Genomic DNA, 57,671 nt, shown 5'->3' with positions numbered 1-57,671 from the left:
CAGCATCGACCAGTCCCCCGAGGACTATCTGCCGGTGATCTTCGAGACCGGCCACTCCCGCTATCCGGTGGTCGGCGAGAATCTCGACGAAGTGCTCGGCATCCTGCTGGTCAAGGACCTGCTGCCGCTGCTGCAGGTCAACGACGGCGAACGCCGCCAGGTGGCACTGCGCGACGTCATCCGTCCGGCGATGTTCATTCCCGAATCCAAGCGGCTCAACAGCCTGCTCAAGGAATTCCGCGACACCCACAACCACATGGCGGTGGTGGTCGACGAATACGGCGGCACGGCGGGCATCGTCACCATCGAGGACATCCTCGAGCAGATCGTCGGCGACATCGAGGACGAGCACGACACCGACGAGGAAGACGACATCCGCGACATGGGCGACGGCACCTTCGCGATCCGTGCCCTGACGCCCATCGACGACTTCAACGAGCGCTTCGATACCGCCTTCTCCGACGAGGAGTTCGACACCGTCGGCGGGCTGGTCATGCAGCGCTTCGGCTATCTGCCGCGTCGCGGCGAGCAGGCCGACCTGGGGGGCTGGCGCTTCACCGTGCTGGGCGCCGACAACCGCCGCATCCGCCTGCTCCAGGCCGAGGAACTCGCCGAGGTGTCCGCCGACGAAACCGACGACTGACCCCCGCGTCGAGTTTGTCGCCACGCTCTGGTATAAGGGGCACGTCCCGACAAGGAGTGCCCCATGCCGACCGTCTACCGCCCGTGGATGGGCTATATCGCCGCGTTGATCGCCGGCTGCCTGACCACGCTCACCTTCGCCCCCTTTCATCTGTGGTGGCTCGGCCCCGTCGCCGTGGCCCTGGTCTACGTGGGCATCCACGACCTGACCCCGGGGCAGGCCGCACTGCGCGGCTGGTGCTACGGTTTCGCGCTGTTCGCCTCGGGGACCTCGTGGATCTATGTCTCGATCCACGACTACGGCTACACGGGCGTGCCGCTGGCGGTCTTTCTGACCGCGCTGTTCGCCGTCACCCTGGCGCTATTCTACGCCGCGCCGTTCTGGCTCTACCGCCGTTTCACCGGGCCGCGCCTGGCCTGCCTCAGCTTCGCCGGCCTGTGGATCGCCAGCGAAGTCGCCCGCACCTATCTGTTCACCGGCTTCCCCTGGCTGCTGCTGGGCAGCGCCCACGTCGACTCGCCGCTCGCCCCGCTGGCACCGCTCGGCGGGGTCTTCCTGCTGTCGCTGGTCACCGTGCTGACCGGCACCCTGGGCGCCGACCTGCTGCTGCGCCGGCGCTGGTGGGCGCTGGCCCCGCTCGTCGTCCTGTGGGGCCTGCCGCTGCTGCTGCCCGCCCAGTGGACCCAGCCCCGGGGCGAACCGCGGCAGGTGGCACTTCTGCAGGGCAACCTGCCGCAGTTGATGAAGTGGAGCGCCGAGGGCCAGCGCAATGCGGTCAACACCTATGCGCGGCTGACCCGCGAGGTGCCCGACGGCACCGACCTGATCGTCTGGCCGGAGACCGCGCTGCCGATGTTCGAGTCCCAGGCCCGGCCCTATCTGGAGCGCGTGCAAACGACGCTGCCACCGGACGCCGCCCTGCTGACCGGAATCGTCGAGCGCGATGCCGGCGGCTACTACAACGCGGTGATCGGCCTCGGCAACACCCGGGGCAGCTATCGCAAGGAGCACCTGGTGCCGTTCGGCGAGTACATGCCGCTGGAGAGCCTGCTGCGCGGCATCATCGCCTTCTTCGACCTGCCCATGTCGAGCTTCTCGGCGGGAGAGCGCGACCAGGCACCGATCCACGCCGCCGGGCTGACCATCGGCACGGCGATCTGCTACGAGATCATCTATCCCGACCTGGTGGCGAGCCGCGCGCGCCGCGCCGACGTCCTGCTGACGGTGTCCAACGACACCTGGTTCGGCCGTTCGATCGGCCCGCTGCAGCACATCCAGATGGCCCGCCTGCGCGCGCTGGAAAACGGTCGCTACGTGCTGCGCGGCACCAGCAACGGCGTCACCGCGATCATCGACCCGCAGGGCCGGGTGACCACCCGCGCCCCGCAGTTCGAGACCACCCTGGTCAGCGGCGACGTGAGCGCCATGCAGGGCGAGACGCCCTTCACCCGCACCGGCAGCTGGCCCGCCTGGCTACTCGCCGGGCTGATGCTGCTGCCCGGCCTGCGTCGGCCGGGCCCGAGGCGCGACACGGCCCGGTGATCGCGTTCGCGCCGGTAATGGACGCGCATGACCCAGGGTTCTCGCTTCGCCCGGCCACCATCATCAACGGGGTTTGGAAATGCGTTCTCAGCCGTTCGACCGGTCGGTCGCCGAGCCGTCGGTCGGCGCGGCGTCGCTGGGGGCCCGCATGAAGTAACGATGCCCGCAGGCGTGGCAGGGCTCGAGGCGAGTGACCGCGTCGAGCACCACCGTCTCGCCGCAGTGCACGCAGGCCATGCGCCCGGGAACGGCCAGCTCGCCCTCGACATAGTCGGCGCGTGCCGCCTCGAGATCGTCCTCCAAGCGCTCGCGCTCGACCACGCTGCGATCGGCGATCGAGAACAGCGCGTCGGTCACCTTGCGCGACAGCACGTCGAGATCGATCCCCAGCCAGCTGGCGACCCCGGCGCCGCCCGCGGCCAGGTAGTGGCGCAGATCCTTGAGGTCGCGCTCCACCCAGGCGCGCAGCAGCGCCATCTCGTCCTTGGTGAACTCCTCGACGTCCGCCTCGAAGGCCACCGCCTCGTCGAGCTCGTGCTGCAGCCGGTCCCAGGACAGCTCGTCGGCGCCGTCGCGCATGCGGTCGAGCACGCGCTCGTAGGCATCGTGCAAACGCCGGTCCTGTTGCTGGTCGTCACTCATCGCGCCTCTCCTCAAATGGCTGTATCGGGTCGCCGTAGCATCATCCGGACGCCACGGCGTTGCGGCAAGCGGCGCGGGGGCGGGGCGGCCCCTACCTGCCGATGCACGTCTAGGGTATCCTTGGGCGAACACGAACGGTATCCGTGACCGCCTTGACCGATTTCTAACATATTGTACGGCAGGGTGTTATCTCCCGGGGCCGGACCGCGCTCCCCGATCGCGGGTCGAGCCGTCAGCCCGGGTCACGCCGGCATCGAGGCGTTCGGTGCCATCAGTCACAAGCCCACATGCAAGGTGCACCACGCAAACGATGGACACTCAGTACCAGCCCCACGTCACCGAGTCAGCCGCCCAGGACTACTGGGAAAAGAACGCCTGCTTCAAGGCCATAGAGGACGCCGCTCGCGAGAAGTTCTACTGCCTGTCGATGTTCCCCTACCCCAGCGGCAAGCTGCACATGGGTCACGTGCGCAACTACACCATCGGTGACGTGGTCTCGCGCTTTCAGCGCATGCAGGGCAGGAACGTGCTCCAGCCGATGGGCTGGGACGCCTTCGGCATGCCCGCCGAGAACGCGGCGATCAAGAATCGCGTGCCGCCCGGCGACTGGACCTACCAGAACATCGACTACATGCGCAGCCAGCTCAAGGCGCTGGGCTTCGCCTATGACTGGGACCGCGAGTTCGCCACCTGCGACGTCGACTACTACCGCTGGGAACAGTGGTTCTTCACCAAGCTGGTCGAGAAGGGCCTGGTCTACAAGAAGATGTCCACGGTCAACTGGGACCCGGTCGACAACACCGTGCTCGCCAACGAGCAGGTGATCGACGGCCGCGGCTGGCGCAGCGGCGCCCTGGTAGAGCGCAAGGAAATCCCGCTGTGGTTCCTCAAGATCACCGATTACGCCGAGGAACTGCTGGCCGATCTCGAGCATGTCGACTGGCCCGAGCAGGTCAAGACCATGCAGCGCAACTGGATCGGCAAGTCGCGCGGCGTCGAGCTCACCTTCGACGTCGCCGGCCACGACGATGCCCTGCACGTCTACACGACCCGCCCCGACACCCTGATGGGCGTGACCTATGTCGCCGTCGCCGCCGGACATCCGCTGGCCCGTGCCGCCGCAGACGGCGATGCCGAGATGGCGGCCTTCCTCGAGGAATGCGCCCGTGGCGGCACCTCCGAAGCCGACCTGGCGACCATGGAAAAACGCGGCCGCGACACCGGCTTCAAGGCGATCCATCCGCTGTCCGGCCGCGAGGTGCCCATCTTCGTGGCCAACTTCGTGCTCATGGAGTACGGCACCGGCGCGGTGATGGCGGTGCCCGGCCACGACCAGCGCGACTGGGAGTTCGCCACCAGGTACGGCCTGCCCATCGAGGCGGTGATCGCCGATGCCGACGGTAACGCGCCGGACCTGTCCGAGGGCGCCTACGCCGAGCACGGCAAGCTGATCAACTCCGGCGAATTCGACGGGCTGGACTTCGACGGCGCCTTCCGGGCGATCGCCCTGCGCCTCGAGGCCGACGGCCGGGGCGAGGTCAAGACCAACTTCCGCCTGCGCGACTGGGGCGTGGCCCGCCAGCGTTACTGGGGCGCGCCGATCCCCATCAAGTACGGCCCCGAGGGCCAGACCGTGCCGCTCACCGACGACGAGCTGCCGGTCGCCCTGCCCATGGAGGTCGAGGTCGACGCCAGCGGCTCGCCGCTCAAGAAGATGCCCGCCTTCTTCGACCTGGGCGACGGCTGGACCCGCGAGACCGACACCTTCGATACCTTCATGGAATCGAGCTGGTACTACGCCCGCTTCGCCTGCGCCGACAACCCCGAAGCCATGCTCGACGAGCGCGCCGACTACTGGCTGCCGGTGGATCTCTACATCGGCGGCATCGAGCACGCCATCCTGCACCTGCTCTACGCGCGCTTCTTCCACAAGCTGATGCGCGACTTCGGCCTGGTCGCGAGCGACGAGCCCTTCCAGCGCCTGCTCACCCAGGGGATGGTGATCGCCGAGACCTTCTACCGGGAATCCCCCGACGGCGGCAAGGACTGGTTCAACCCCGCCGACGTCGACGTGCGTCGCGACGACAAGGGCCGGCCGCTCAGCGCCGTCTACCGCGGCGACGGCCAGCCGGTCGAGATGGGCGGCATCGAGAAGATGTCCAAGTCGAAGAACAACGGCGTCGACCCGCAGGCGATGATCGATCGCTTCGGCGCCGACACCGTGCGGCTGTTCATGATGTTCGCCGCGCCGCCGGAACAGTCGCTGGAGTGGTCCGATGCCGGCGTCGAGGGCGCCCACCGCTTCCTCAAGCGCCTCTGGAAGCTGGTCGCCGACCACGTCAACGCCGGCACCCCGGCCGCGCTCGACGTCGACGCGCTCGACGACGACCAGAAGGCCCTGCGCCGCAAGACCCACGAGACCATCGCCAAGGCCAGCGACGACATCGGCCGGCGCACCACCTTCAACACCGCCATCGCCGCGGTGATGGAGCTGACCAACGCGCTGGGCCGCTTCACGGATACCCGCCCGCAGGGGCTGGCGGTGGCCCGCGAGGCGGTCGAGGCCTGCGTGCTGCTGCTCGCCCCCATCACCCCGCACGCCTGCCATGTCCTGTGGCAGCAGCTCGGCCATGACGAACCGGCGATCGACGCTCGCTGGCCCCGGCTCGACGAGAGCGCCCTGGTCAAGGACAGCGTCGAACTCGCCGTGCAGGTCAACGGCAAGCTGCGCGCGCGCATCGAGGTCGCCCCCGACGCCGCCAAGGATGCCGTCGAGGCCGAAGCCATGGCCGCCGAGAACGTGCAGCGTCATGTCGAGGGCAAGACGGTACGCAAGGTGATCGTGGTCCCCGGCAAGCTGGTCAACATCGTCGCCAACTGAGATCGACGTGAGTCGAGGCAAGGAGACCGCCATGAACCGTCGTACCTTCCTGACCCGCTCGCTGGGCGGGTCGCTCGCCCTGCTCGCCGCCGGTTCTCTGGCGGGCTGCGGCTTTCACCTGCGCGGCCGCGACCAAGTGGCGATGCGCCTCGACCGCCTGACGCTCGCCGGGCCGGCCGCACCGCTCACCGACGCGGTCCGCCAGACCCTGCGGCGTAGCGGCGTCGACACGGTCGATGACGCGCCCTGGCGGCTCAACCTGGGTACCGAGCGACTCGTGGAGACGCCGCTGACCACCAACGATGCCGGCAGCCGCGACATCGAGCTGCGCCTGTCCGTGCCCTTCTCGGTCCAGCGCGTGCAAGACGACGCCTACCTGCTCGAACGCCAGGACCTCGAGGTGTCGTCGATCTACCAGACCAACGCCAGCGACCTGCTGGTTCGCGGCGACCGCCGCGAGGCGGCCATCAAGGACCTGCGCCGCGAGGCCGCGTCGCGTCTGCTCGATCGCCTGCAGAGTCTCGACCCGAGCTCATGAAGGTCTTTCCCGACAAGCTCCCGGAGGCGCTCGGCAAGTCCCTGCCGCCGGTGGTGATCGTCGCCGGCGACGAGCCGCTGCTGCATCGCGATGCCTGCGACGAGGTGCGCCGGGTCGCTCGCGAGCGCGGCGTCGAGGAGCGCGAGGTGCTCCACGTCGAGAACGGCTTCCAGTGGGGGCGGCTCACCGAGTCCGCCGCCAGCCTGTCGCTGTTCGCCACCAGCAAGCTGATCGAGTTGCGCCTGGGCGATCAGGCCCCCGGCCAGGAAGGCGGCAAGGCCCTGGAAGCCTACGCCGCCCAGGCCGGGGGCAGCGACGACGTGCTGCTGATCACCGCCGGCCGGCTCGACCGCCGCCAGCAGCAGAGCAAGTGGTTCAAGGCCCTCGACAAGCTCGGCCTGTTCGTGCCGGTGTGGCCGGTGGATCACGCGCGGCTGGGCTTCTGGATGCGTGACCGGGCCGGCCGCCACGGCCTGCAGCTCGACATGGACGCCGCGCGCCTGCTCGGCGAACGTACCGAAGGCAACCTGCTGGCCGCCGACCAGGAGCTGCAGAAGCTCGCCCTGCTGCATCCGCCCGGCGCGCGTCTCGGGGTCGAGGCGATCGCCGGCGGCGTCGAGGACAACGCCCGCTTCGACGTCTTCACCCTCACCGACGCCTGTCTGCGCGGCGAACGCGAGCGCGCGGTACGCATCGTCCGCGGCCTGCGCGGCGAGGGTATCGAGGCACCGGTGGTGCTGTGGGCACTGACCCGCGAGATGCGCACCCTGCTCTCGCTGCGCCAGCATCTCGATCAGGGCCAGAGCCTCGAACACGCCTGCAAGGCCCAGCGCCCGATGATCCCCGAGAAGCGGCGCCCCAACTACCAGCAGGCCCTGCAGCGGCTGCCCCACCGTCGCCTGCACAAGCTGCTGCTGTTCGCCCAGCGCATCGACCAGGCGATCAAGGGCGGCCTGCCCTTGCCCGTCTGGGACGGCCTCAACGATCTCGCCCTGACCCTCGCCGGCGGCCGCGGTCTGCTCGCCGAGATGCCCCAGGCCTATCGCAGCGCCTGATGGAGACACCCTCATGACCCGGGCGCCCCGCTATCAGCAGATCAAGCAGTACCTGCTCGAGCGCATCCGCACGGGCGAGTATCCCGTCCACCACCAGATCCCCCCGGAGGAGCAGCTGGCCACGCAGTTCGAGGTCAGCCGCATGACCGCCAACAAGGCGATCCGCGACCTGGTCCACGAAGGCTATCTGGTGCGTCAGGCGGGGCTGGGCACCTTCGTCACCGACCTCAAGGCGGAATCCTCGCTGCTCGAGATCCACAACATCGCCGAGGAAGTGCAGGGCCGCGGCCATGTCTACAGCAACGACGTGCTGCGCCGCGAGGCGATCGAGGCCGACGACGAGGTCGCCCTGCGCCTCGGCGTGCGCCTCGGCACCCGGGTCTTCCACAGCATCCTGATCCATCGCGAGAACGGCGTGCCGATCCAGCTCGAGGATCGCTACGTCAATCCCCGCTGGGTGCCCGACTACCTGGACACCGACTTCGCCCGGCACACGCCCAACGAAGTCCTGGTCGCCGCCTGCCCGATCTCCGACATGGAGCACGTGGTCGAGGCGGTGCTGGTCGACGCCCACACCGCCGAATGGCTGGAGATCCCCGCCAGCGCCCCCTGCCTGAGCATGGTGCGCCGGACGTGGTCGGACGACCACCTGATCAGCTACGCGCGGCTGCTTCATCCCGGCGACCGCTACAAGTTGCGTTCCTCCATGCAGCGGCGCCGCGCCTGATCGCTGGGCCCGGCGCGACTCAGCCGCCGGCCAGCGCCTGCACCATGTACCCGGCCGGAATCGCCAGCAGCAGGCTGAGCAGCGTGCGCAGGAACCACACCACGACGATGCGCCCCACGGACAGCGGGATGCTGGTCGACAGGATGCAGGGGATCGAAGCCGAGAAGAACAGCACCGAGGCGACCGAGACCACCCCGGTGGCGAAGCGCGCCGCGAAGCCGGCATCGCCCATCAGCAGGGCCGGCAGGAACATCTCGGCAAGCCCGGCTGACGCCGCCTGGGCCAGCGCCCGGGCCTCGTCGAGCCCCCACAGCGCGGTGACCGGGTAGAACACCAGGCCCAGCCAGTCGAACAGCGGCGTGTACTTGGCCAGCAGCAGCCCGATCAGCCCCACCGACATGATCGACGGCAGGATGCCGATCGCCATCAGCAGCCCCTCCTTGACGTTCAAGGCCACGTTGCGCCGCAACCCCGGCGCCCGGGCGGCCACCGCCAGCCCGGTCCGCCAGGCGGTGCTCAGGCGCTGCCCGGCGGGGACCGCGTCCTCCGTGACCGACTTGGTATCGTCGAGGCGCGACAGCGGCGGCAGGCGCACGGTGACCGCCGTGACCAAGAAGGTGATCAGCAGCGTCAGCCAGAAATACAGGTTCCAAACCGCCATCAGGTCCAGGGTCTTGGCGACGATGATCATGAAGGTCGCCGAGACCGTCGAAAAGCCGGTGGCGATGATCGCCGCCTCGCGCGCCGAATATTGGCCCGCCTGGTAGACGCGGTTGGTGATCAGCAAGCCGATCGAATAACTGCCGACGAACGAGGCCACCGCATCGATCGCCGACTTGCCGGGGGTGCGCCACACCGGCCGCATCACCGGCTCCATCAGCACGCCGATCAGCTCGAGCAGCCCGTAACTGATCAAAAGCGCCAGAAACACCGCGCCGATGGGCACGATCAGCCCCACCGAGATCACCAGCTTGTCGAACAGAAACGGTAGCATGTCGGGTTCGAACAGTGCCGCCGGCCCCCAGCCGGACAGTGCCATGACCGCCGCGACGACCCCCAGCCACTTGAGCACGGTGAACACCCGGTCGGTGAGACTGCGCCGCCATTGCCCGCTGATCACCGGATACAGCGCCCCGGCAACGATCAGCGCCAGCGCGTACCAGCCATCCAGCGCCCCCAGCAGATGACGCGCCCCGGTCACCATGTGATCGAGCGGAATGGTGGTCTTGCCGTCGATGGTCAACGGCACGAAGAAGATCAGGATACCCAGCAGGCTGGGCACGAACAGACGCAGGACGTTGCTCGGCGAACCGTCGGCTCGCGTCTCATCGGCCCCCTCGAAGGCTTCGTCGGAATGGGACATGGGAATCGCCTCTCGTTGTGATTTTTTAATGTATATACATTAAGACGCCCCCATCGTCACGCCCTTTTCCCGCCAGCGTCAGTTGGACCAAGGTCTAATAACGCCTCGCCGTCGTCGTGAAATCTCAAGAAATCCATTTAAAACCATGGGTTTGTGGAAGAGTCGATGCACGCCGCAGCGGTGGCCTGCGAGTCGCCGACCTTGACGCGTATCGGGCGACCGCTTAAATGTATATACATTACGGATAACGGAGACTTTCATGACCCGGTCGACACGCATGGCATGGCGAGACATGACCCTCTTCGACGGCCTCGCCACCCTGCCCGAGCCGATGGCGGTGATCGTCGAGGACGGGCGCATCGCCGAACGCCTCCCGATGTCACGCTTCGATCCGGCGGCGTTCGCCGACTGCCGCGAGATGGGCCGCGGCGGCGTGATGACCCCGGGCCTGGTGGACTGCCACACCCACCTGGTGTTCGGCGGCAATCGCGCCGACGAGTTCGAGCAGCGCCTCGAGGGCGTCGACTACGCCGAGATCGCGCGCCGCGGCGGCGGCATTATCAGCACCGTGCGCGCCACCCGCGAGGCCAGCGAGGAGACCCTGTTCGCACGCGCTCTGCCGCGCCTGCAGGCTCTGATCGACGACGGCGTGACCTGTGTCGAGATCAAGTCCGGCTACGGCCTGGACCTGGCGAACGAGTTGAAGATGCTGCGCGTGGCGCGCCGCCTCGGCGAGGCGCTGCCGATTCGCGTCGTCACCACCCTGCTGGCCGCCCACGCACTGCCGCCGGAGTTCGCCGACGACGCCGACGGCTACATCGATCACGTCTGCGAGGCGATCCTCCCCGCGGCGGCACGCGAGGGCCTGGCCGACGCCGTCGACGTGTTCTGCGAGACCATCGCCTTCTCCCCCGCCCAGTGCGAGCGGGTCTTCCGGGCCGCCAGGGCGCACGCGCTGCCGATCAAGGCTCACGCCGAGCAGCTCTCCAATCTCGGTGGCAGCGCCCTGGCGGCGCGTCATGGAGCGCTGTCCGCCGACCACATCGAATACCTCGACACGGCCGGCGTCGAGGCGTTGCGCGCGGCCGGCAGCGTGGCGGTACTGCTGCCCGGCGCCTTTCACACCCTGCGCGAGACGCAAGCGCCGCCGATCGACGCCCTGCGGCGTACCGGCGTGCCGATGGCGGTGGCCACGGACGCCAACCCGGGTAGCTCGCCGCTGTTCATGCCCACCCTGATGCTCAACCTGGCCTGCACGCTGTTCCGGCTGACGCCCCGCGAGGCGCTGGCCGGGATGACCGCCCACGGCGCCCGCGCCCTGGGCCGGACCGAGCTCGGCCGCCTGGAAGTCGGCGCGCCCGCCGATCTGTGCGTGTGGGACGTCGAAACCCCGGCCGAACTCGCCTATGCCGTGCAGCCCGGTCGCCTGCGCCAGCGCCTCTTCAAAGGGGAACTCACCCATGGCTGAGACCCTCGACCGCAGCCTCTGGCAGGGACGCACCGACCCCGAGCCCGACAGCGAACGCTGGCACCAGCGGATCCGACCGCTCGCCGAGGGCGACGCACCGGGCTGCGCCCTGCTGGGCTTCGCCTCGGATGCCGGCGTGGCACGCAATCACGGCCGGACGGGCGCCGTCGACGGGCCATCGGCGATCCGCCGGGCCCTGGCGCCACTGGCCTGGCACCGCCGAGGCCCGGCCTACGATGCCGGCGACGTGCGCTGCGACGGCGATGCCCTCGAAGACGCCCAGCGACGCCTCGGCGAGCGCGTGGCGACGTTGCTCGACGCCGGTCACTCGCCGCTGGTGCTGGGCGGCGGTCACGAGATCGCCTTCGGCAGCTGGCAGGGCCTGGCCCGGCATCTGCAAGCCCGCCGGCGAACCGCCGACGAACGAACGCCGAGGGTCGGCATCGTCAATCTCGACGCCCACTTCGACCTGCGCGACCCGCAGCACGGCCCTTCATCGGGCACCCCCTTCGCCCAGATCGCCGCCGACTGCCGGCAGCGTGGCTGGCCGTTCCACTACGCCTGTCTGGGGGTCAGTCGCGCCAGCAACACCCGGGCGCTGTTCGCGCGGGCCGCATCGCTCGGCGTGCTGAGCCGCGAGGATCGCGCCATCACTCACGCCACGCTGCCGGCGATCCGGCGCGACCTGCAACGCTTCATGGTGCGCTGCGACCGGCTCTATCTGACCGTCGACCTCGACGTGCTGCCCGCCGCCGAGGCGCCGGGCGTCAGCGCGCCGGCCGCCCGCGGCGTGCCACTGGCGCTGCTCGAGTCGCTGGTCGAGGCGGTCCGCGACAGCGGCAAGCTGGCCCTGGCCGATATCGCCGAACTCAACCCGACACACGACATCGACGGTCGGACCGCCAAGGTCGCCGCCCGGATCGTCCACACTCTGACCCTGACTGGCTGAGTGGGTGCATGGCACGCACCGGCAGAGTGCCCCGGGGGCAGGCCGCAGCGAAGGTCCGATGCCAGGGATGGCATCGGTAGCGCCCAAGGAAGGGTTCACAGCGCCTTCGCGAAGTGCCTGCCCACCGGAGGGTCTGCCCTCGGGGACAACACCGTTTCACGCCCGACATCGCTAACGAGGACATCACCATGAACCAGCATCACACCCTGCCCGACGGCCAGCGCCCGATCACCCGGCGCCACGATCCCAGCCGCCGCATCGCCGCGCCCACCGGACCCGAACGCTCCTGCAAGAGCTGGCTCATCGAGGCGCCGCTGCGCATGCTGATGAACAACCTGCACCCCGACGTCGCCGAACGCCCCGAGGACCTGGTGGTCTACGGCGGGATCGGTCGCGCCGCCCGCGACTGGGAATGCTTCGACAGGATCGTCGAGACCCTGCGGCGTCTGGAGGACGATCAATCGCTGCTGATCCAGTCCGGCAAGCCGGTGGGCGTGTTCCAGACCCACAAGGACGCGCCGCGGGTGCTGATCGCCAACTCCAACCTGGTGCCCGCCTGGGCCAACTGGGAGCACTTCAACGAGCTGGATAAAAAAGGCCTGATGATGTACGGCCAGATGACCGCCGGCTCGTGGATCTACATCGGCTCCCAGGGGATCGTCCAGGGCACCTACGAGACCTTCGTGGAGGCCGGCCGCCAGCACTACGACGGCAAGCTCACCGGCCGCTGGATCCTCACCGCCGGGCTGGGCGGCATGGGCGGCGCCCAGCCGCTGGCGGCGACGCTCGCCGGCGCCTGCTCGCTGACCATCGAGTGCCAGCAGTCGCGTCTGGACTTCCGCCTGCGCACCCGCTATCTGGACGAGCAGGCCAGCGATCTCGACGACGCCCTGGCGCGCATCGAGCGCTACACCGCCGAGGGCAAGGCGATCTCCATCGGCCTGTGCGCCAACGCCGCCGACGTGCTGCCCGAGCTGGTCGAGCGCGGGGTCAAGCCGGACATGGTCACCGACCAGACCAGCGCCCACGACCCGCTGCACGGCTACCTGCCCGCCGGCTGGACCTGGGACGACTACGTGGCCCGCGGCGAGACCGAACCCGGGATGGTGACCCAGGCCGCCAAGCAGTCGATGGCGGTGCACGTGCGCGCCATGCTGGCCTTTCAGAAGCAGGGCATCCCGACCTTCGATTACGGCAACAACATCCGCCAGATGGCCCTCGAGGAGGGCGTCGACGACGCCTTCGACTTCCCCGGCTTCGTGCCGGCCTACATCCGCCCGCTGTTCTGCCAGGGCATCGGCCCCTTCCGCTGGGTGGCACTGTCCGGCGACCCGGAGGACATCTACAAGACCGACGCCAAGGTCAAGGAACTGATCCCCGACGACCCGCACCTGCACAACTGGCTGGACATGGCCCGCGAACGGATCAGCTTCCAGGGTCTGCCGGCACGCATCTGCTGGGTCGGCCTCAAGGATCGTGCGCGCCTCGGCCAGGCGTTCAACGAGATGGTCAGAAACGGCGAACTCAAGGCGCCCGTGGTGATCGGCCGCGACCATCTGGACTCCGGCTCGGTGGCCAGCCCCAACCGCGAGACCGAAGGCATGCAGGATGGCTCCGACGCGGTCTCCGACTGGCCGCTGCTCAACGCACTGCTCAACACCGCCGGCGGCGCCACCTGGGTCTCGCTGCACCACGGCGGCGGCGTGGGCATGGGCTACTCGCAGCACGCCGGGGTGGTCATCGTCGCCGACGGCAGCGACGATGCGCATGCCCGCCTGGGCCGGGTACTGCGCAACGACCCGGCCAGCGGGGTGATGCGCCATGCCGACGCCGGCTACGCTATCGCCCGGCGCTGCGCGGCGGAGAACACTCTCGACCTACCGATGCTCGACCAGTCATGACGCGACCCCATACATTCGCGCGATGAGCGCCGGGGACGAGTCGAAGCGAGGGTTCGATGCCAGGGAAGGCATCGGCAACGCCCAGGGACGGGTTTACAGCGCCCTCGCTCGGGCTTGTCGCCGGTATAGCGCATCGCGCCATGACCAACATACCTTGCTCAGGCCTGCTCAGGAGAGCCACTGCATGTCCCTTGAAATCCAACCCGGCGAGATGACCCTGGCGCAGGCACGCCAGGTGTTCGCGGCGCCGGTGTCCCTCGCCCTGCCACCGCCGGCCGATGCCGCGATCGCCGCCGGCGTTGCCTGCGTCGACCGCGTGGTCGCCGAGGACCGTACCGTCTACGGCATCAACACCGGCTTCGGCCTGCTCGCCCAGACGCGCATCCCCCAGCACCGGCTCGAGGATCTGCAGCGCTCGCTGGTGCTCTCGCACGCCACGGGCACCGGCGAGGCGCTGGACGACGCCCTGGTGCGACTGATCATGGCGCTCAAGGTCAACAGCCTGGCGCGCGGCTTCTCCGGCATCCGCCGCGTGGTGCTCGATGCACTGATCGCGCTGCTCGATGCCGAGGTCTACCCGCGGATCCCGGCCAAGGGCTCGGTGGGCGCCTCCGGCGACCTGGCCCCGCTGGCGCACATGAGCGCGGTGCTGCTCGGCGAGGGTCAGGCACGCCATCGCGGCGAGTGGCTGCCGGCCCGCGAGGCGCTGGCTGTCGCCGGCCTCGAGCCGCTCACGCTGGCCCCCAAGGAGGGCCTGGCGCTGCTCAACGGCACCCAGGTGTCCACCGCCTACGCCCTCAAGGGGCTATTCGAGGCCGAGGACCTGTACGCCGCCGCCACGGTGTGCGGCGCGCTGACCGTCGAGGCCACGCTCAGCTCGCGTTCGCCGTTCGATGCGCGCATCCACGAGGTACGCGGCCAGCGCGGCCAGATCGACGCCGCCACGGCCTACCGCCGGCTGCTCGGCGAGCGCAGCGAGATCAGTGACCTGCACGCCGACTGCGGCAAGGTCCAGGACCCCTACTCGCTACGCTGCCAGCCCCAGGTGATGGGGGCGGTACTCACCCAGTTGCGTCAGGCCGCCGAGGTACTGGCCGTCGAGATCAACGCCGTTTCCGACAACCCGCTGGTATTCGCCAGCGAAGGCGATATCATTTCGGGCGGCAACTTCCACGCCGAGCCGGTGGCCATGGCCGCCGACAACCTGGCACTGGCGATCGCCGAGATCGGCTCGCTCACCGAGCGGCGCATCTCGCTGATGATGGATCAGCACATGTCGCAGCTGCCGCCCTTTCTGGTCGAGAACGGCGGGGTCAATTCCGGCTTCATGATCGCCCAGGTGACGGCCGCGGCCCTGGCCAGCGAGAACAAGGCGCTGGCGCACCCGCACAGCGTCGACAGCCTGCCGACCTCCGCCAACCAGGAGGATCACGTGTCGATGGCCCCCGCCGCCGGTCGGCGGCTGTGGGAAATGGCCGCCAACGTGCGCAGCATCGTCGCCATCGAATGGCTGGCCGCCTGCCAGGGCCTCGACTTCCGCGAGGGCCGGCACAGCACCGAGGCGCTGGAACGGGCTCGCACGTGGCTGCGCGAGCGGGTCCCCTACTACGCCGAGGACCGTTTCTTCGCCCCCGACATCGAGCAGGCCGAAACGCTGCTCGCCGCGGGCGTGCTGAACGCGCTGCTCGATCCCGGCCTGTTGCCCAGTCACTGACCCCACGCCCGCGTCGCGGGCGATGGCGTCTACAGTCACAGGAAGCGCTGTAGCAATTGCCGAGCGTGATGCAGAGCAAGGCGCACGGAACACAGAATGCGAGACATAACAGGTAGTTAGGCGAGCATTCGAGTACCGCGCAACGCAGCGATGCGCTCGCGCAGGCAGTGATTCAGTGTTTCCTCATTTCAAGGTCGTTTTAATGTCCGAACAACGACGTCCCATCCCCTTTCTCGTCGCCCTGCTGCCCTTCGCCGTGATGATCATTACCATGATGACGACGATCATGATGTTCGACGGCAGCCCTCACGTTCCCCTGCTGATCGGCGCCGTGGCCGCGGGTCTGGTGGCCTGGCGCTACGGCTATGCCTGGGCGGACATCGAACAGTTCGTCTACGACGGCATCAAGAAGGTGCTGCCGGCGGTGATCATTCTGATGCTGGTCGGCCTGCTGATCAGTTCCTGGGTCGCCGGCGGGGTGGTCGGCACGATGATCTACTACGGGCTCGAGTTCCTGTCGCCGGAGTATTTCCTGCCCACCCTGATGCTGATCTGCGCGGTCAGCACGCTGATGATGGGCAGTTCCTGGTCGACCATCGGCACCCTGGGCGTGGCGGGCATGGCCGCGGGCACCAGCATGGGCCTGTCACCGGCGGCCCTGGCCGGGGCGATCGTCTCCGGGGCCTTCTTCGGCGACAAGATGTCGCCGCTGTCCGATACCACCATCCTCGCCTCGGGCATCGCCGGCGCCAACATCTTCGCCCACATCCGGCACATGCTCTACACCACGGTGCCGGGGCTGGTGATCGCGCTGATCGTGTTCTGGATCATGGCCGGCGGGCATGGCGGCGCCGACATCGACCGGGCCATCACCACCGTGATCACCAATCTGGAGGCCAACAGCGTGATCACGCCCTGGCTGTTCGTCATCCCGCTGGCGATCCCGCTGCTGGCGATCAGCAAGGTGCCGGCCGTGCCGACGCTGATCCTGGGCATCGTGATGGGCAGCCTCGCCTACCTGTGGGTGCAGGGCGGCGACGTCGAATCGCTGTTCACGATCCTCCAGGGCGGCTATGTCGCCGATACCGGCAACGCCGGGGTCGACAAGCTGCTCAGCCAGGGCGGGCTCGACGCCATGATGTACACCATCTCGCTGGCGATCATCGCCATGACCTTCGGCGGCATCATGGAAAGTACCGGCATGCTCGACGCCATCGTCGGGCGCATCGTCGCGCTGGCCAGAAGCGGCCGCTCGTTGTGCGCCGTCACCGTGGGCTCCTCCTTCCTGACCAACGTGATCACCGCCGAGCAGTACATCTCGATCATCATCCCGGGGCGCATGTACGCCCACGCCTTCCGCGACAAGGACCTGCACCCCAAGAACCTGTCCCGGGCCCTGGAGGACGGCGGCACCATCACCTCAGCGCTGGTGCCGTGGAGCACCGACGCGATCTTCGTCTACAGCGCGCTGGGCGTCAGTGCCTGGGCCTATGCGCCCTACGCGGTGCTCAATTACACGGTGCCACTGATCTCCATCGCCATGGCGCTGGCCGGCATCGCCATCGTCAGCAACCGCGACGCCCGGTCGCCGGCCCCCGCCTCCCGGTGACCCCCGACGGCACTCCCCGGAGTGCCGTGTGGCCTCCGCCCCATCCGCGGGATCCGCTATCGCAGGTATCACGGATACTCATCAATCGACGCGGCGGGGTGCGTTACTCTGGATCGGCGACGAAAGTCGTATCCGATAACAACAGAGGACTCTCGCTGTGAAGCACCCCATCGCGACACTGCTGACCACCCTGGGGCTGAGCCTTGCCGGCGCGGCCGCGACGGCCCAGGCCGCCGACGAGCCGATCGTGGTCGGCGGCCTCAACTACACCGAACACCTGATTCTCACCTCGGCCACCGCCCAACTGCTGGACGCCCACGGCTACGACGTCGACAAGCGCGACGGCCTGGGCACCTCGGTGCTGCGCCAGGCCCAGGAGAACGGTCAGGTCGACCTCTACTGGGAATACACCGGCAACTCGGTGATCCTGTTCAACGATCAGCCGCAACCCGACACTGCCGCCGAGACCTACGCCACCGCCAAGCGGCTGGATGCGGACAAGGGCCTGGTCTGGCTCGATCCCTCGGACACCAACAACACCTATGCCCTGGCCATGCGCGAGGCCGACGCCGAGCAGCGCGGCATCCATACGCTCTCGGACCTGGCCGCGGCGATGAACGACGGGGCCGGGCTGACGCTGGCCTCCAACGCCGAGTTCTACGCCCGCGACGACGGCCTGCGGCCGCTGCAGGAGGCCTACGGCTTTCGCTTCCCGCGCGCCGACGTCAAGCGCATGGATTCGGGGCTGACCTACAACGCCCTGCGCGACGGCGAGGTCGACGTGGCCCTGGTGTTCGCCACCGATGGTCGCAACGGCGCCTTCGACTTCGAGGTCCTCGACGACGACCAGCAGTTCTTCCCGGTCTATCAGCTGGCGCCGGTGGTCCGCGCGGAAACCCTCGAGGCGCATCCCGACCTGAAGCCACTGCTCAACCGCATGTCCGCCGCCCTGAACGACACGACGCTGATCGATCTCAACAGCCGCGTGGACATCGACGATCAGGACATCGACAAGGTGGCTCGGAGTTTCCTGACCGAACACGACCTCCTCTAGGGAAACCCTGCATAAATGGCTGCGCGGGCAAATCACTTCGTTGTGCGGTGCTCAGGATCCTCACCTATACCCCATAGGCTGCGGTCCCTGCGCGCCGTACGCCTCGTGCTTTACACCGCTCGCCAATTTATTCAGTGCTCCCCTGACCGTTCGTTTCTCCCCCTTTTTCGTCTCACCGTCGGGGCGATGCCGGCATCGCCCCGTTCCGACGACAGGACAGGCCATGTTTCCCAGCGGCAGCCAACCCGACGCCCGGGAAGTCCGCGACTTTCCGCACGCCATCGTCGAGGAGCCGGCGCTCTTCATTCCGTTGCCCGACGGCACGCGCCTGGCGGCGCGCCTGTGGCGACCGGCGGACGCCGACGCACACCCGGTCCCGGCGATCATCGAGTGCATTCCCTACCGCAAGCGCGATGCCACCAGCGCCGACGACGAACGCATGCACCCCTACTTCGCCGGCCACGGCTATGCCGCGCTGCGCATCGACCTGCGCGGCAGCGGCGACTCTGACGGCGTGCTCGAGGACGAATACCTCACCGGCGAGCAGGACGACATCGTCGCGGCGATCGCCTGGATCGCCGCGCAGCCCTGGTGCAGCGGGCGCGTCGGCATGCTGGGCATCTCCTGGGGCGGTTTCAATTCGCTGCAGGTCGCCGCTCGCCGGCCGCCGGCGCTCGCCGCGATCATCGCCGTCGGCGCCACGGTCGACCGCTACCACGACGACGTCCACTACAAGGGCGGCTGCGTACTCAACGAGAACTTCGGCTGGGCGGCGTCGTCGCTGTCGTTCATGTCGCGTCCGCCCGATCCCGCCCTGCGCGACGACTGGCGCGACCTCTGGCGACACCGGCTCGCCCATCAGCCGTTCGTCGCCGAGCACTGGTTCGATCATCAGACGCGCGACGCCTACTGGCGCCACGGCTCGGTGTGCGAGGACTATGCGCGGCTGACCACGCCGATCCTGGCGGTCACCGGCTGGGCCGACGCCTACGTCAACTTCGTCGCCGAGATCGTCGAACACGCCCCGGGGCCGCGACGCGGCATCGTCGGTCCCTGGCCCCACGCCTACCCGCATCTGGCGATGCCAGGACCGACCATCGGCTTCCTCCAGGAAGCGCTGCGCTGGTGGGATCACTGGCTGAAGGATCGCGACACCGGGATCATGGCGGAGCCGCTCTACCGCGTGTACTGCCAGGGCTTCTCCGGCGCCGACCCGCAACGCCGCGACATTCCCGGGGAGTGGCTCGCCGAGACGCAGTGGCCGAGCCCGCACGTGCGCTCGCACACCCTGGCGCTGGGCGACGGCCGACTGCAGGCGCCGGACGATGACGCCACCCACCGCGAGGCACGGTTGTGGGCACCCGCCGACAACGGCCTGCAGTGCGGCGAGTACATCCCTCACAGCAGCGGCCCCGAGATCGCCGGCGACCAGCGCGCCGACGACGCCCATTCGCTGGTCTACGACACTCCGCCGCTGGAAAGCGACACGGTGATCCTGGGACGCCCGGAACTGGCGCTGCGCGTCAGCGTCGACCAGCCCCGCGCCAACCTGATCGTGCGGCTCTGCGACGTATCGCCGGATGGCGTGTCGCAGCGCGTCTCCTACGGTGTGCTCAACCTCTGCCACCGCGACAGCCACGCCGCCCCGTCCGAGGTGCCCCGGGATACCCCGCTCGACGTCACCGTGCGCCTCAACCAGGCCTGTCACCGCTTCGTCGCCGGCCACCGGCTGCGCGTCTCGGTGACCACCGCCTACTGGCCGCTGGTCTGGCCGAGTCCCTACCCGGTCACCCTGACCCTGCACGAGACTGGCTGCCACCTCGTCCTGCCCGAGCGCACCGCGCACGAAACGCCGCCGGTGAGCTTCGCGCCGGCGGTGTTCTCCGGCCCCGTGCAGCATCGCGTGGTGCGCGCGGGCGGCCAGTCCCGGGAGGTCAGCCACTCGCTGACCGACGGCTGGACGCGGCACGCCATCGTCGACGACTTCGGCGAGGTCGCCTACGACCATGGCCTGCGCAACGTCGCCTCGGCGGACGAACGCTACGCCATCCACCCCGACGCGCCGGCTACCGCGACCATGAGCAAGAGCTGGCGGCAGACCTTCCGGCGCGACGACTGGTGCGCCCACACCGAGACCTGGGCACAACTGCGCTGCGACGCCGACGGGTTCTATCTGGAAGCGCGGTTGCAGGCCTTCGAGAACGGCGAACGCGTCATCGATCGACGCTGGATCACGCGGCGCCCCCGACGCTGGGTGTAACGAGCGTTCTCAGCCCTGCCGCTCGCGCTCGAGCCGCCGCGCCAGCAGCGAGGCCACCAGCGGGGTGTCGGCGTCGCGATGGGTGGGCATGGCGAAGCGGGCCCGGGCGATATCGGCGGTGTCGATCGCGGCCACCGCCAGCCCCTCGCCGTCGTCGGCCCGCGCCAGCACGCCGCCGTCGACACCCACGATGCAACTGCCGCCCCAGAACCAGGCATCGCCCTCGGCGCCGTAGCGGTGCGCCATGACCAGCGGCGTGGCGTACATCATGGCGTAGAATTTCAGGCAGAGCAGCCAGTTGCCTTCGTCGTCGAAATCGCCATCGACCATCCCCGTCGCCGCGTTGACCGGCGCGAGCATCACGTCGGGGCGCTCCAGCATGGCCGCATGGGCGAGCCCCGGGTTCCAAAGGTCGGCGCAGATCATCACGCCACAGGCGAGACCGTCGGCGTCGGCCACGGTCAGCGCCTGCCCCTTGCCGAAATGCTTGCCCTCCTCGTGGCCGCCGTAGGTGCACAGGTTGAGCTTGCGATGCACGGCGACGACCCGGCCGTGGCACAGGCACGCCATGGCGTTGGCATACTCGCCACGCCCCACGGTCTCGACGAAGCCCACCACGACGAGCATGTCACCGACCGCCTCCGCCAAGCGGATGAGTCGCGGATCGTCACGGCGCATCGCCACCCCCGGGACCCGCTCCCCCAGGTCGTAGCCGGTCAGCGACAGCTCGGGAAACAGCAGCACATCGACAGCCCGCTGACGGGCCTGCGCGATGAGTCGACGATGGGTCTCGAGATTGGCCGCGACATCGGCCAGCGAGCAGTTGATCTGGGCGGCGGCGAGTCGGTAATTCGCCCTGTAAGCACTCACGTGAGGGCCTCCTGGGAGGTGCATGAAAACACGGAATTATCGTCGACGAGGATACGGCGAAGCCGGGGGATTTCCTATCCAGGGCTCATTGCCACCTCAAATGACTGGCATTGCACATCCCAATGCCCGCTGCGGCGGGCGGCCGAGAAAAGCATGTTATGCTCACTTCATAATTCGAACTTATAAAACGCCTCTCAGATAAGAAATTTCTAAGCACTCAAACGACATACTCGTTCGCCAGTGCGAGGACCAAGCCCGTGGAATTACTGCAATACGTGCTCGATAATCTCGAGCTGCTGGGGACCCTGACCCTGGAACACATCAGCCTGGTCAGCGTGGCCGTGGGGATCGCCACGCTCACCGGCGTTCCCATCGGCATCGCCATCACCAAGAACGAGAGCCTGGCCAAGGGCGTGCTCTACCTGGCCTCGATCATCGTCACCATTCCCTCGATCGCCCTGTTCGGGGTGATGATCCCGCTGCTGTCGATCTTCGGTTACGGCATCGGCTACGTGCCCGCGGTGATCGCCGTGCTGCTCTACTCCCAGTTGCCGATCATCCGCAACACCTACACCGCCATCAACAACGTCGACCCGGCGCTGCGCGAGGCCGCCCGGGGCATCGGCATGAGCCAGAATCAGCGCCTGCGCATGGTCGAGATTCCGCTGGCGGTGCCGGTGATCATGGCCGGCGTGCGGACCGCCGTGGTGCTCAACATCGGCGTCATGGCGATCGCCGCCTACATCGGCGCCGGCGGCCTGGGCACCCTGATCAGCCGGGGCATCTCGCAGTCCGATCCGCGCCAGCTGATCGTCGGCGCGGTGGCCGTGAGCCTGCTGGCGATCGTCGTCGACTACGCCCTGCTGGCGCTGCAGAAGCGCCTGACCCCCAAGGGGATGGAACGCGACGCCACCGCTGCCTGAGCGCGACAACGCCCAATCGACAAGGTTCTGCCATGATACGACTCGACAACCTGACCAAGGTCTTCGATACGCCCAAGGGGGCCGTCGTCGCCGCCGACCATATCTCCATGGACGTGCCCGAGGGGGAGATCTGCATCCTGCTCGGCCCGTCCGGGTGCGGCAAGACCACCACCCTGAAGATGATCAACCGCATCGTGCGCCCCACCTCAGGCAAGGTGTTCCTCGACGACCAGGACACCACCGGCATGGACACCCAGGACCTGCGCCGCAACATCGGCTACGTGATCCAGCAGATCGGGCTGTTCCCCAACATGACCATCGAGGAGAACATCACGGTGGTGCCGCGCCTGCTGGGCTGGGACAAGGCGGCCTACAAGCAGCGTGCCCGCGAGCTGATGGACATGATCGCCATGGACGCCGAGGCGTTCCTCAAGCGCTATCCCAGCGAGCTGTCCGGCGGTCAGCAGCAGCGCATCGGGGTCGCCCGGGCGCTCGCCGCCGACCCGCCGGTGATGCTGATGGACGAGCCCTTCGGCGCCATCGACCCGATCAACCGCGCGGTGATCCAGGACGAGTTCCTCAAGATGCAGGCGGAACTCAAGAAGACCATCATGTTCGTCAGTCACGACATCGACGAGGCGATCAAGATGGGCGATCGCATCGCGGTGTTCCGCGAAGGCCGGCTGGTCCAGTATTCGGCGCCGGACGACCTGCTCTCGGCGCCCAAGAACGCCTTCATCGAGTCGTTCCTCGGCGAGGACCGCGCGCTCAAGCGTCTCAACCTGGTCAAGGTGCGCGAGGTCTTCTCCGACGACCTGGGCACGGTGCGCCCCGACGACACCCTGGAAACCGCCCTGTCACGCATCGACGACTTCGGTTACCAGAACGCCATCCTGATGATCAACGACCGCAACGAGCCCGCCGGGATGGTCACCCGGGCGGTGGCCCGCACCACCCGTGGCTACTGTCGCGATCACTTCCAGGCGGCGCCGCCGGTGGCCCGGCTCGACGACGACCTGCGCAAGGTCGCCTCGCAGATGTTCGCCAACGACACCACCTGGATGCCCTGCGTCGACGACGACGGTCGGGTCTGCGGCCATATCACCCAGCGCGCCATGACCCACCACCTGGGGTCCCGCTATCGCTCGCGCTCGGAAGAGAGCGCCGCGCTGCGTTCGCAACCCGCGGGCAAGGAGTAAGGCATGCCGATTCGCTCGCTGAAAAGCGCCGGGCGCTGGGGGCTGGCGATGCTGCTCTTCGCGGCCGGCGTCTGGGCCCAGCGCAGCGGCATGATCGGGGAGTTCGCCTACTACATTCCCGACATCCGCTACCTGGCCGTCCAGCACCTGTTCCTGACCGCCGTCTCGGGCGGCCTGGCCATCGCCATCGCCGTACCGCTGGGCATCCTGCTCTCGCGGCCGAGCATGAGCCGCTGGGCGGAATCGCTGATGCAGGTGCTCAACGTCGGCACCACCATCCCGACCCTGGCGGTACTCGCGCTGTCGATGAGCTTTCTGGGCATCGGCACCACGCCGGCCGTCTTCGGGCTGACCGTGGCGACGCTGCTGCCGATCACCCGCAATACCTACGTTGGCCTGAAAGGCGTGTCGCCGGCGTTGATGGAGGCCGCCGCGGGGCTGGGGATGTCACCCGCGCAGCGTCTCTTCCGGGTCGAGCTGCCCAACGCCCTCTACGTGATCTTCGCCGGCATTCGCACGGCGCTGGCGATCAACGTGGGCACCGTGCCGCTGGCCTTTCTGATCGGCGCCGGCGGGCTCGGGGAATTGATCTTCACCGGCATCGACCTCTACGACACCGTGATGATGCTCTCCGGGGCCATTCCCACCGCCCTGCTGGCCATCGTCGTCGACGCCCTGATCGCGCTGGTCGCCTTCCTCGTCGTGCCGCGCGGGGTCAACCCGGCGCGCGCCTGATCGAGAGCGGCCATCCGCGCGCCCGACAATAACCGCAAGGAGAACCAAGCCCATGATTCGCACCCTGACCGCAACACTGGCCGGACTCGCCCTGAGCGCCGGCATCGCCGCCACCGCCCAGGCCGACGAGATCGTCGTCGGCGGCAAGAACTTCACCGAGCAGCAGATCCTCACCAGCATGACCACCCAGTACCTGCAGGGGCTGGGTTACGACGTCGACAAGCGCGCCGGGATGGGCTCGGCGGTGCTGCGCCAGGCCCAGGAGAACGGCCAGATCGACCTCTACTGGGAATACACCGGGACCTCGCTGATCAACTACAACGACGAGTCCGCCGAGGGCCTGTCGGCCGAGGAAACCTACCAGAAGGTCAAGGAACTCGACGCCGAGAAGGGGCTGGTGTGGCTCGCGCCCTCCCACGCCAACAACACCTACGCCCTGGCGATGCGCGAGGCAGACGCCGACAAGCGCGGCATCGAGACGATCTCCGACCTGGCCAAGGCGGTCAACGACGGCAAGGCGCTGACCTTCGCCTCCAACGCCGAGTTCTACGCCCGCGAGGATGGCCTGCGCCCGCTGCAGCAGACCTACGGCTTCCGCTTCGGCCGCCCCAACGTCAAGCGCATGGACTCCGGCCTGACCTACCCGGCGCTGCGCGACGGCCAGGTCGATGTCGCCCTGGTGTTCGCCACCGACGGGCGCATCCCGGCCTTCGACTTCCGGGTCCTGAAGGACGACAAGAACTTCTTCCCGGCCTACTCGCTGACGCCGGTGGTACGCCAGGAGACCCTCGACGCCAACCCCGAACTCGACGCGCAGATGGCCAAGCTCTCCGAGCTGCTCGACGACGAGACCATGGCCTCGCTCAACGCCAGTGTCGATGTCGACAAGCAAGCCATCGAGAAGGTCGCCCACGACTTCCTCGAGGAACACGACCTGCTGTAAGCACGCTTCACGATGGCCGCCCGCGAGGCGGCCATCGCGTTTTTAACGCGGCAACGTTTCCAACGCAGCAAAGGGGACGGCATGCACTACCAGGACACATTGCGCGTGGGCGCGGCCCAGATCAACGCCGCGCTGGGCGATGTCGACGCCAACCTGACGCGCCACCACGCGATCATCGGCGAAGGGCGCCGGCGCGGTCTCGAACTGCTGGTCTTCCCCGAACTCTCGCTGACCGGCTACGGGCTCGGCGCCGGGGTGATCGACGTCGCCTTCCCGCGCGAGGACCCGCGACTGCAGGCGCTGGCCGACGCCGCCGGCGACATGCAGACGGTGGTCGGCTTCGTCGAGGAAGCCAGCCCCGGCGAATACTACAACGCCCTGGCGATGCTCCAGCACGGCCAAGTCGTCAGCGTGCACCGCAAGCTCAACCTGCCGACCTACGGCGGCCTCGAGGAAGGCAAGTGGTTCAGCCACGGCGAACGGCTCACGCACACCACCATCCGCCCCGGCTGGACGGCGACGCAACTGATCTGCGCCGACCTGTGGAACCCGGCGCTGGTCCACGCCGCCCTGCTCGCCCGGCCGACGATCCTCTGCGCGCCGATCAACTCGGCGTCGGGCATCGTCAGCGAATCCTTCTCCAACGAGGACAACTGGGTGCTGAACGTGCGCTTCTACGCCATGACCTACGGCACCCCGGTGGTAATGGCCAACCGTTACGGCCCCGAGGGCGACAGCCACTTCTGGGGCGGGTCGCGCATTCTCGGCCCGCGCGGCGAATCGCTGGCCGAGGCCGACGCCGGCGAACAGTTGATCGCCGCCGACGTCTCGCGAACCGCCATCGCCCGGGCCCGCTTCGAACTGCCCACGCTGCGCGATGCCGACACGCCGCTGATCCGCCAGTTGATGGACGGCTACCGCTGAGCCACCCACTCACGTCTTCAGGAACCGCCCCATGAGCCCACTGCCCTTCGACTGGATTCAGGACTTCGACCCCGAGAGCCTGGATGACGCCCATTACCTGCACGCCAGGCGCTGCCTGCTCGACCTGCTCGGCGTGGCCGCCGGCGCGACCCGGACACCGCTGGCGACGATCGCCGAGCGCTTCGTCACCGCGCAGCACGGCGGCGAACGGCCCCTGCTGTTCTCGACGGCGCGCGCCTCGTCGACCGGCGTGGCGCTCCACGGCGGCTGGCTGATCGACGCCCTCGACGCCCACGACGGCCAGGTGCTGACCAAGGGCCACGCCGGCGTGGCGGTGCTGCCGGGCCTGCTCGCCCTGCCCGAGGTGGAGGCGCTGAGCGGCAAGGCGCTGCTGGGCTGGCTGACGCTGGGCTACGAAATCGCCACCCGCGCCGGCATCGCGCTGCACGCCACGGCGTGCGACTACCACACCTCCGGCGCCTGGAACGCCCTGGGCGTGGCGGCGATCGCCTCGCGCCTGTTCGGCCTGGACGCCCCACGACTACGCGAGGCGCTGGGCATCGCCGAGTTCTACGGGCCGCGCAGCCAGATGATGCGCTGCATCGATCACCCCACCATGGTCAAGGACGGCTCCGGCTGGGGCGCGATGACCGGCGTCTCGGCGGCGCTACTGGCCCGGGAGGGCTTCACCGGCGCGCCGGCCGTGACGCTGACCGACGCCGCCGTCGAACCGATCTGGGCCGATCTCGGCCAGCGCTGGTACCTGTTCGAGCAGTACTTCAAGTCCTACCCGGTGTGCCGCTGGGCCCAGCCCGCCGTCGAGGCGGTGCTCGACCTGGTCGACGAGTCCCTGGACGTACGCGACATCGCGCGCATCAAGATCGACACCTTCCACGAGGCCAAGCGGCTGCATACCGTGCACCCCGCCGATACCGAGCAGGCCCAGTACAGCCTGCCCTGGCCGGTGGCCTGCGCGGTGTACTTCGGCACCGTGGACGTCCACGGCGTGACCACGGCGCTGGCCGACCCGGTGGTCCGCGACATCGCGGCGCGCGTCGAGACCCGCGAGGACGCGACGTTCAACGCGCGCTTCCCGGCCGAGCGCTGGGCCCGGGCGCGGTTGCAGCTCAACGATGGTCGTGTGCTGGAGAGCGCGCCCCGCGAGGCGCGCGGCAACCCCACCAACCCGCTCGCCGACGCCGAGCTGGAGGCCAAGTTCCACGCCCTCGCCGAACCGGCGCTGGGGCGTGAACGCGCGACGGCGATTCGCCACGCCGTCGAGACACTGGAAACGCGACCGGCGAGCGACCTGCTCGCGCTGCTGTGACAGGCCATAACGAAAAGACCGGGCCCCCGGGCCCGGTCCTTGTGACTGCGACGGCGAGCGCCGGTCGCTACAGTTCGATGCCCAGCAGCTTGGCGCCGTAGCCCCACAGCAGCACCGTCACGCCCAGCAGCGCCTCGAGTACCAGCACGCCGATGCCCAGCGTGGAGCCGGTGACCACGAAGCCCTCCTCACGGCTGATATCCAGGAAGTTGGGAATGCCCAGATACAGCAGATAGGCGCTGTAGCAGAGCCCCAGCACCACCGCCAGCATGCACAGCCACACCAGCGGGTAGAGCGCGACGACACCGCCGACGAACATCGGCGTGGCCACGTAACCGGCGAAGATGATGCAACGCCGCCGGCTGGGGCGGCTGGAATAGCGCTTCGCTATCCAATGGATCACCGTGCCCATGAAGCCCACCGCGATCAGCATCGCCAGATAGAAGGCGACACCCGCGGCGAAGGCATCGAAGTAATTGAGCCGTATGGTGTGGCCGCCGCCGAAGTCCCAGCCGACCTGGGTGGTACCGATGAAGGCGCACGCCACCGGGATCAGCGCCATGATCAGCACGTGATGACCATAGAGGTGGGTGATCGTCTCCTTCTCGTCGTGGATCTGCTTCCATTCGCGATTCGGATGCGCCAATAGACCCCAAACATGAGTGAGCATGTAACACCTCCTCTATCGACAAGTATTCATCAGGGCCAGAGCCTCATCCCTACCATAGATCACTCATCGACCACTGACCGGCCCTTTTTTGCCAGCCTTGTCAGCCTTTTGCCGAACGCGAGGGGCCGCAAACGCCCGCCTGTCAGCGTCTACCGACGTACAACGGGCCAGCGACGACACGCCCAATTCGCGGGCCCGGAACGACACACGGCGCCTCCCAAGGGGAGGCGCCGTGTGCGTTTGGAGCGGCATCTAAACCGTCAAAAGCCGATCAGTCGCGACGATAGGTCCCGACCAGACGGCTCATGCCCAGAATGTGCGGTTCGAGCTGGTTGAGCAGCTCCGGCTGCGTCAGCCCCTCGGGCAGCTCGGTGAGGGTATCCAGCGCCAGTACCCAGAAATAGTACTGGTGCACCCCGTGGCCCTCCGGCGGCATGGGGCCACCGTAGCCGGTCGCACCGCCATCGTTGACGCCGGTGGTGCCCAGCTTGGTGCCCTCCTCCAGCGAGGTGACGTCCGCCGGCAGGTTGTAGAGCAGCCAATGCACGTAACCGTAGCTGCCATCCTTGACCAGCGGCGCATCCGGGTCGTGGCAGATCACCGCGAACCCCTGGGTTCCCGCCGGCGCGTCCTTCCAGCTCAGGGCCGGGGACAGATCCTCGCCTTCCGCCGAATGGCGCTTGGGAATCGCCCCATTCGGCGCGAAGGCGGGGCTTTCGACGTGCATGCTGGACGGTGCAAAGGGCATGGAGTTCCTCCCGTGGAGTGTGGTGAAACGATAAAACCGGATAATGCCATCACGACGGCTTATCTTTGGAAGATGGTGGCGGCAGTGGCGGATTCAACCCACTACATGCCTGAGGGTCACCGATCAGCGCCGTATACCTTCCTCCCTTCGCTCTTTACATGGCCGTTGGCTTTGCGACGTGCCGCTCAGGTGCATCCACCTGTAATGACCACCGGCCACCGGCCACCGGTCATGAGAGGCTCACTCAATCCGGCAGCCCGCCGAATTCCGGCACTTCCCCTAGCCCTTGGTCCCAGGCAGCCTTGCTGGCTGAAAAGATGTGTGCCGTTGGCAACATGGTGATGTCAGTGTCCAAACACCCCGCCGGCACGACGAGCAAACCGGCGACCTGAGCGCTTGGCAAGGCCGAACCACAAAGCTTGCAAAAGCTCTTGCCATGCCGAGTGCCAGGAAGCGTGAAGGAAGTCACGGCATCGGCACCCGCCAACCAGGTCAATTCAGCTGACCGCGAGAACAGACTTGCCGCATGAGCCGACCCCGTATCCTTTTGGCAGTGGTGACAATGGCACAGATAAAAACTGTCAAATTCACCTTTAATCTCAAAGCTTACTGTGCCACACAGGCAAGAACCCAAGTAATCAGTCATCAAAAGGTTTCCATCGACTATGGGTGAAATGCATATAACGCCCGCAGCACGCGCAGCTTTGGAATGGAGACGCAGCCGCAACGGAAAAGCCGTCGCAGTGCCTGTGATTGCGAGGTGCGAGCTGATCACAGCCGACTTTGCACGGCACTAGAAAATCTCTGTAGAAACTGGAGATTCGCCGATACTGTCTCTGTACCTTCGTATATGTATCGCCATTCCTCAAATGCACCGGCCGCTGCTTCAAGTTCTTTTTGGAAATCCGTATTCGGTAGGCCGATCGACTCCTTGATTGCGTCTTGCTCAGGGGCACTTAGGGTTCCAAACAATTTGTCTAGTTTGTGCCCTGTGGGCTGTGTCCCTTCTCCCAGTGCTATAGCCTTTATTCCAAGCTCAATGGAAAACGCTGCACATACAACACCCGGAACCATGAGGATTTCGACCTGTCCATGACTTGTCTGGCGTTGTTCGAGGGTACGCTGGCATGCGAGATGGAAGCTACGAGAAGAATTCTTTGCTTGGGTAACGTTCATGCATGTTCCTTTCGTTTGTACCGCATCTAACGCCTAAGCTCAGTTGCCACCGGAGCAGCCAAAAGCTGCGGAGGGAGACCAAAGCGCGCCAGCGCTTTGGGCGGTCAACTGCAGCGAATTGTTAGCTTTCATCTTTGCGTCGCCGAATTAGCTACTATATCGAGCACAGCTCTGCGAGACCGATTGAAGCCACCGAAATAAGATGGGTGATATGTTCGAACATTGGTTGAGGGTAAAGTCGGCGCACTTACAAACGATATTGCGCGCTGGGAGTGGGAAGGCGTCGCTGCATTCATGCTCGCTTCGTCAAAACTGAAGCGTATGTCCGAGTCACGATTTGGCCCCGTCAGGAATATCACTAAGTCTGGATGGGTAATTTGTATCTCATCTTCTATTACTCGAAAACATTCTCGTTCAACCATCCGCGCTTTCGAATCCACGCCAGTCTTCCCATTAGGCCGGCCAATTTTATTAATGTTATTCCAAGTGAAATAAATATTTAAATCACTTTCATATTTCGCCAATTCTTTTTCGAAATATCGAAACGCTTTCCAAAATGAGCTCCTTCCGTATCCGCGGTAAAAGTTACCTTGACAGAAAAAACTGTCGTAACCGGCCATTAATTCGCTAGGTTGCCTCACTTTTCCGGCGCCGTCGTGCCAGCCCTTCGTCTCTTGACCAAAGATCATGATGTGATAGTTGGCCTTTTCTAAACGATGTTCGTCAACGGATATAAGGAATGGATTCGTGTAGCAGCTAGAATCCAACTCGCTCAAACGCGAGCTAAGGACACCCCATCTGCTTGCGTATAAATCCATGAGATCTTTGTTCATAAGCAGTCCCGTAGAGCTAACGCCAGCCATAAGCGGCGCCCCGACAGGGGCGTCCGGTGCAGGGCCATCGGCCCGGAATAACCTTAATGGCCTTGTTATGCCTTCACTTTCCGCGATCCGATACGACGAACGCTACCTAAATTTGCCACTTTACTGGGTCCTCTTACAGGGTCATACATTCTGTTTCTGGAAAAACGGAATTCGTACCCAAAGTTCTTATCCTCAACGAGCTCACCGACATTAGCCCGCTGCATAAGCCGCTTTACTATATCGATCTCTGGCTCATTCATTGGGTTGTGCTGCCCTGTGTATTTTTCTGGCTTCTGAGCACAAAAAAACATGCGAGGCTCAGGGTAAATTAAGGTGAATTTTGGCCGCTGCCCTTTAAAATCACAAAGCGTGTAAGAGTATGATTGCAGAACACAATCCAGCAATTTCTTTATAGGTTCACGCCCCACATCGGGTGACTTCACTTCCACAGCAAAACAATCGATTGAAAAGCCCTGATCGATCACGTGTTGCTTGGGCTTACAGAAGAAATCTAAATAGACCACTTCTCCGGTCGGCCAAGCTCCTCCGTACTCTGGAAAAAGTTCGAAGTCATCTTGAAGCAGGTTGACCAACCGTTTTTTGTAATCGTCTTCAGTCATAATTGTGCATAACGCCTAAATCAGGTGCACCGCAGGCGTCACCTGAATTTCCTTGTTAGATTTTTCTCGTGAATTCGTAGTATCCAAAGGTTTCTCTATCAGTAAAGTAGTTTCCTGACATCATATTACGATTTCCATGGCTTAGATGTAGGATTGCTGCACCTTTGTGTTCATTCTTGCTTGTGTAACTAGTTGCCTTTGATTCAGAGCGATACATATAATAAAAAGCAGCCTGGTCTGACTCAGGGTCTTTAAATGGCTTTACTAAAAGAGTTTTTGACTCTGACTCATCAGTAACTAAATCAACGCTGAACTTTATAAATGACTGTTTAATAAAAACCTTACCGTCTTTGCAGCCACTTTTACCGCCCCAATTCCAATGTATTTTAGCTTCCCACTCCCCATTCAAATCAGGAAATAAAAAATTATTAAGCAAAGGGAGTGCTTTCCATATCGTCCTCCACCCTGAAGAAAACAAGTATATTATTAGGAGTTCAAAAACAGTACCGACAGAGAAAGCGACGCGAGTGTCACTAAGTTCGTCGATACCAATTTTTGGCAATAGATAAATTAGGCCTGTGATTATCAAAAAGTAAATTAACGCAAATACAACAATAAGCTTTGTTATCGAAAATAAATTAATCACTGCTTGCTTTCCCAGACAATCTCACCATCTTTGAAGATAACTATCCCATATGAATTACTGACAACAGCAGTTAGTAACACACCAGATACTGTAGACCCCATTAAAGCTGCAACATACCTAGTCCCATAGCCTTTACAATTATCAAAGCCTACTTCTTGATTTATTGGGGGGGCAAAATATACATTCCTATGAGTTATTTCAAAATCACTATTAATCATGTTAAAACCATCATGATTTGGATTTGTTGCTAAGCTACTTTCTAAAATTGTTTTATAAACATCGCCCTCAACAACTTTTGAATGATCGCTCATAAAAAATAGAGGTAGACTCTCAAGAGAATCATAAACAACAATTCCAGTGCCAGTAAACGTATTTCCAGGCACTTCTCCCCTAAGTTTTTGTAGCAAAGTCAAAACACGATCTTTCAACATGTACTCCTAAAATCTAACGCCCGCAGCACGCGCGGCTTTGTAATGAAGGCGCAGCCGCAATGAAAAAGCCGTCGCTGTGCCTGCGATTGTTAGGGCGGTGTATGTATCTTAAGACCACGGATCAAGTTTCTCTGTTTTTCTGGTATCTGAAAACGGTGAATTCCGACTTCACGCCCCTTGGCTGGAAAAATCATGGCGAACATACGCCCATCATCAACGCCATAGTCAGCTACTGCCGCACCCGCGAAAATCGCCTGGTCACTGACGCGTTCAAAGATATGGAACTGTGGTTCGATAACTCGTTTACGCCACTGCAAGTGACCTGAAATAGTTACGGAATCCAAGCGGAACGGGGCAAGTCCCTCCAATCGCAGATAAACCTCGTCATTTGACAGGTCAAGCGTATGAGTATGCGGCCAAGCGGGCCCAGCCATATAACCCTCTGCTTCATTGTGCATGTTGTACGGAAAGGTCTTAAGCACATTACTGGCGGGACTTTGCGTACATAAGAGCCCAGTAGATCGCATCAATACTTCATTCAAATAATCAAGCATCGTCGAATACTGCTGATGATTCTTTCCCTCAGGCGAGAACAGCGGCGTTTCGTCTTCGAACGAGAAAGACTCTGGCCCGGTAGTAGAAACAAAATAGCTCTGCCACTCAGCCCAATATAACAAGCTACTTTGAAAGTGAGCCAAAAATTCGCCGGGTGTTCCAACTCCTGGAAAGTCTGGAAAATTTTCTGCTATTGGACGATCCCAAGGCAGCATGCTGTATAGATCTACTTCGTGCCTCTTTGCCTTGGCCTGAGCCCCATCGGTGTATCCCGAAGTTGAAAAAATAGCTTTGTGAGTAACTCTAGGCATGTCAGCCAACTTCAGAATGAGCTGCTCTACCGCAACTACGTCCAAGGGCTTACCTTCGTGTTTTACCTCAGAGGCTTTGAAAGCAGACACTTCACCGTTTGAGTCAGTGACGGTGACCGTCACATCGACATCACGCTCTTTGCCGGCAGCTTCATCCAAGACCAGGTTCCCGATCGTGACATCGACAGCTTTTGGGTCGTGCCTTAAGCAGCAAAGGCCGACCAGGTACTGAACCATCATTGGTGTGAGCATGTGCATAAACCCTAACAGGTATTAGATAGCGCGCTCGTTTTCCCACTTTAACGAGCAGGCGCGTTCAACAATCTTACCGAGCCAGTCTGTTCGCTCTTAACCTTTTGATTCTAAAAGAATCCTAAGAAAAATTCGGCACGTTATGCAGAATTCGCGTGCCTGCTGCCTTTGCCAGTTCTGGCGCGTTGAAACTAACGCAATCCCCCTGCCCCCTGATCTTACCCACGCTACCGCCAGGCGAAGCAATGAACGCTCCACCGTCAGGGTCATTATGGGAGTATCGGCAAGATCAAACGATACTTAACCTAGCGCGGTTCGGCGTCGAGCGACAGTTCGTCGCATGAACGGTGCTTACACGAAAACGCCCGCGCCGTCGGGGCGGCGCGGGCGTGGTTTCTGGCGTGTGAGTGGCTTACACGGGGATGTTGAACTGAACGACTGCTTGGGCGTTACGTTGCAACCAAGGTGGTGAGATGACCTGGCGACGGGTGTAGAAGCGCACGGCGTCGGAGTCATCGACGTGCGGGTTGCCGAACAGCGCGTCTTTCGATGGCACCGCTATCAGCGGCTTGGCGGCGGGGTCGCGCCGCGCGAGCCGATTTGCAGCGCGGCCTCGCGGCCGCCGTACCCTTCGATCAAGGCTTCCTGGTCGGCGAAGGCCTGCGCATCGACTTCTGCCGGGTCACAGATGCCGTAAAGCACCTCGTAAAGCGCGGCGAGCCGGTCGGCGCAGGCGGGGTCGTGGGCGCGGTCGTTGAACTCGCCCGGGTCGGTGTTGAGATCGAAGAGTTCCGGCTCGAAGCCCTGGTAGTGAATCAGCTTCCAGCCATCCTGACGCACCATGAAGGCGCCGGAGACCGCACCCACGGCGTGATATTCACTGAACACCCCCCGCGAGGGATCGTCCGCCTCCGCGAGAATCCGATACAGGGAGCGCCCGGGGCGCTCGCCGGCGAGCGGTGCGTCGAAGTGATCGATGATCGTCTCCGAGATGTCGATCAACGACACCGGCGTGCGGCATACGCTGCCCCGGGGTAGCCGCGGCCCCGCCACGATCAGCGGCACGGTGACGGATTCTTCGTAGAAGTTGCCCTTGCCCCAGTAACCCCGGGCACCGACGTTATCGCCGTGGTCGCTGCTGTAGATGACCGTGGTGTTCCGGTCCAGCCCGGTCGCTTCCAGCGCGTCCAGGATGCAGCCGATGTTGTGGTCCAGGTAACTGCAGAGCGCGTAGTAGACGCGGCGCGCCATCTGCCGCTCGGCCTCGTCGCGCATTCCCTCGTCGCCGACGAAGGCGAGGGACTCCAGATGGACCCAGGGGTGCTGCTGGTAGCCATCGCGGGGGTGCAGCTTGATCGGCGGCAGGCTCCCTTCCGGGTAGAGGTCGAGAAACGCCTGGGGAACGATCAGCGGGAAATGCGGCGCGACCAGACCGACGTAAAGACACCACGGATCCTGGCGCGCTTCCTGCGCTCTCGCCGCCAGCCACTCCCGCGTCAGGTCGGTCACGGCGGCGTCGTATTGGGTATAGGGGCTGTCGCCCGGCCCGATGTAGTCGCCCAGCATGCGCGTGTCGCGCTGCAACACGCGATCCTCCAGCCGGCGGATCGAGCCGAACACCATGCCGTGACCGTTGGCGACGTGCATCGGCACGTGCTGCGCGTCGAACCCGGTGTCATCCTCGTCGTCGCGGTAGTGAAGCTTGCCAATCGACTCGACCCGAATCCCCTTGTCCTGAAGCGCATGGCCCCAGCCCCGGGGATCGCCGACGTAGGGCATGGCGTTGTCCCACAGGCGAATGTCGTGCACGTGGCGCCCGGTGGCGAACGCGGCCCTGGCCGGCACGCAGATGGGCGATGGCGTATAGGCGTTGGTGAAGCGAACCCCACGCGCGGCGAGGCGATCGAGATACGGGGTGTGGACCTGGACGTCGGCGACCGCCGCGCCAAGCGCCGCCGCGGTGTGTTCGTCGGACAGGATGACCAGCAGATTGCCGGGATCGGACATGGACGTCTCCGATGACAGGAAGTGGTGAAAGAGCGCCAGCCGTCGCGTCGACCGCCGGCGCCCGCCTCGGCGCGAGACTCAGGTGCCGGTTCGGCGCCTGTTGTTGAAATTCGGCCGCACCCGCGTGATCCAGTCCGGGTCCATCTCCGGTGCCGCGGCGACCAGTTCCCGGGTATAGGGCTCGTCGGGATCGTTCAACACGTCGTGCACCGAGCCGCGATTCACGACCTTGCCCTGGCGCATGACGATGACGGTATCGGCGATCTCGCGCACCGTGGCCATGTCGTGGGTGATGAAGATCATGCCGAGGCTGAGTTCCTGCTTGAGCCGCCGCAGGATGCGCAGCACGCCGGCCGCGACGAGCTGGTCCAGCGCCGAGGTGACCTCGTCGCAGATCAACAGCGCGGGATCGGCGGCCAGCGCCCGGGCGATGGCCACGCGCTGTTTTTCACCCCCGGAGAGTTGCGCGGGATAGCGTCGGGCATAGCTGGCCGGCAGTTCGAGCATCTCGAGCAGCTCGGTCACGCGCTGCGCCTGGGCGCGTCCGGTCAACCCCTGGAAGACCTTGAGCGGGCGCCCGATGATGGTGCCGATGCGCTGCGCGCTGTTGAGCGCGAGATCGGGTAGCTGATGGACGAGCTGGATGCGCTTGAGCGTGTCGGGTTGGCGCCTGTCGAGCCGTGGCGGGAGCACGGCGTCATCGAACAGCATCTCGCCGGCCATCGGCGGCAGTAGCCCGCAGATCGAGCGCGTCAGCGTCGACTTGCCCGAGCCGCTCTCGCCGACGATGGCCACGGTCTCGCCGCGATGCACGTGAACGGTGACGTCGTCCAGCACCTTTTCCGAGCCGCTGTAGCTGGCACTCAGGTGGTCCAGACGCAGCAGCGGCTGGGTGTCGGGTTCCGGCACGAACACGGCATCGCGCTGGGTCTGCAGGCCCTCGAGCAGCTCGCGGGTATAGGTCTGCCGGGGATTGGCCAGCATCTCGCGGGTCGCGCCGGTCTCCACCATGTCGCCGTTGCGCATCACCATGATGCGGTCGGCCAGTTGCGCGACCAGCGCCAGGTCATGGCTGATGTAGAGCGCGGCGGCGCCGGCGCGGTCGAGCACCCGCTTGACGCAGCCGAGCACATCGAGCTGGGTGGTCACGTCCAGCGCCGTGGTCGGCTCGTCGAACACCAGCAGGTCCGGGTCGGTGGCCATCGCCATCGCGATCATCGCGCGCTGCAACTGACCGCCGGAGAGCTGGTGCGGATAGCGGTTGCCGATGGTTTCCGGATCCGGCAGGCCGAGCTCGGCATAGAGATCCGCCGCCTTGCGGGCGATGTCCTGCTTCTTCATGCCGGTGCGCAGCCGCAGCACTTCCGCGAACTGCGCGCCGATCGTGTGGGCCGGGTTGAAGTGGCTGGCCGCGGACTGGGCGACATAGGCCACCCGGGTACCGCGCATCTTCTCCAGGATGGCGGTTGGTGCGGAGAGCATCTCCACACCGTCGAGAAAGACCTTGCCGCCCGAGAAGCGCCCGCCATTGCGGGTGTAGCCCAGTGCGGCCAGGCCGATGGTGGATTTGCCGGCGCCACTTTCGCCGATCACGCCGAGGATTTCCCCGCGCTTCAGCGCAACGCTGACGCCGTGAAGAATCTCGGACCAGGTGCCCTCCTTGTCGACTTCGATACGCAGGTCCTCGATCCTGAGAAGCGCCGCATCGGATTCCGATGGTCGCATGGCACGGCTCCTGAACGGGGTGATGTTGGATGTCTGATGGTTGGGCTTCATGGCATGGCTCATGGCGTCGGCCGAACACGATCGGCGATGGCATCGGTGACGAAATTGACGGCGATGGCGAGGGTGGCAATCACGGCGGCGGGAAACAGCGGTGCCAGCACCCCGAAGGAGATGGCCGGGGCATTCTCGCGCACCATGGAGCCGAGATCGGCGGTGGGTGGCTGAACGCCCAGACCGAGGAAGCTCAGCGAGGCGATGAACAGGAAAATGAAACAGAAGCGCAGGCCGAACTCGGTGATCAGCGGCCGTACCACATTGGGCAGCACTTCCCGGGTCATCAGCCACAGCTTGTTTTCGCCGCGCAGCTTGGCGGTTTCGAAGAACTCCAGGGTGGTGACGTTCATGCCGACCAGCCGCGCGAGCCGGTAGACGCGGGTGCCATCGACGACGGCGATGACGCCGATCAGTACGGGAATCGACGGCCCCATGGCGGTGATCACCAGCAGGGTCACGATCAGCGACGGCACGGCGATGATCAGATCGACGATGCGCGAGGCGATCATGTCGAACTTGCCGCGCACGATGGCGGCCCAGAAGCCGAAGACGATCCCCAGCACGAAGCAGGCGAAGGTCGCTGTCAGGGCCACGAACATGGTGTTGCGCGTGCCGTAGAGCAAGCGGGTGAGCATGTCCCGGCCGAGTTGGTCGGTACCCAGGATCTGCCCGGCGTGTTCGGAGGTGTCCTGCCAGAACGCCCCCGACCAGGCACCACCGACGATGGCGTCGGGCGAGAACGGCGAGACCAGACCGGCGGCCAGCGCCGCGGCCAGCCAGAGCACGACCGCCGCGATGAGCAGCCAGCGCAATGCAGTGAAGATTCGGGAAGGTAGGGTCATCAGCGTGGGAACCTGAGTCGGGGATTGAAGGCGATGGCCAGCACGTCGGCCACCGTATTCAGGAACAGGTAGAGCGCGGCGAAGATCAGGCAGGCCGCCTGTACCAGCGGCAGGTCGCGCTTGGCGACGCTGTCGATCAGAACCTGGCCCAGGCCGGGATAGACGAAGATCACCTCGACCACCACCACGCCCACGATCAGATAGGCCAGATTGAGCACGATGGAGTTGATGATCGGGGCCATGGCATTGGGCAGCGCGTGTCTCAGCACCCGCCTGCGCATCGGGATGCCCTTCATTTCGGCCATCGCCATGTAGGGGCTGTCCAGCACGTCGATCAGCGCCGCGCGGATGGTGCGCATCATGTGCGCGATGACACAAAACGAGAGTGTCAGCGCCGGCAGGATCAGCACATCGATCCGGTCCATGAATCCGGCACCCTGAGGCAGCGTCGCGATGGGCGGAAAGATCGGAAAGTAGATGGCGAACAGCGCCACCAGCGAATAGGCGACGAAGAACTCCGGTACCGAGATCGCGCCCAGGGTGAGCAGCGACGCGATGCGGTCGAACTTGCTGTCGCGCCACAGGGCCGCGCCGATGCCCAGCAGCAGCGAGATCGGCACGGCGATGCTGGCTGCCATGCCGGCCAGGAACAGGGTGTTGTAGAGGCGGGTGGAAATGGTCTCCGAGACGGGTTCGCGGGTGGCGAGGGAAACCCCGAAGTCCCCGTGCAGGACGCCGCCTGCCCAGTCAAGGAAGCGAATGATGGCCGGCTGGTCGAGCCCGAGCTTGGCGCGCATGGCATCCAGGGCTTCGTTGGATGCCGCGTTGCCGAGCATGGCGCGGGCGATATCGCCCGGGAGCAGGTCCACGGCCAGGAAGATGACTACCGAGATGACCGCCAGCATGGCGATCCCGATCAGCAGCCGCTGAAGGATGGTCTTGGTCAGAATGCTCACGACAGGTCCACGCAGTTGGGGGGCGCGACGCGCGAGACGTCACGCCCGTCATCACTTGAAAATCAGTGCCAGAACCACCAGCGTTCGGTGGCTCGGAAGCCGTCCAGATCGCGGTTGGTGGCGATCTTCTTCGGCGTGGCGACCTTGCTGCTGGTAGCGTCGGTGATGTTCGCGAACGCAAAGATGTTGTTCGAACCGCGGGTATGGATGATTTCCTGCATGTCGTAATACATCTGGCGGCGCTTGGCTTCGTCGGTCTCCTGGCGCGCCGCGGAAACCAGTTGATCCAGTTGCGGATCCCGCATGCCGGTTTCGTTCCAGCCGGCTTCTGCCGCCGCACTGGTGTAGGCACCGCCGATCATGATTCCTTCGGTCGGCCGCCCCGACCAGCGCGCGGTACATAGCGGCACCCGGGTCCAGACCTTGTCCCAGTAACCGTCGTCCGGCACGCGCTTGATGTTGATGTCGATGCCCGCGTCCTTGGCGTACTGCTTGAACAGGACTGCCGCATCCGTGGCCCCGGAAAAGGGCACCTCGCAGACGTTGAGGTCGACGCTGAGGTTGCTCATTCCCGCTTTCTTGAGCAGCGATCTTGCCCTGTCCGGATCGTACTCGCGCTGGGGAATGTCGGGATTGAAGTAGGGGTATGCCGACGAGATCGGCTGGTCGTTAGCGACCGTGCCATAGCCCTTGAGAATCCGCTGGACCATGTCCTTGCGGTCGATGGCATAGCGCATCGCGTCGACCACGTCCGGGTTCTTGAACGGGGCCATCGTCTGCATCATCGGGAAGCAGTAGTGCGCCTTGGAGGGCAACGAGATGATCCGCACCGAGGAGCTGCGCTTGAGCAGTTCCACCGTCTTGAGGTCGACCTGATTGTAGGTGTTGATGTTGCCACCGATCAGCGCCGACGTGCGTGCCGACGGATCGGCGATGGCGACCAGTTCGACGCTGTCGAAGTGGCCGCGCCCTTCTTTCCAGTAGTTGGGGTTGCGCTTGAACGACGCACCGATGGCCGGCCTGAAGCTTTCCAGAATATAGGGGCCGGTCCCGTTACCGTCGTTGGGGTCGCGAGTGCCGTCGGCGATGATGGCGGACATCGGGATCGAGAGAATGGCCGGGATATCCACGTTACCGCTGGACAGCGTAATGGTGACTTCATCCGGCCCGGTGGCCTCGAATGACTCCACGTCGCCGAGGAAGGGCTTGATGCCCGAGGTGGATCCCGCTTCCAGATGGCGCTTCAGCGTGAAGACGACATCCTCGGGGCCGAACGTCTTGCCGTTGTGGAAGGTGACGCCCTGGCGAAGCTTGAAGGTCCAGACCTTGGCGGCCGGGTCACTGTCCCAGCTGGTCGCGAGCTCCGGGATCAGCTTGCCGTCGCCGTCCACCTCCACGAGGCAGTTGCGCGTGGTCATCTGCGCGACGTTGAAGAACTTGGTGTCGTTGGTGGTCACATCCATGGTGTCGGTGGCCGAGAAATCGCCAATGCCGACGCGAAAGTGACCGCCCGGTTTCGGCTTCCAGGACTCGGCCCACGTCTGTCCCGGCCCCACAATCAGGCCGGCACCCAGCGTCGCGGAACCGGCGAGGAACCCCCGGCGAGTCAGTTCGAAGGGTTTTTGCATCTTGTCGTTTCTCCCGACACCGCCGTCGCCGGTGGTGTCTGTGCAGTCATTGTTCTTGGTTTGTCGCCGTGCCCATCTGCCAGGGGCATGGCGGTCTTTTACCGTGGAGCACTGCAATGGGTCAGTCAGGGCCTGACACCGCCACCACTGGAATCCACTAAACCGAAAGTCGTAGCCAAGTTAAATAATGATTATCCACACCCCTGATTAACAAAAACCTAACCAGTCCAGATTCAGGTAAAGCTAAAGCTTCGCAAGCGCGTCAATGGCCTGCCCCACCGCCCGTCGTGATAGCCCTTCTCGAGAAACTCAATGCAACCCTCATGCCATGCGTGGCATCGCTGAGATCGGCATCGGCCCCGCCTCGGACTGCTGCGCAAACTGGCCTGAGCGGACCGAGGGCCGCTGAATCAAAAAAACTGAACCCAAAGAACGGATAACAATATTTTAATGATCCAGCCGGCCTATCTACCATGAGAACCACGCGACTCGCCTCGCGTTGCCAATAACAATATCGGAGGTTGAGATGATCCCTTCTCCGGCGTGCGCGACAGCGCAGAGATGCCCAGGGCCGAGCAGCGATTCGGCGCCATGGCCTGATGCCATGCACCCAAACGGTGCCGGCCCGGCGACCGGTTACACCTTCCGGCGCAAGAGCCCGGCCGTCAGCGTCGTGCCCTGCCCCACCGCCGAGCCGGCCCCGCCCCATCGCGTCATCCCTTTCGACGACGGCAGCCGAGACGTCCCCGCGGGGTTTCACTCACGTGTTGACGCTCGACAGCGCCATCCCGCGCCAGTCTCCCGCGGGGCGTCGTAGCGACGGGCCCGGCCCAGCGCGTTACCCGCCGATTGCGCGATCTCTCAAGGACATGAAGATGATGAATGACATAACGAAGACCGACACGCTGATCGTCGGTGGGGGCCAGGCCGGCATCGCCATGAGCGAGCACCTGACCCGCCATGGCGTGCCGCACCTAGTGCTGGAACGCGACCGCATCGCCGAGCGCTGGCGCACGGCGCGCTGGGACTCGCTGGTCGCCAACGGGCCGGCGTGGCATGACCGTTTCCCGGGCATGGAATTCCCGGACATGGCGCCGGACGGCTTCGTGCCGAAAGAGCAGGTGGCAGCGTATTTCGAAGCCTATGCACGGAAATTCGAGGTTCCCGTGCGTACCGGCGTCGAGGTCACCCGTGTGACGGCGAATCGGGGCCGCCCCGGCTTCACGGTGGAGACCTCGCGGGGCAGGATCGAGGCGCAGCGCGTCGTCGCCGCGACAGGGGCCTTCCAGACGCCGGTCATTCCGGCGATCGCCCCGCAGGACCCGCGCTTTACCCAGTTGCACACGGCCGATTACCGCAACCCCGAGCAACTGCCCGAGGGCGCCGTGCTGGTCGTCGGCGCCGGGTCCTCCGGCACTCAGGTCGCCGCCGAACTCAACCGCGCGGGGCGTCGAGTCTATCTCTCCGTCGGCCCCCACCACCGCCCGCCGCGAACCTATCGCGGCCGCGATTTCTGCTGGTGGCTCGGCGTACTCGGCGAGTGGGACAACGAGGTTCGCCAGCCGGGCTCGGAACACGTCACCATCGCGGTGACCGGCGCTCGCGGGGGCTACACCATCGATTTTCGGCGGCTCGCTCACGAGGGGGTGACGCTGGTCGGACGTACCGACGCCTTCGAGGCGGGTGTGGCACGCTTCGCGCCGGACCTGCGCGCCAACCTGGATGCCGGCGACGCCAATTACCTGGCCCTGCTCGATGGCGCCGACGCCTATGTCGAGCGCAATGGCCTCGATCTGCCGCCGGAGCCGGAGGCGCGTGTCATCCCGTCGGACCCGGACTGCGTGACGCAGCCACTCGCCGAACTCGATCTGGCCGAAGCCGGGATCAGCACCATCATCTGGGCCACGGGCTTCTCGCAGGATTACGGCTGGCTCGAGGTCGATGCGTTCGATAGCGACGGCAGGCCCGACCACCAGCGCGGCGTCTCCAGCGAGCCCGGCGTCTATTTCCTGGGGCTGCCGTGGCTCTCCCGCCGTGGCTCGAGCTTCATCTGGGGTGTCTGGCACGATGCCAAGCACATCGCCGATCATATCGCCAAGATGCGCGGTTATCTCGCCCACTACGACGCGGCCGAACTCGCACAATCGGCACCGGCGGACGACGAGACGATCCCGCACGCCGCGCCACGTCCTCAGAGGGCCAGCTGATGCCGACGCATACGCGTATTCGCATGTTCAACACCCAGGAAACCTACCCCAACCAGACGCTGGACAATGACCTGTGCCAGGCGGTGCGCGCCGGCAACACCGTCTATGTCCGCGGCCAGGTGGGCACGGATTTCGACGGCAATCTGGTCGGCCTGGGCGACCCGCGCGCCCAGGCCGAGCAGGCGATGGCGAACGTCAAGCAACTGCTCGAGGAAGCGGGCAGCGATCTGTCGCATATCGTCAAGACCACCACCTACATCACCGATCCGCGCTTTCGCGAACCGGTCTACCGGGAAGTCGGCAAATGGCTGCGCGGGGTGTTCCCGATCTCGACCGGACTGGTCGTCGCCGGTCTGGCGCAGCCGGAGTGGCTGATGGAAATCGACGTGATCGCGGTGATTCCCGAGGAGGACGCATGACCTTTTCGATCGCGGCGCGTTGCGCCGAAACCGGCGAGACCGGCTGCGCGGTCAGCTCGTCGAGCATCTGTGTCGCGGCGCGCTGTGCCTTTGCCGGCCCCAATGGCGCGGTACTGACCCAGAATGTCACCAATCCGGCACTGGGCCCCAAGGGGCTCGAGCTGATGGCGGGCGGACATTCCCCGCAGGAGACGCTACAGCAACTGCTGGCGGGCGAAGCGGCCCCCGAATACCGGCAGCTGTTGCTGATCGACGGCCAGGGCCGCACCGCGGTCTACGATGGCGACAATGCGCTTGGCGTGGTCGGTCGTGCCGATGGCGTGGATTGCGTTGCGGCGGGCAACCTGCTCGCCGATGCCAAGGTGCCGCAGGCCATGGTCGAGGCATTCGAGCAGAGTGAAGGGCCGCTGGCGGAGCGACTGCTGGTCGCGATGGAGGCGGGGCTGGCTGCCGGCGGCGAAGCCGGGCCGGTCTACTCGGCGGGGCTCGTCGTCGCCCGTCCCGACGAACCGTGGCCGGTGATCAACCTTCGCATCGACTGGGCAGAGGCCCCCATCGCCGGTCTCCGCGAGCTGTGGTCGCGTTATGCCCCGCAGCTCGAGGACTACGTGGCGCGAGCCAGAAAGCCCGACGCGGCGCCCAGCTACGGCGTGCCGGGAGATCAGTAACGCGGCGTGACCCGCCGCGCGGACCGATTGCAACAAGTGAATTCTCAACAACAAGGTAATGACACCATGCTTGACGCAGCCCAGATCGAACAGTTCCACCGAGATGGCTATCTCGTCGTCGAAAACGTGCTCGATGCCAGCGAGCTGAACGCCCTGAACGAGGCATTCAATCACTGGGTCGACGAAAGCCGCGAGCAGACCGCCGCCTACGGCGAGACCCTGGATCACCGGGCCCGCTTCGACGTCGGCGGCGACCACAGTGCCGAGCACCCTTCGCTGCGCCGCGTCGCCTCGCCGACCGAGATCTCGCCGGCGTATCTCCAGGTGGCGGCCGACTCCCGCATGACCGACATGGTGCATGAGCTGATCGGTGCCGCCGGCGTGCGCCTGCATCACAGCAAGGTCAATTCCAAGCTGCCCAGCACGGAAACCCAGGTGAAATGGCATCAGGATTTTCTGTTCACGCCGCACAGCAACGACGACCTGGTGACGGCGCTGCTGATGGTCGGCGAAGTGACCGCCGAGAACGGCCCGCTGCAGGTCATCCCCGGTAGCCACAAGCAGCCGCTCTATTCGCACTGGCAGGGGGGACGTTTCACCGGCAGCGTGGATGACGAGGTCGTCGAGCGCGAGTGCCAGTCGCCGGTCGAGTGCATCGGCCCGGCGGGCTCGGTGTGCTTCATGCATACACGGTTGCTGCACGCCTCCGCACCGAATGCCTCGAACCTGCCGCGGACCCTCTTCATCACCGTGTACGCCGCCGAGGATGCCCTTCCCTACGGCGACAATCCGCTGCCGAGCCAGCATCAGGGCATGCTGCTGCGTGGCGAGGAGACCGGCACGGTACGCACCACGGCCAACGTGCTGCGGCTGCCCCAGAAGCCGAAGGGGGCGTCGTTCTTCGTTCAGCAATCGGGGCTGGATGCGGCGAGCTGAGGCGATCGGCCCGGCGGCCGATGCGAAGGCGGCGAGATAGCGACTGCGTGTCGAGGGCTGGAACCTGCCGTGGCTGGACGCTGTCACGGGTCCAGCGCATGATGCCTCGGCGATAGCTCGTATCAAGGAATTTCCATGCTTCATGCCACGCTAAAGCAGTTGCGTTATTTCGTCATCGCCGGCGAGTTGGGGAGCGTGACGCGCGCGGCCCAGAAGATCAACGTGTCTCCACCGTCGATCTCTGCCGCCATCGCACAGCTCGAGGATATGGCGGGTGTCCAGCTCTTCGTGCGCCACCATGCCCAGGGCCTGTCGCTGACCCGAGGGGGCGAGCTGCTGTTGACCCGGGCGCGCTCCCTGCTGCACGACGCCGAGGGGCTCATGCAATTCGCCGTGTCGCTGGGGCAGGACGTGGCCGGGCCATTGAGCATGGTCGCCTTCCCGACCTTCGCTCCCATTTTCATGCCCCGGCTCATGCAGGAGTTTCTGAAAGCCTACCCGCGGGTCGAGCCACAGTGCGACGAAGGCCATCAGATGGACATCATCGAGGGGCTGCGCAGCGGACGCTACGAGCTCGGGATCGTCTACGACATGCAGGTCCCCGACGATATCGAGTTCCAGGCGCTATGCCGTTTCCCGCCCTATGCCGCCGTCGCGCCGGATCATCCGCTGGCCGCGCACGAGCGTGTGTCCATCGAGACGTTGAGCGACTACCCCATGGTGCTGCTCGATTGGCCGATGAGCCGGGACTACTTCCTTTCGCTGTTCGTCGACGCGCCGCGTCAGCCAAAGATCGCCCACCGCGCGACATCGATCGGCATGGTCAGGGGGCTCGTCGCCAATGGCTTTGGCTTCACGCTGCTGAACGTGCCTCCCGGCCGCCACCTGGCGCTGGACGGCAAGGCATTCCGAGCCATCCCGCTGGAGGGCGAGGTGCGGGCGCTGACGGTCGGAATCGCCACCTTGAAAGGCATTCGCCTAAGCCCCGTCGCCCAGGCAATGCAGGATTTTCTGAAGGAAAGCGAGTTGGTAGACCTCATGAGCGACAGCGACAAGCCCCCGAAAGAGACCGACGGCTAAACACAGGATCACACCTTCAAGAAACGCCATGAACAAGAAAGGGTTCTGTCAGGGGATATCGAACCCGATCACTCATCAGCCGGCTTCACATTACAATCACCAACAGGAAGACCTATCATGACCGAATCGACACACCCCGACGAATGGCAGTTGCGCGTGGACATGGCCGCCCTGTTCCGTATCGTCGCCAAGCAGGGTTTGCATGAAGCGGTGGCCAACCACTTCAGCGCAGCGGTTTCCGCCGACGGTCGGCGCTTTCTGATGAACCCGAAGTGGAAGCATTTCTCCACCATTCGGGCAAGCGACCTGGTGCTGTTCGATCTCGACGGCGAAGCGCCGGATCTGAACAAGGTCGTCGATCCCACGGCCTGGTCGATCCACGGCCAGATGCATCGATTGATGCCGCAGGCCCGCGTCGTGCTGCACCTTCATCCCCCTTATGCCACCACCATCGCCACGCTGAAAGACCCCCGGGTGCTGCCGATCGACCAGAACACCGGGCGATACTTCAACCGCGTCGCGATCGACGATGGCTTCAGCGGCATGGCCAACAGCGAAGCCGAAGGCGAACGCCTCGCCGGACTGCTGGGCGACAAGACCCGCCTGATGATGGGCAATCACGGCGTCATGGTCGCGGCCGAGACCGTCGGCGAAGCATTCGACGACATGTACACCCTCGAGCGCGCCTGCCGCACGCTGGTGCAAGCCTACGCGACCGGCCAGCCGCTGAACGTGCTGCCCGATGAAGTCGCCGAAGCGACGGCGCGCGACTGGGAGTCTATTCGGGACTTTTCGATCGCCCATTTCGAAGAAATGAAGGCGATTCTCCATGCCGAAGACCCCACCTTTGCGGACTGAGAAGATCGATCGCCATTTGCAATCGACTTCTTTCAAGGGGTAACTCCCCTTCCCAACGCATCGAGGTGACACGGCTTTTGCTCGTCGTGCCGCCCGAACAGGCGGCCCAAAACGACACACGGCGCCTCCCGAAGGAAGGCGCCGTGTGGTTGAGACGCTGGTAAAGATAGCGCCAGACCTGGACGACTATCTGGTCACCTACAACATGAAACGGCCGCATCAAGGCCGCAACATGAAGGGGGCGACACCCTATGCCGTCTTCAAGAAAGGACTCCCCAAGGGAACGAAGAAGGAGCCCAGGAAAACGGCAGAAAACACTGCTTAACTATAAGGAGCCCACGGGGGCATGTGTCAGGCGAATACCATCACTGTACACTTAACCTCCGATCAAGTCATCAACAAGAACATCTGACACATATTCACTACCCGAATTTCGCAGACGTAACAATATTGTCTCGGTCATCTCTGACGGAGACCTCTGGAAAGACTCCAGCAGATCTTTTTCATAGCCACCTGCATCTTCCATGCCATGCAATGCGGTCCAAAAAACACCTGCACCATCCTCATCTGGATAACGCTCAAAGAGCCTAAAAATTGCTGGATAGTAGACCTGCATATCAGCGGCTAAAAGGGCTCGCTGAAGCAACTCTTCAAGAGGTAACCAATTACCATCCTGCGGCTCGAATTCAGCGATTCGATTCGCCAGCTCTTTATCCATATCTTATAACCCAATGTCGCAGCACGTTCGATTTTAGTGCAAGTAAAGCTGCTCGTCGACAAGTTCGACTGGCGGACACCAGGTAATAGCCAATCTCGTCAACACTCACCTATAGCGCTAACGCTTGCAGCATGCACGGCTTTGTAGCAAAGGCGCAGCCTTAACGAAAAAGCCATCACCGCACCTGGCCTGGTTATATTGATTGCTGTATCACAAGGCCCACTGCCCGTCTCACATAACTGTATATTGCAGAGCAACTGCTTGATCTGGGACCTGCGACATTCAATACACTGACGTTGAATTCACGGGCGAACTCACCAAGGAGTTCTGCTGCCCGCACCGGTTTAATCAGTTCAATATCAATGAGCTTATACGGTTTTCCTTGCTTAATACAAAAAAGAACGGTTGCCTCCGTTCCCCCTTGAAGATAAGACTCGTAAAAAATGGCCGTGCCGTCTGAATCGATGACATTTTGCTTCGTCCGCTGGCGATATCCACCGCCGATTTCGGTCAAACCATAGGCATCATTGATTGGCCCATCTTCAGCCATCCGCCCGACAGGACAACTCCCGCCGATTGGAAAGCCCCATTCAAGGCCCGCATCGAGCGCCGCCCGGTCAGCGCCAGTTTGTCCACCACTTATGACCTTTGAAAGCACGACATATCCCTACCAAAATAATGCACAGCGAAGCGGCGGCCCGTCAGGGACGACCGACCTACGTAGCTTGTTAAAGCTTTTTCCATGCGTCCAGCCCTCTTCTGGTTAGAACTGTAACCCAGGGGTGGTACTCTGGATCGAACGCTACTCCGTAAGCCGGGCTCACTATGAATCCATACTTTTCAAAAGCCCCAGGATCGTTGGAGTTTATAAAATCAACCAACACAGTAAACGGAACGCTAATTTTGCCAAACTCTACCAACTCAGCCTCGATGGTTACCTCACTCAAGAAACCACTTTTCGCAAACCGAAAAATTCGCCGACCGTAATCAAATTCATACAAGCCCGACCGGTTTACGCTGTTGCTCACTGGAGCGCCAAGCAGCTGGATCAACTCATCCTGGTTCACACTCAGGGAAACATCATCAAGATTGAAAAATGGTTCGATTCTCATAGAGTTTTGACAGGTACTAGACAGTACGCTCTGATAGAAATTTAAACTGCACGCTGGTTGAGGTGTGACGGTATTTACCTGACAGTCGGCCGCTGAAAAGCAAAGTGGCCATAGTGCTCCCCGTGGGTTATAGAACGAGTGTCTGACGCTCGGCTGTAACACCATGAGGAAACGACTATGACCACCGAAGAAAAGGTAGCACGACGCAAGCTCAGTCTCCTAGAACTGGCCAAGGATCTGCAGAACGTCAGCAAGGCCTGCAAGGTCATGGGCTACTCCCGGCAGCAGTTCTATGAGATCCGTCGCAACTATCAGACGTTCGGCTCCGAGGGGCTTGTCGACAAGCTTCCCGGGCCGCGGGGACCACACCCCAACCGCGTCAGCGAAGAGATCGAAACGGCCATTCTCGAGCACAGCCTGGCCTTCCCCACCCACGGTCCGGTTCGCGTCGCTCAAGAACTGGCGCTACGTGGTATTCAGGTCAGCTCTACGGGAGTCCGAGGCGTCTGGGAACGCCATGACTTGCTGACCCGTCATGAGCGCCTGCTGCGGCTCGAGAAGGCCACACGCGAGCAGAAGATCGAGCTGACCGAAGATCAGGTTCGCCACTTGGAAGGCTTCAGCCCTGAGTTCCGCGAACGCCATATCGAGGTCCACCACACCGGTGAACTGGTGGCCGTCGACACCTTCTTCGTCGGCACGCTCAAGGGGGTCGGCAAGGTCTACCTGCAGTCCGTGATCGACTGCTTCAGCCGCTACGCCTGGGGGCGCCTCTACACCAGCAAACTGCCCATCACGGCAGTACATGTGCTCAACAACGACGTGCTGCCTTTCTTCGAGGCCCACAACGCCAAAGTCAGCACGGTGCTCAGCGACAACGGCCGAGAGTTCTGCGGCCGGAAGGATCAGCATCCGTATGAGCTGTTCCTTCAGCTCGAAGAGATCGAGCATCGCACCACCAAGGTTCGGCGACCGCAGAGCAACGGCTTCGTCGAGCGGCTGCACCGTACCCTTCTGGACGAGCACTTCCGCATCCAGGGGCGCACCAAGTGGTACGAGGCCCTGGAAGAGATGCAGCAGGACCTGGACGATTATCTGGTCATCTACAACACGCAACGGCCGCATCAGGGCCGCAACATGAAGGGGGCGACGCCCTATGCCGTCTTCAAGAAGGGACTCCCTAAGGCGACGAAGAAGGAGCCCAGGAAAACGGCAGAAAACACTGCTTAACTATAGGGAGCCCACGGGGGCATGTGTCAGGCGAATACCATCACTGTACACGCTGGTTAAAGTTTATTGTACTGCACGGTCAGTCCATTGATTTACCATGGCTACACTCCGAACCAGCCATATATTACTAACAAATTCTCCACCTTCTTTGCCGCTATACGGTCCTCGGACAGACTTGCGTCCTCTCCCACTCTCTCATGCCGCTTCCTTCGCGCTACCATCAGGCGAAGCACTGAATGCTCCACCGTCTGAGAGATTACATTGCATCGGCAACATCGAAACATACTTACAACCATCACCGTGTCAACCTGCGAAAAACCGAAAACGGAGTTAAGCGCATACAGAGGGCATAACCCATGCGTTAAACAAGACGTAAATTTGAACGCGCATCTATCCAATTTATGATCACATCACGTTCATCAGCACTGCGATAACAATGACTACCATAATTATGTAACCAATGATGTTGGAGCTAAAATCCTTGACGGTTGCAGCACAGTACGGACAAACAGACTTTTTCGGACTACCTCGATAAGTAATGATTCTAGGTACAATTTTTTTAGCACATTTTGGACAGTTAATCCTGTCATCGGAAGGGCGGCTATTTCTCTCAGGGGCTTTTTCGGTAATCGTAACGTTTATCGCTCTTGGGCCTTTACTGCCTGACCTTGATTCAAATTGAACCGAGTCTCCATTTGATGGCAAAACTGCTCCACTTACACCTTGAACATTGAAGTAATAATCTTTTCCGCATTCAGACGTAATGAAGCCATAACCTTTTTCAGAGCTAAACCATTTTACTGTGCCTTGCACGGTACTTCCTCACTTTTATTGCACACACGCCCTGCACAGCGGCAAGCGGTATCGAGTCCGGTGTCGACGCCGGAGCTATAAGTCCGTAAATCATCAACACAGATTGTCCCCCCGACCCGCATGGCCTTTCCTTGCTGGTGACCAAACCGGTAAGGGCCGCGCCATGCTGAGCCGAGAGGACTTTCTCATGATAAGGCAACTTCACCAGCGAGGCGCCCACCTCGTGGACATTGCGCATCAGATCGGCTGTTGCGAACGGACCGTGCGCCGCCATCTGGCCCGCGAGGAGGCACCTTCCGGGCGACCGGCCAGGCCGCGAGCGAGCAAGCTCGATCCCTACAAGCCGATCATTGATCAGTTGCTGGCCGACAACGTCTGGAACGCCGAAGTGATCTTCCAGTTGATTCGCGAGCAGGGTTACAGCGGCGGCGTCACGATCGTACGGATGTACATCCAGCCCAAGCGGGCGTTACGGCCCAGCAAGCGGACCGTACGCTTCGAGACCCAGCCCGGCTTCCAGCTTCAGCAMGACTGGGGTGAAATCGAGACGGTCGTCGCCGGCCAGCGCTGCAAGGTCTATTTTGCGGTCAACACGCTGGGCTACTCACGGCGCTTCCATGCCTGGGCGGCGTCCAGCCAGGATGCCGAGCACACCTATGAGGCACTGGTGCAGGCCTTCCGCCACTTCGGCGGCGTGCCGCGCACGGTGCTGGTCGACAACCAGAAGGCGGCGGTGCTGAAGCACGCCAGGGACCACCGGGTGATCTTCAATGCCGGCTTCCTGCAACTGGCCAACCACTACGGCTTCGCACCCAAGGCGTGCCGTCCACAGCGCCCGCGCACCAAGGGCAAGACCGAACGCATGGTGGGCTATGTAAAGCAGCACTTCTTCCAGCGCTACCGGCAGTTCGAGAGCTACGCCCACCTGAACCAGCTGCTCCTGCTGTGGCTGGATCGGGTGGCCGATCAGCGACCGCTGCGTCAGTTCCGCCAGACCCCGGTCGAGCGCTTTACTGCCGAGGTCGAGGCTCTCCAGGCGCTGCCGGCAATGGACTTCGACACCCGCTACCACGATCTGCGCCAGGTCGGCTGGGACGGCTACATCGAGGTTCGGGGTAACCGCTACAGCGTCCCCGAGAGTTACTGTGGCCAAGCGGTGGTGATCCGGCTGAGTCTGGACGATGAGCTGACCGTTTACTCGCCGGCCGGTGATGCCATCGCCCAACATCGCCTGCAAGCGCCACAGGCCGGGTGGCGTACCGTCCCGGAGCACCATGCCGCCCTGTGGCAGCAGACCCTGTCAGTGCAGCAGCGTGACCTGCGGGCCTACGAGGAGGTACTGTGATGGCTCTGGAACAGCTACTCAATCGCCTGAAGATGGAGCACCTGCAGGCCTCGCTCGACAGCCTCTGCGAGCACGCCAGCAAGCAGGACCTGAACTACCGCGAGTTCCTGGAACAGGCCTTGCTACAGGAATGGGGCGGGCGCCACCAGAAGGGACTGGAGTCRCGCCTGAAGCAGGCCCGCCTACCCTGGATCAAGACCCTGGAGCAGTTCGACTTCAGCTTCCAGCCCAGCATCGATCACAAGATCGTGCGCGAGCTGGCCGGCCTGGGCTTCGTCGAACGGGGCGAAAACGTGGTGCTGCTCGGGCCACCTGGCGTGGGAAAAACCCACCTCGCTGTCGCCTTGGCCGTCAAGGCCGCCGAAGCCGGCCACCGCGTACTGTTCATGACCCTGGATCGGCTGGTCGGCACGCTGATGCGCTCACGGCAAGAGAATCGCCTGGATCGGCAACTCCAGCAGTTGACCTACCCCAAGGTACTGGTGCTCGACGAGATGGGGTACCTCCCCATGACGCGCGAGGAGGCCAGCCTGTTCTTCCGCTTAATCAACCGGCGCTACGAGCGGGCCAGTACGATCCTCACCTCGAACAAGTCGTTCATGGACTGGGGCGAGATCTTTGGTGACCAGGTCATTGCCACGGCGATACTGGATCGACTGCTGCATCACTCGACCACCCTGAACATCAAAGGCGAAAGCTATCGACTGAAGGACAAACGACGAGCTGGCTTGGTGACCACACCTGCCACGAAGGAGGACGAGCCCTCACACGACCCTGAACCTGTTCCGATGAAAGAGCACTGATAAAAACCGGACAATCTGAAGTGATGAAATCCGGACAGACTTCAATGGCGTTGACACCGGTGACTGTATGAAGTATACTGCTACTACTTGACAACACGCTCGTCCACCCAGGCCTCAATATTTGAATTGCAGCAACTAATACGAAGCACGCCTTCTGCTGGATACCCCACTCGCAGATTAAGTCCATTGTTCCTTGATGGGTTCCTCGCCCGCTTGTTCATATACGCATGAAGAATATGCTCATCGCTCCAGCCAGAATGCTTTACGACAAGTGCTTGCAATGCAGCCTTCGCTGAGTCCGCAGACATTTGTGACCGTGGGATGTGCTCGTGATATATGTCTTGGAAAACTCCCTCTCTATAGCGCCTTACGTAAAAGCAAAGATGACATTCTTCTAGAGCCTCACACACCATAAATCCAGAGTACATGACCTTCTCGCTTGTTAACGCCGCCATCACCAGTGGAAAAACCAGAGGGGAGCAGAGGATTTGGCAACCGGCGCATGGCTTAGTTATGCTCTTTTCGGGCAACTATGAAATACATAATCGAACCCGTTTTCTTGCTGTAGTGAGCCGATATTAGTTTATTCCCCAAATCCCAACGGTCATGATCCGGATTAGGAAACGTAACATCAACTTCACCCTGCCCAATCTTCCATGTCCTTTCTGGATCAGCTTTATCGATAAGGTCTTCTCGCGAGTCCGAAAACCTGAGGCCCAACGGAACCTCACCTGGAAACCTCTCATGCTCATCCTTGCCTTGTGCATACAGGAAAATGGTTTGGCAATTTCTGAGATGTTTGGTCTTCCCACCCTGCGGACCATCATCTGGTTCAAATAAAAGATCTACACCATCGCTCTTTGATTCGACGTATTGGCGCCCATAGTCCGGGTCGCCAACCTTAAAAGACGGATGCTTTTCCAGGAATGAATGTACTTCTTGGGAGTCAATATTCTTTCCCAAAAGCTCGAAAAGCTCAGACGTATCCATTTAGCTCAGAAATCACTATAGCGAATAACGCTTGGACTAAGCCGCCGGTACAGAGCGCAGCAGAGTACCGGTCGGCTTGAGCCCCTTGTTAACTCAAGTTCTCGTGGAACAAAGAGTTTAGATCGTTCATGATTTTCCCGCCTTTATCGGGGCTCTCTGCAAAAGATTCCAACCGCTGAAGCTCAGACTCAATGAAATGGTTAAACTCGGTGATCGGCGGCGCCAGCTCCTTTTCCAAACTCCTCTTTTTTCTTTCGAGCAATTCTGAAGTCTGGGCATCTAGATCAGCTCTATCTATGACCATTTCCCGAAGTTTTTCAAATTCAATAGGCGCTGGCTGCCGATATCTTTCCAGCCACATAATTGAAAGCAGCGGCCTCAACACATAGAAATACTTCTTAATGGGAACCAGCTCCTCACGGAGATATCCTCTGTAATTCGTCTTCGCCATGCTGCGGTAGTGATATATTCCTTTTTCAATGGAGTACACCTTTGGAAGAAGATCCCGCGCTTCCTGGGCAAAACTGCCCCTCTCGATATAGACAATGGGTGACTGAAGCCATTCCACAAATGCAGGATTTGACTTAGAAAAGAGCTTCAGAGCTTTTCTGATGTCCCACCCATTGATGTCGATTTCGTCGACAATCGGATATTCAATAACATCTCTCTTGTCTTCCAGATCAACAGCCACATACCAGTCCTTGGGATGGGCATATATAAAGCGAACATCGTAGTCACTATTAGATGACTCGAACCCCAAGCTCGGCTACCTGATTCAACGGCAAAGAGTACTCGCACCCCATGTTCTTTTTCAGCCTTCTCGATCCTGGAAAGGATCTCATCTTTAACAACTTTTTTGATCATAAATACTTGGCCGCAAACTCTGAGTGCAACACCTGACTGAATCGGTAAGGAGTTGCACTCAGAATTTGCGGCCAAGTGCTAATTCTTGTTGTACCCGTGGTCGCTTCGTGTAAGCAGCGCTTTCTTCCAGAAGCACTCTCGATCAATCACTGACTGATCATCTGCTTTCATCGGGCGGAACTCCAAAAGCGTGAACACAAAGTTCTTCCGTGCGTACGCTTTCCCATGTTTTTTTATAATGGCCGTAAGCTCATCATTATGGCCATGTCCGTTCCCTATGTAGCACGACCAACGCGACCATATCCCTGTTATCCCATAGGCGGAACCCACGTACTTCTTTCCGTTGCTCTTATCCGCAATCAAGTATACGCCTTTCACGCTGGATAGCGCTGACCGCCAGTCCTTTCTATCCTGTGTAACTACTGTTTCAAGCTTCTCAAATGACAGACAAATATCCTCATACCCGGGAAACTCCTCTCCTGCATATGGTTCCTTCAGCAGCTCCGAGACAGTCATTTCTTGAAAATAGCGGTTCGGTGTAACCGCTTTGGCCCGCCCACTTCGCTTAAAACGAATTTTCAAACGCCCAACAAAATTGTCGTACTTCCTGTCCAGCACGACTTCATACCGGTCGGCGTAACGCGCAACAACCCGGAAGAGACCGCCAAAAAGCCAAGTATCTGCCTCAGGATAGAATTGAATCAGAGAGAATATGAATTTCTTGTTGAAATCGTCCCTATGGCCACGATACTCGTTCCATCCTTTCCACCGCTCTCTATCACTGACAAACACATCTAGCGGATGATTCCGACCATTCCAACTTGCTAGATGTATCTTGCAGTTGTCCAATTCGGGGCCGTCAATAAGATCGGACAGTTCTATGTCAACCACTAGTCTCCTCCGGTTGCATAACGCTGAGCTTAGCGGCGACCTTGTAATGGAGGCGAAGCCGCAATGGAAAGGGCGTCCGGCGGCCATCGGCCGCGTACTAAAGCGACTTGTTAAAAATCTGCTGGCTAGCTGGTGACAAGATCATACGCCGCAACAATTTTGTCTATTTGGACAGAAGCCCTGCGGCGATCATCAGCTACAGCACAAATTATGTTCAACTGACTTTTATCCGGCACTTCGTCTTCGGTTAACAGCTCCACATCCATCCATTTCCCATCATCGGATATAGCGTGGATCGTGCTAAATGCTATCAGGCTGCCGTCGGTCGTTCTTAAACCGAACCACCATTGGCCCATCATCATTCTCCCTGTGTACCAGGCGGGGAGTATTTCAATTGCAGCACCAGCATCATCTAGCATCGCAATTTTGCGATTGATCTTTCGCCACTGAAGCCAAGTAAACGCGAGACTTATCGCGGCAATGATAGCGCTAATTATTGAGACGATATTACTGACCATGACACCCCTTGATTTTTAACGCTTGCCGCATGCGCGCCCGCCGGATGGAGCCGAAGGCGCAATGTAGTGGGCGTCGCCGTGCCTGCACTTGTTAGGCGCGGGTTGGACTTTGCAGCTCATTATTCTCGCTCCGGATCAAAGGTTTCAATAATTAATGAGGACACTCCACCCGGGTCTTGTTCGCCGGGTCTATCAAGCCCATTTGGCGGAATCTTTTGATCACCCTCATCCGTTTTCAATGCAACATCAAAGGCTTGCTCTAGGATCGGCATCCTGCTACTGGACTGAAATCTACTGGCTATCGGGAAAGCGCGGCTGCCAGCATAGTATAGAACCGACTCTGTTGAATCGCCTGCCCCCCTCGGAGTATCGCCGCGGCCAATGTTTGATCTTCGGTAAGTTTTGCTGCCGGTTACCTGTAGCAATTCCTTGATCGTCTTTGACCAATCGCTTCGTGGTCTATGAAGTGAGAATGTCCTTCCATCTCGAAACAACAACATATTACCTAGAAGCTTCGCTAAGGATTTATCCGCTTCCAGATTTCGTGTGGTTTGGCTCGTCGCCCAAGGACACTGATCCGGCCAGTCTATTTCTTCAGGATATTGCGGTAGGTTCAAGACGAGCACGTAACGTGAACCTGAGGAATTCTTCCCAAAGTTACGCAACCCTGAAAGAAGCCCTCCAGTGACGAATTCAAATGCTGGCCAAGTTGAATACAACTCCAGCTGTGGGTCATTGGACTTGAGATGTGCGGTGCCATTAGTCGACGTTTTTGCTTGTAAGAGAATTGCCCGAGCGAACGCTTTCGTACGGCCAATATGTTGATGAACGATGAGTAAGTCGGCAAGTTCGACACGGCGACGCGGCGAGCCGAATGCCACTTGAGGGTGCCCGTGACAAAACACCCCAGATACTCGAATCGAAATTCCTTTTGGCTCAAGCAGGCTGGCCCACCGTTGGGCCAGAAGAGGAACACCATCAGTGACCAACGTCGCAACGAAATCTTCTTCGCGGGTGTGCTTCTTAGCGCTAACACGCGCGTGGTGATGAGAATGCCAAACGGCAGAGTTGGCACCTGAATATATGCCTTCTATCTCGCGGGTTGAGAAGAGCTTCTTCATCGATAACTTAAAACCTTTTATCGCCCAAAAGGCTTGGCCGCAAATTCTGAGTGCAACACTTGACTGAATCGGTAAGGTGTTGACCCCATGTCATATTCTGAACTCTGCATCGAAGAACATGCGACGATCCAGGTCAGCCTCGCGCAGGGCTTGAGCATCAGGAAGGTGGCGGCTCTGCTCGAGCGGTCTCCGTCGACGATCAGCCGAGAGATACGCCGCAATCGATGGCAGATATCGTGTGCCACATGCGCAACAGCGTCGCCAAGATCGCCGGACAGTCTGCCGGCCAAGGCGCAAGCTGCTTCCTGGCAATCCACGCTTCGTCTTGATTCAGCACATGCTGCGTC

Annotated in this window: 53 protein-coding genes and 2 pseudogenes (2 of these 55 cut by a window edge); 30 read left to right on the top strand and 25 right to left on the bottom strand. The window is 62.8% G+C overall.

Annotated features, from left to right (window positions below):
* Together D0901_RS07255 and lnt are read left to right on the top strand one after the other, a co-directional pair.
* Window positions 1–643, top strand: partial view of an HlyC/CorC family transporter gene (locus D0901_RS07255; protein WP_129139636.1) — the 3' portion only. 239 nt of this gene lie to the left of the window's left edge; the window shows 643 of its 882 coding nt (coding positions 240–882); its start codon lies beyond the left edge, outside the window; it ends in the stop codon at window positions 641–643.
* A gap of 63 nt (window positions 644–706) precedes the next feature.
* Window positions 707–2,185, top strand: a complete 1,479-nt coding sequence (gene lnt / locus D0901_RS07250; RefSeq protein WP_129139635.1) for an apolipoprotein N-acyltransferase — start codon at window positions 707–709, stop codon at window positions 2,183–2,185.
* Window positions 2,186–2,272: 87 nt separating this feature from the next.
* On the opposite strand, the gene D0901_RS07245 is transcribed toward lnt, so the two are convergent.
* Entirely contained in the window at window positions 2,273–2,827 is a 555-nt protein-coding gene (locus tag D0901_RS07245; RefSeq protein ID WP_129139634.1) for a zinc ribbon-containing protein, read from the bottom strand.
* 310 nt (window positions 2,828–3,137) lie between these two features.
* Here D0901_RS07245 and leuS point away from each other — a divergent pair, with 310 nt between their 5' ends.
* From leuS to hutC, 4 genes are read left to right on the top strand one after another with little or no spacing between them, the layout of a single operon-like run.
* Window positions 3,138–5,708 (top strand): leucine--tRNA ligase, encoded by a 2,571-nt coding sequence (gene leuS / locus D0901_RS07240; RefSeq protein WP_129139633.1) that lies wholly within the window; start codon window positions 3,138–3,140, stop codon window positions 5,706–5,708.
* 31 nt (window positions 5,709–5,739) lie between these two features.
* Window positions 5,740–6,246: an LPS-assembly lipoprotein LptE gene (locus D0901_RS07235; RefSeq protein ID WP_129139632.1), complete on the top strand. Its 507-nt coding sequence runs from the start codon at window positions 5,740–5,742 to the stop codon at window positions 6,244–6,246.
* On the top strand, window positions 6,243–7,301 hold the full coding sequence (gene holA / locus D0901_RS07230) for a DNA polymerase III subunit delta (RefSeq protein WP_129139631.1): 1,059 nt from the start codon (window positions 6,243–6,245) through the stop codon (window positions 7,299–7,301). The genes D0901_RS07235 and holA overlap by 4 nt, the downstream gene beginning before the upstream one ends.
* 13 nt (window positions 7,302–7,314) lie before the next feature.
* On the top strand, window positions 7,315–8,028 hold the full coding sequence (gene hutC, locus D0901_RS07225) for a histidine utilization repressor (protein ID WP_129139630.1): 714 nt from the start codon (window positions 7,315–7,317) through the stop codon (window positions 8,026–8,028).
* A gap of 19 nt (window positions 8,029–8,047) precedes the next feature.
* On the opposite strand, the gene D0901_RS07220 is transcribed toward hutC, so the two are convergent.
* Window positions 8,048–9,391, bottom strand: coding sequence for a YjiH family protein (locus tag D0901_RS07220; protein WP_129139629.1), 1,344 nt, complete (start codon window positions 9,389–9,391; stop codon window positions 8,048–8,050).
* 259 nt (window positions 9,392–9,650) lie between these two features.
* On the opposite strand from D0901_RS07220, the gene hutI reads away from it, so the two are divergent.
* The 7 genes from hutI (at window position 9,651) to D0901_RS07185 (ending at window position 20,346) form a co-directional block, all read left to right on the top strand.
* Window positions 9,651–10,859 carry an imidazolonepropionase gene (gene hutI, locus D0901_RS07215; RefSeq protein WP_129139628.1) on the top strand — a complete coding sequence of 403 codons (1,209 nt, stop codon included), beginning with the start codon at window positions 9,651–9,653 and terminating at the stop codon, window positions 10,857–10,859.
* Window positions 10,852–11,808, top strand: coding sequence for a formimidoylglutamase (hutG, locus tag D0901_RS07210; protein WP_129139627.1), 957 nt, complete (start codon window positions 10,852–10,854; stop codon window positions 11,806–11,808). Before hutI ends, hutG begins: the two co-directional genes overlap by 8 nt.
* A 188-nt stretch (window positions 11,809–11,996) precedes the next feature.
* Window positions 11,997–13,709 carry a urocanate hydratase gene (hutU, locus tag D0901_RS07205; protein WP_129139626.1) on the top strand — a complete coding sequence of 571 codons (1,713 nt, stop codon included), beginning with the start codon at window positions 11,997–11,999 and terminating at the stop codon, window positions 13,707–13,709.
* Between the two features lie 184 nt (window positions 13,710–13,893).
* Window positions 13,894–15,423: a histidine ammonia-lyase gene (hutH, locus tag D0901_RS07200; RefSeq protein ID WP_129139625.1), complete on the top strand. Its 1,530-nt coding sequence runs from the start codon at window positions 13,894–13,896 to the stop codon at window positions 15,421–15,423.
* 202 nt (window positions 15,424–15,625) lie between these two features.
* Window positions 15,626–17,032, top strand: a complete 1,407-nt coding sequence (nhaC, locus tag D0901_RS07195) for a Na+/H+ antiporter NhaC (RefSeq protein WP_129139624.1) — start codon at window positions 15,626–15,628, stop codon at window positions 17,030–17,032.
* A gap of 157 nt (window positions 17,033–17,189) precedes the next feature.
* On the top strand, window positions 17,190–18,086 hold the full coding sequence (locus D0901_RS07190; protein ID WP_129139623.1) for a glycine betaine ABC transporter substrate-binding protein: 897 nt from the start codon (window positions 17,190–17,192) through the stop codon (window positions 18,084–18,086).
* A 223-nt stretch (window positions 18,087–18,309) separates the two neighbouring features.
* Window positions 18,310–20,346, top strand: a complete 2,037-nt coding sequence (locus tag D0901_RS07185) for a CocE/NonD family hydrolase (RefSeq protein ID WP_129139622.1) — start codon at window positions 18,310–18,312, stop codon at window positions 20,344–20,346.
* 9 nt (window positions 20,347–20,355) lie between these two features.
* On the opposite strand, the gene D0901_RS07180 is transcribed toward D0901_RS07185, so the two are convergent.
* Complete coding sequence (locus D0901_RS07180; RefSeq protein WP_129139621.1) at window positions 20,356–21,216, bottom strand: nitrilase-related carbon-nitrogen hydrolase; 861 nt, start codon at window positions 21,214–21,216, stop codon at window positions 20,356–20,358.
* Between the two features lie 257 nt (window positions 21,217–21,473).
* Between D0901_RS07180 and D0901_RS07175 the strand changes: the two genes are divergently transcribed.
* The 6 genes from D0901_RS07175 (at window position 21,474) to D0901_RS07150 (ending at window position 27,267) form a co-directional block, all read left to right on the top strand.
* Window positions 21,474–22,139, top strand: coding sequence for an ABC transporter permease (locus tag D0901_RS07175; protein WP_129139620.1), 666 nt, complete (start codon window positions 21,474–21,476; stop codon window positions 22,137–22,139).
* A gap of 32 nt (window positions 22,140–22,171) precedes the next feature.
* Window positions 22,172–23,338, top strand: a complete 1,167-nt coding sequence (locus D0901_RS07170) for an ABC transporter ATP-binding protein (RefSeq protein WP_129139619.1) — start codon at window positions 22,172–22,174, stop codon at window positions 23,336–23,338.
* A gap of 3 nt (window positions 23,339–23,341) precedes the next feature.
* Complete coding sequence (locus D0901_RS07165) at window positions 23,342–24,073, top strand: ABC transporter permease (RefSeq protein ID WP_129139618.1); 732 nt, start codon at window positions 23,342–23,344, stop codon at window positions 24,071–24,073.
* A gap of 52 nt (window positions 24,074–24,125) precedes the next feature.
* Window positions 24,126–25,016, top strand: coding sequence for a glycine betaine ABC transporter substrate-binding protein (locus D0901_RS07160; RefSeq protein WP_129139617.1), 891 nt, complete (start codon window positions 24,126–24,128; stop codon window positions 25,014–25,016).
* An 81-nt stretch (window positions 25,017–25,097) separates the two neighbouring features.
* Entirely contained in the window at window positions 25,098–25,940 is an 843-nt protein-coding gene (locus tag D0901_RS07155; protein WP_129139616.1) for a nitrilase-related carbon-nitrogen hydrolase, read from the top strand.
* Window positions 25,941–25,971: 31 nt separating this feature from the next.
* Entirely contained in the window at window positions 25,972–27,267 is a 1,296-nt protein-coding gene (locus tag D0901_RS07150) for an MmgE/PrpD family protein (protein WP_129139615.1), read from the top strand.
* A 67-nt stretch (window positions 27,268–27,334) separates the two neighbouring features.
* Here D0901_RS07150 and D0901_RS07145 read toward each other — a convergent pair whose 3' ends face one another.
* The 14 genes from D0901_RS07145 to D0901_RS07080 form a co-directional block, all read right to left on the bottom strand.
* Window positions 27,335–27,937 carry a Yip1 family protein gene (locus D0901_RS07145; protein WP_129139614.1) on the bottom strand — a complete coding sequence of 201 codons (603 nt, stop codon included), beginning with the start codon at window positions 27,935–27,937 and terminating at the stop codon, window positions 27,335–27,337.
* 271 nt (window positions 27,938–28,208) lie between these two features.
* Window positions 28,209–28,685, bottom strand: a complete 477-nt coding sequence (locus tag D0901_RS07140; protein WP_129139613.1) for a YbhB/YbcL family Raf kinase inhibitor-like protein — start codon at window positions 28,683–28,685, stop codon at window positions 28,209–28,211.
* 244 nt (window positions 28,686–28,929) lie between these two features.
* Window positions 28,930–29,331: a GFA family protein gene (locus D0901_RS07135; RefSeq protein ID WP_129139612.1), complete on the bottom strand. Its 402-nt coding sequence runs from the start codon at window positions 29,329–29,331 to the stop codon at window positions 28,930–28,932.
* Window positions 29,332–29,456: 125 nt separating this feature from the next.
* Window positions 29,457–29,861, bottom strand: coding sequence for a hypothetical protein (locus D0901_RS07130; protein ID WP_129139611.1), 405 nt, complete (start codon window positions 29,859–29,861; stop codon window positions 29,457–29,459).
* Between the two features lie 128 nt (window positions 29,862–29,989).
* Window positions 29,990–30,694, bottom strand: coding sequence for a hypothetical protein (locus D0901_RS07125; protein WP_129139610.1), 705 nt, complete (start codon window positions 30,692–30,694; stop codon window positions 29,990–29,992).
* A gap of 95 nt (window positions 30,695–30,789) precedes the next feature.
* Window positions 30,790–31,344, bottom strand: coding sequence for a hypothetical protein (locus tag D0901_RS07120; RefSeq protein WP_129139609.1), 555 nt, complete (start codon window positions 31,342–31,344; stop codon window positions 30,790–30,792).
* 55 nt (window positions 31,345–31,399) lie between these two features.
* The gene (locus D0901_RS07115; protein WP_129139608.1) at window positions 31,400–31,990 is read right to left on the bottom strand and encodes a Cap15 family cyclic dinucleotide receptor domain-containing protein; all 591 of its coding nucleotides are present in this window, start codon (window positions 31,988–31,990) and stop codon (window positions 31,400–31,402) included.
* Window positions 31,987–32,421: a diadenylate cyclase gene (locus D0901_RS07110; protein WP_129139607.1), complete on the bottom strand. Its 435-nt coding sequence runs from the start codon at window positions 32,419–32,421 to the stop codon at window positions 31,987–31,989. Before D0901_RS07110 ends, D0901_RS07115 begins: the two co-directional genes overlap by 4 nt.
* 89 nt (window positions 32,422–32,510) lie before the next feature.
* Entirely contained in the window at window positions 32,511–33,539 is a 1,029-nt protein-coding gene (locus tag D0901_RS07105; protein ID WP_162500835.1) for a restriction endonuclease, read from the bottom strand.
* A gap of 561 nt (window positions 33,540–34,100) precedes the next feature.
* Window positions 34,101–35,546: a sulfatase family protein gene (locus D0901_RS07100; protein WP_129139605.1), complete on the bottom strand. Its 1,446-nt coding sequence runs from the start codon at window positions 35,544–35,546 to the stop codon at window positions 34,101–34,103.
* Window positions 35,547–35,624: 78 nt separating this feature from the next.
* A complete protein-coding gene (locus D0901_RS07095) occupies window positions 35,625–37,271 on the bottom strand; it encodes an ABC transporter ATP-binding protein (RefSeq protein ID WP_129139604.1) in 1,647 nt (548 codons plus the stop codon).
* A 59-nt stretch (window positions 37,272–37,330) separates the two neighbouring features.
* A complete protein-coding gene (locus tag D0901_RS07090; protein ID WP_129139603.1) occupies window positions 37,331–38,167 on the bottom strand; it encodes an ABC transporter permease in 837 nt (278 codons plus the stop codon).
* A complete protein-coding gene (locus D0901_RS07085; RefSeq protein ID WP_129139602.1) occupies window positions 38,167–39,123 on the bottom strand; it encodes an ABC transporter permease in 957 nt (318 codons plus the stop codon). Before D0901_RS07085 ends, D0901_RS07090 begins: the two co-directional genes overlap by 1 nt.
* Before the next feature lie 62 nt (window positions 39,124–39,185).
* A complete protein-coding gene (locus D0901_RS07080) occupies window positions 39,186–40,751 on the bottom strand; it encodes an ABC transporter substrate-binding protein (protein WP_129139658.1) in 1,566 nt (521 codons plus the stop codon).
* A gap of 878 nt (window positions 40,752–41,629) precedes the next feature.
* On the opposite strand from D0901_RS07080, the gene D0901_RS07075 reads away from it, so the two are divergent.
* From D0901_RS07075 to D0901_RS07045, 7 genes are all read left to right on the top strand, one after another.
* The gene (locus D0901_RS07075; RefSeq protein ID WP_233440375.1) at window positions 41,630–42,958 is read left to right on the top strand and encodes a flavin-containing monooxygenase; all 1,329 of its coding nucleotides are present in this window, start codon (window positions 41,630–41,632) and stop codon (window positions 42,956–42,958) included.
* Window positions 42,958–43,377 (top strand): RidA family protein, encoded by a 420-nt coding sequence (locus tag D0901_RS07070; protein ID WP_129139600.1) that lies wholly within the window; start codon window positions 42,958–42,960, stop codon window positions 43,375–43,377. The genes D0901_RS07075 and D0901_RS07070 overlap by 1 nt, the downstream gene beginning before the upstream one ends.
* Window positions 43,374–44,045, top strand: a complete 672-nt coding sequence (locus tag D0901_RS07065; RefSeq protein WP_129139599.1) for a DUF1028 domain-containing protein — start codon at window positions 43,374–43,376, stop codon at window positions 44,043–44,045. Before D0901_RS07070 ends, D0901_RS07065 begins: the two co-directional genes overlap by 4 nt.
* A 66-nt stretch (window positions 44,046–44,111) precedes the next feature.
* The gene (locus tag D0901_RS07060) at window positions 44,112–44,981 is read left to right on the top strand and encodes a phytanoyl-CoA dioxygenase family protein (protein WP_129139598.1); all 870 of its coding nucleotides are present in this window, start codon (window positions 44,112–44,114) and stop codon (window positions 44,979–44,981) included.
* Window positions 44,982–45,116: 135 nt separating this feature from the next.
* The gene (locus D0901_RS07055) at window positions 45,117–46,061 is read left to right on the top strand and encodes a LysR family transcriptional regulator (protein ID WP_129139597.1); all 945 of its coding nucleotides are present in this window, start codon (window positions 45,117–45,119) and stop codon (window positions 46,059–46,061) included.
* Window positions 46,062–46,178: 117 nt separating this feature from the next.
* The gene (locus D0901_RS07050; protein ID WP_129139596.1) at window positions 46,179–46,919 is read left to right on the top strand and encodes a class II aldolase and adducin N-terminal domain-containing protein; all 741 of its coding nucleotides are present in this window, start codon (window positions 46,179–46,181) and stop codon (window positions 46,917–46,919) included.
* Window positions 46,920–47,064: 145 nt separating this feature from the next.
* Window positions 47,065–47,244 carry a hypothetical protein gene (locus tag D0901_RS07045; RefSeq protein ID WP_203234814.1) on the top strand — a complete coding sequence of 60 codons (180 nt, stop codon included), beginning with the start codon at window positions 47,065–47,067 and terminating at the stop codon, window positions 47,242–47,244.
* A 51-nt stretch (window positions 47,245–47,295) separates the two neighbouring features.
* Here D0901_RS07045 and D0901_RS07040 read toward each other — a convergent pair whose 3' ends face one another.
* Both D0901_RS07040 and D0901_RS07035 read right to left on the bottom strand, forming a co-directional pair.
* Complete coding sequence (locus D0901_RS07040; protein ID WP_129139595.1) at window positions 47,296–47,637, bottom strand: hypothetical protein; 342 nt, start codon at window positions 47,635–47,637, stop codon at window positions 47,296–47,298.
* Window positions 47,638–47,830: 193 nt separating this feature from the next.
* Entirely contained in the window at window positions 47,831–48,295 is a 465-nt protein-coding gene (locus D0901_RS07035; protein ID WP_129139594.1) for a putative molybdenum carrier protein, read from the bottom strand.
* Window positions 48,296–48,926: 631 nt separating this feature from the next.
* Between D0901_RS07035 and D0901_RS07025 the strand changes: the two genes are divergently transcribed.
* Window positions 48,927–49,979, top strand: coding sequence for an IS481 family transposase (locus D0901_RS07025; protein WP_129139592.1), 1,053 nt, complete (start codon window positions 48,927–48,929; stop codon window positions 49,977–49,979).
* A gap of 405 nt (window positions 49,980–50,384) precedes the next feature.
* On the opposite strand, the gene D0901_RS07020 is transcribed toward D0901_RS07025, so the two are convergent.
* Window positions 50,385–50,792, bottom strand: a complete 408-nt coding sequence (locus tag D0901_RS07020; protein ID WP_129139591.1) for a cold shock domain-containing protein — start codon at window positions 50,790–50,792, stop codon at window positions 50,385–50,387.
* Window positions 50,793–50,955: 163 nt separating this feature from the next.
* On the opposite strand from D0901_RS07020, the gene istA reads away from it, so the two are divergent.
* Both istA and istB read left to right on the top strand, forming a co-directional pair.
* Window positions 50,956–52,137, top strand: a complete 1,182-nt coding sequence (gene istA / locus D0901_RS07015; RefSeq protein ID WP_129139590.1) for an IS21 family transposase — start codon at window positions 50,956–50,958, stop codon at window positions 52,135–52,137.
* A complete protein-coding gene (gene istB / locus D0901_RS07010; protein WP_129139589.1) occupies window positions 52,134–52,940 on the top strand; it encodes an IS21-like element helper ATPase IstB in 807 nt (268 codons plus the stop codon). The genes istA and istB overlap by 4 nt, the downstream gene beginning before the upstream one ends.
* A 507-nt stretch (window positions 52,941–53,447) precedes the next feature.
* Here istB and D0901_RS07005 read toward each other — a convergent pair.
* From D0901_RS07005 to D0901_RS06985, 5 genes and pseudogenes are all read right to left on the bottom strand, one after another.
* Entirely contained in the window at window positions 53,448–53,930 is a 483-nt protein-coding gene (locus D0901_RS07005; RefSeq protein WP_129139588.1) for a hypothetical protein, read from the bottom strand.
* 88 nt (window positions 53,931–54,018) lie between these two features.
* Window positions 54,019–54,794 (bottom strand): annotated as a pseudogene (locus D0901_RS07000) (nucleotidyltransferase domain-containing protein).
* 78 nt (window positions 54,795–54,872) lie between these two features.
* Complete coding sequence (locus D0901_RS06995) at window positions 54,873–55,685, bottom strand: GIY-YIG nuclease family protein (RefSeq protein WP_129139587.1); 813 nt, start codon at window positions 55,683–55,685, stop codon at window positions 54,873–54,875.
* Between the two features lie 125 nt (window positions 55,686–55,810).
* A complete protein-coding gene (locus tag D0901_RS06990) occupies window positions 55,811–56,203 on the bottom strand; it encodes a hypothetical protein (RefSeq protein ID WP_129139586.1) in 393 nt (130 codons plus the stop codon).
* A gap of 119 nt (window positions 56,204–56,322) precedes the next feature.
* On the bottom strand, window positions 56,323–57,324 hold the full coding sequence (locus D0901_RS06985; protein ID WP_129139585.1) for a hypothetical protein: 1,002 nt from the start codon (window positions 57,322–57,324) through the stop codon (window positions 56,323–56,325).
* An 87-nt stretch (window positions 57,325–57,411) separates the two neighbouring features.
* Between D0901_RS06985 and D0901_RS06980 the strand changes: the two are divergent.
* A pseudogene (locus D0901_RS06980) lies at window positions 57,412–57,671 on the top strand (IS30 family transposase) (it continues 749 nt past the right edge of the window).

This window comes from Modicisalibacter coralii (genome assembly GCF_004117855.1).
GTDB lineage: Bacteria > Pseudomonadota > Gammaproteobacteria > Pseudomonadales > Halomonadaceae > Modicisalibacter > Modicisalibacter coralii.
The sequence above is the reverse complement of the archived record's forward strand: the minus strand, read 5'-3'. Positions and strand labels throughout refer to the sequence as shown.

What these genes read in the sequence shown, in the direction of transcription:
- lnt (WP_129139635.1), top strand. Translation starts at nt 707, where the DNA reads ATGCCGACCGTCTACCGCCCGTGGATGGGCTATATCGCCGCGTTGATC.
- D0901_RS07245 (WP_129139634.1), bottom strand. Translation starts at nt 2,827, where the DNA reads ATGAGTGACGACCAGCAACAGGACCGGCGTTTGCACGATGCCTACGAG.
- leuS (WP_129139633.1), top strand. Translation starts at nt 3,138, where the DNA reads ATGGACACTCAGTACCAGCCCCACGTCACCGAGTCAGCCGCCCAGGAC.
- D0901_RS07235 (WP_129139632.1), top strand. Translation starts at nt 5,740, where the DNA reads ATGAACCGTCGTACCTTCCTGACCCGCTCGCTGGGCGGGTCGCTCGCC.
- holA (WP_129139631.1), top strand. Translation starts at nt 6,243, where the DNA reads ATGAAGGTCTTTCCCGACAAGCTCCCGGAGGCGCTCGGCAAGTCCCTG.
- hutC (WP_129139630.1), top strand. Translation starts at nt 7,315, where the DNA reads ATGACCCGGGCGCCCCGCTATCAGCAGATCAAGCAGTACCTGCTCGAG.
- D0901_RS07220 (WP_129139629.1), bottom strand. Translation starts at nt 9,391, where the DNA reads ATGTCCCATTCCGACGAAGCCTTCGAGGGGGCCGATGAGACGCGAGCC.
- hutI (WP_129139628.1), top strand. Translation starts at nt 9,651, where the DNA reads ATGACCCGGTCGACACGCATGGCATGGCGAGACATGACCCTCTTCGAC.
- hutG (WP_129139627.1), top strand. Translation starts at nt 10,852, where the DNA reads ATGGCTGAGACCCTCGACCGCAGCCTCTGGCAGGGACGCACCGACCCC.
- hutU (WP_129139626.1), top strand. Translation starts at nt 11,997, where the DNA reads ATGAACCAGCATCACACCCTGCCCGACGGCCAGCGCCCGATCACCCGG.
- hutH (WP_129139625.1), top strand. Translation starts at nt 13,894, where the DNA reads ATGTCCCTTGAAATCCAACCCGGCGAGATGACCCTGGCGCAGGCACGC.
- nhaC (WP_129139624.1), top strand. Translation starts at nt 15,626, where the DNA reads ATGTCCGAACAACGACGTCCCATCCCCTTTCTCGTCGCCCTGCTGCCC.
- D0901_RS07185 (WP_129139622.1), top strand. Translation starts at nt 18,310, where the DNA reads ATGTTTCCCAGCGGCAGCCAACCCGACGCCCGGGAAGTCCGCGACTTT.
- D0901_RS07170 (WP_129139619.1), top strand. Translation starts at nt 22,172, where the DNA reads ATGATACGACTCGACAACCTGACCAAGGTCTTCGATACGCCCAAGGGG.
- D0901_RS07165 (WP_129139618.1), top strand. Translation starts at nt 23,342, where the DNA reads ATGCCGATTCGCTCGCTGAAAAGCGCCGGGCGCTGGGGGCTGGCGATG.
- D0901_RS07160 (WP_129139617.1), top strand. Translation starts at nt 24,126, where the DNA reads ATGATTCGCACCCTGACCGCAACACTGGCCGGACTCGCCCTGAGCGCC.
- D0901_RS07155 (WP_129139616.1), top strand. Translation starts at nt 25,098, where the DNA reads ATGCACTACCAGGACACATTGCGCGTGGGCGCGGCCCAGATCAACGCC.
- D0901_RS07150 (WP_129139615.1), top strand. Translation starts at nt 25,972, where the DNA reads ATGAGCCCACTGCCCTTCGACTGGATTCAGGACTTCGACCCCGAGAGC.
- D0901_RS07145 (WP_129139614.1), bottom strand. Translation starts at nt 27,937, where the DNA reads ATGCTCACTCATGTTTGGGGTCTATTGGCGCATCCGAATCGCGAATGG.
- D0901_RS07140 (WP_129139613.1), bottom strand. Translation starts at nt 28,685, where the DNA reads ATGCCCTTTGCACCGTCCAGCATGCACGTCGAAAGCCCCGCCTTCGCG.
- D0901_RS07135 (WP_129139612.1), bottom strand. Translation starts at nt 29,331, where the DNA reads ATGACTGATTACTTGGGTTCTTGCCTGTGTGGCACAGTAAGCTTTGAG.
- D0901_RS07130 (WP_129139611.1), bottom strand. Translation starts at nt 29,861, where the DNA reads ATGAACGTTACCCAAGCAAAGAATTCTTCTCGTAGCTTCCATCTCGCA.
- D0901_RS07125 (WP_129139610.1), bottom strand. Translation starts at nt 30,694, where the DNA reads ATGAACAAAGATCTCATGGATTTATACGCAAGCAGATGGGGTGTCCTT.
- D0901_RS07120 (WP_129139609.1), bottom strand. Translation starts at nt 31,344, where the DNA reads ATGACTGAAGACGATTACAAAAAACGGTTGGTCAACCTGCTTCAAGAT.
- D0901_RS07110 (WP_129139607.1), bottom strand. Translation starts at nt 32,421, where the DNA reads ATGTTGAAAGATCGTGTTTTGACTTTGCTACAAAAACTTAGGGGAGAA.
- D0901_RS07105 (WP_162500835.1), bottom strand. Translation starts at nt 33,539, where the DNA reads ATGCTCACACCAATGATGGTTCAGTACCTGGTCGGCCTTTGCTGCTTA.
- D0901_RS07100 (WP_129139605.1), bottom strand. Translation starts at nt 35,546, where the DNA reads ATGTCCGATCCCGGCAATCTGCTGGTCATCCTGTCCGACGAACACACC.
- D0901_RS07095 (WP_129139604.1), bottom strand. Translation starts at nt 37,271, where the DNA reads ATGCGACCATCGGAATCCGATGCGGCGCTTCTCAGGATCGAGGACCTG.
- D0901_RS07090 (WP_129139603.1), bottom strand. Translation starts at nt 38,167, where the DNA reads ATGACCCTACCTTCCCGAATCTTCACTGCATTGCGCTGGCTGCTCATC.
- D0901_RS07080 (WP_129139658.1), bottom strand. Translation starts at nt 40,751, where the DNA reads ATGCAAAAACCCTTCGAACTGACTCGCCGGGGGTTCCTCGCCGGTTCC.
- D0901_RS07075 (WP_233440375.1), top strand. Translation starts at nt 41,630, where the DNA reads ATGAATGACATAACGAAGACCGACACGCTGATCGTCGGTGGGGGCCAG.
- D0901_RS07070 (WP_129139600.1), top strand. Translation starts at nt 42,958, where the DNA reads ATGCCGACGCATACGCGTATTCGCATGTTCAACACCCAGGAAACCTAC.
- D0901_RS07065 (WP_129139599.1), top strand. Translation starts at nt 43,374, where the DNA reads ATGACCTTTTCGATCGCGGCGCGTTGCGCCGAAACCGGCGAGACCGGC.
- D0901_RS07060 (WP_129139598.1), top strand. Translation starts at nt 44,112, where the DNA reads ATGCTTGACGCAGCCCAGATCGAACAGTTCCACCGAGATGGCTATCTC.
- D0901_RS07055 (WP_129139597.1), top strand. Translation starts at nt 45,117, where the DNA reads ATGCTTCATGCCACGCTAAAGCAGTTGCGTTATTTCGTCATCGCCGGC.
- D0901_RS07050 (WP_129139596.1), top strand. Translation starts at nt 46,179, where the DNA reads ATGACCGAATCGACACACCCCGACGAATGGCAGTTGCGCGTGGACATG.
- D0901_RS07040 (WP_129139595.1), bottom strand. Translation starts at nt 47,637, where the DNA reads ATGGATAAAGAGCTGGCGAATCGAATCGCTGAATTCGAGCCGCAGGAT.
- D0901_RS07025 (WP_129139592.1), top strand. Translation starts at nt 48,927, where the DNA reads ATGACCACCGAAGAAAAGGTAGCACGACGCAAGCTCAGTCTCCTAGAA.
- D0901_RS07005 (WP_129139588.1), bottom strand. Translation starts at nt 53,930, where the DNA reads ATGGATACGTCTGAGCTTTTCGAGCTTTTGGGAAAGAATATTGACTCC.
- D0901_RS06990 (WP_129139586.1), bottom strand. Translation starts at nt 56,203, where the DNA reads ATGGTCAGTAATATCGTCTCAATAATTAGCGCTATCATTGCCGCGATA.
- D0901_RS06985 (WP_129139585.1), bottom strand. Translation starts at nt 57,324, where the DNA reads ATGAAGAAGCTCTTCTCAACCCGCGAGATAGAAGGCATATATTCAGGT.